The sequence below is a fragment of the Stenotrophomonas sp. SMYL11 genome (assembly GCF_036320005.1).
In the GTDB taxonomy this organism is placed as follows: Bacteria; Pseudomonadota; Gammaproteobacteria; order Xanthomonadales; family Xanthomonadaceae; genus Stenotrophomonas; species Stenotrophomonas maltophilia_A.
On record NZ_JAWIRS010000023.1, the window covers coordinates 1 to 56,948 of the forward strand.

The 56,948-nt window shown below is 66.3% G+C and carries 49 protein-coding genes (1 of these 49 running past the window's edge); 29 read left to right on the top strand and 20 right to left on the bottom strand.

What is annotated here, in order from left to right; translation table 11 throughout:
* Positions 1 to 184: 184 nt before the first annotated feature.
* Positions 185 to 730, bottom strand: coding sequence for a WG repeat-containing protein (locus V3B46_RS20705; RefSeq protein ID WP_329892782.1), 546 nt, complete (start codon positions 728 to 730; stop codon positions 185 to 187).
* Positions 727 to 2,433 carry an alkaline phosphatase gene (locus tag V3B46_RS20710; RefSeq protein WP_329892783.1) on the bottom strand — a complete coding sequence of 569 codons (1,707 nt, stop codon included), beginning with the start codon at positions 2,431 to 2,433 and terminating at the stop codon, positions 727 to 729. The genes V3B46_RS20705 and V3B46_RS20710 overlap by 4 nt, the downstream gene beginning before the upstream one ends.
* Before the next feature lie 154 nt (positions 2,434 to 2,587).
* Here V3B46_RS20710 and V3B46_RS20715 point away from each other — a divergent pair, with 154 nt between their 5' ends.
* Complete coding sequence (locus V3B46_RS20715) at positions 2,588 to 3,922, top strand: dicarboxylate/amino acid:cation symporter (RefSeq protein WP_005410518.1); 1,335 nt, start codon at positions 2,588 to 2,590, stop codon at positions 3,920 to 3,922.
* A gap of 306 nt (positions 3,923 to 4,228) precedes the next feature.
* On the opposite strand, the gene V3B46_RS20720 is transcribed toward V3B46_RS20715, so the two are convergent.
* Positions 4,229 to 5,002, bottom strand: coding sequence for a C40 family peptidase (locus tag V3B46_RS20720; RefSeq protein ID WP_154353077.1), 774 nt, complete (start codon positions 5,000 to 5,002; stop codon positions 4,229 to 4,231).
* Between the two features lie 131 nt (positions 5,003 to 5,133).
* Positions 5,134 to 5,673 carry a C40 family peptidase gene (locus tag V3B46_RS20725; RefSeq protein ID WP_154353645.1) on the bottom strand — a complete coding sequence of 180 codons (540 nt, stop codon included), beginning with the start codon at positions 5,671 to 5,673 and terminating at the stop codon, positions 5,134 to 5,136.
* A 111-nt stretch (positions 5,674 to 5,784) separates the two neighbouring features.
* Here V3B46_RS20725 and V3B46_RS20730 point away from each other — a divergent pair, with 111 nt between their 5' ends.
* From V3B46_RS20730 to V3B46_RS20760, 7 genes are all read left to right on the top strand, one after another.
* Positions 5,785 to 6,267: an FKBP-type peptidyl-prolyl cis-trans isomerase gene (locus tag V3B46_RS20730; protein WP_043034821.1), complete on the top strand. Its 483-nt coding sequence runs from the start codon at positions 5,785 to 5,787 to the stop codon at positions 6,265 to 6,267.
* Between the two features lie 99 nt (positions 6,268 to 6,366).
* Complete coding sequence (locus V3B46_RS20735; RefSeq protein ID WP_154353076.1) at positions 6,367 to 7,611, top strand: DUF418 domain-containing protein; 1,245 nt, start codon at positions 6,367 to 6,369, stop codon at positions 7,609 to 7,611.
* Positions 7,612 to 7,614: 3 nt separating this feature from the next.
* Positions 7,615 to 8,865, top strand: coding sequence for an NAD(P)/FAD-dependent oxidoreductase (locus V3B46_RS20740; protein ID WP_164171592.1), 1,251 nt, complete (start codon positions 7,615 to 7,617; stop codon positions 8,863 to 8,865).
* Positions 8,862 to 10,220: a glutathione-disulfide reductase gene (gorA, locus tag V3B46_RS20745; RefSeq protein ID WP_164171593.1), complete on the top strand. Its 1,359-nt coding sequence runs from the start codon at positions 8,862 to 8,864 to the stop codon at positions 10,218 to 10,220. The genes V3B46_RS20740 and gorA overlap by 4 nt, the downstream gene beginning before the upstream one ends.
* Before the next feature lie 120 nt (positions 10,221 to 10,340).
* Complete coding sequence (locus V3B46_RS20750) at positions 10,341 to 11,261, top strand: DMT family transporter (RefSeq protein ID WP_329892784.1); 921 nt, start codon at positions 10,341 to 10,343, stop codon at positions 11,259 to 11,261.
* Positions 11,168 to 11,596: an MGMT family protein gene (locus V3B46_RS20755; protein ID WP_489686302.1), complete on the top strand. Its 429-nt coding sequence runs from the start codon at positions 11,168 to 11,170 to the stop codon at positions 11,594 to 11,596. The genes V3B46_RS20750 and V3B46_RS20755 overlap by 94 nt, the downstream gene beginning before the upstream one ends.
* A gap of 93 nt (positions 11,597 to 11,689) precedes the next feature.
* On the top strand, positions 11,690 to 12,364 hold the full coding sequence (locus V3B46_RS20760; RefSeq protein WP_032128229.1) for a rhomboid family intramembrane serine protease: 675 nt from the start codon (positions 11,690 to 11,692) through the stop codon (positions 12,362 to 12,364).
* A 173-nt stretch (positions 12,365 to 12,537) separates the two neighbouring features.
* Here the strand turns inward: V3B46_RS20760 and V3B46_RS20765 are convergent, their stop codons facing one another.
* The 7 genes from V3B46_RS20765 to V3B46_RS20795 form a co-directional block, all read right to left on the bottom strand.
* Positions 12,538 to 14,121 carry a phytoene desaturase family protein gene (locus V3B46_RS20765; RefSeq protein ID WP_329892785.1) on the bottom strand — a complete coding sequence of 528 codons (1,584 nt, stop codon included), beginning with the start codon at positions 14,119 to 14,121 and terminating at the stop codon, positions 12,538 to 12,540.
* Between the two features lie 76 nt (positions 14,122 to 14,197).
* The gene (locus V3B46_RS20770) at positions 14,198 to 14,692 is read right to left on the bottom strand and encodes a VOC family protein (protein WP_329892786.1); all 495 of its coding nucleotides are present in this window, start codon (positions 14,690 to 14,692) and stop codon (positions 14,198 to 14,200) included.
* A 126-nt stretch (positions 14,693 to 14,818) separates the two neighbouring features.
* Positions 14,819 to 16,825 carry a M13 family metallopeptidase gene (locus V3B46_RS20775; RefSeq protein ID WP_049460715.1) on the bottom strand — a complete coding sequence of 669 codons (2,007 nt, stop codon included), beginning with the start codon at positions 16,823 to 16,825 and terminating at the stop codon, positions 14,819 to 14,821.
* 198 nt (positions 16,826 to 17,023) lie between these two features.
* Positions 17,024 to 19,126: a M13 family metallopeptidase gene (locus V3B46_RS20780; protein ID WP_329892787.1), complete on the bottom strand. Its 2,103-nt coding sequence runs from the start codon at positions 19,124 to 19,126 to the stop codon at positions 17,024 to 17,026.
* Positions 19,127 to 19,316: 190 nt separating this feature from the next.
* Positions 19,317 to 22,184 carry a TonB-dependent receptor plug domain-containing protein gene (locus V3B46_RS20785; protein WP_154264100.1) on the bottom strand — a complete coding sequence of 956 codons (2,868 nt, stop codon included), beginning with the start codon at positions 22,182 to 22,184 and terminating at the stop codon, positions 19,317 to 19,319.
* A 187-nt stretch (positions 22,185 to 22,371) separates the two neighbouring features.
* Positions 22,372 to 24,399 (bottom strand): alpha/beta hydrolase family protein, encoded by a 2,028-nt coding sequence (locus V3B46_RS20790; protein ID WP_329892788.1) that lies wholly within the window; start codon positions 24,397 to 24,399, stop codon positions 22,372 to 22,374.
* 179 nt (positions 24,400 to 24,578) lie between these two features.
* Positions 24,579 to 27,368 carry a TonB-dependent receptor plug domain-containing protein gene (locus V3B46_RS20795; RefSeq protein ID WP_329892789.1) on the bottom strand — a complete coding sequence of 930 codons (2,790 nt, stop codon included), beginning with the start codon at positions 27,366 to 27,368 and terminating at the stop codon, positions 24,579 to 24,581.
* 214 nt (positions 27,369 to 27,582) lie between these two features.
* On the opposite strand from V3B46_RS20795, the gene apbC reads away from it, so the two are divergent.
* Together apbC and dcd are read left to right on the top strand one after the other, a co-directional pair.
* The gene (apbC, locus tag V3B46_RS20800; RefSeq protein WP_154353065.1) at positions 27,583 to 28,437 is read left to right on the top strand and encodes an iron-sulfur cluster carrier protein ApbC; all 855 of its coding nucleotides are present in this window, start codon (positions 27,583 to 27,585) and stop codon (positions 28,435 to 28,437) included.
* A gap of 77 nt (positions 28,438 to 28,514) precedes the next feature.
* Positions 28,515 to 29,087 carry a dCTP deaminase gene (gene dcd / locus V3B46_RS20805; RefSeq protein ID WP_010483020.1) on the top strand — a complete coding sequence of 191 codons (573 nt, stop codon included), beginning with the start codon at positions 28,515 to 28,517 and terminating at the stop codon, positions 29,085 to 29,087.
* 96 nt (positions 29,088 to 29,183) lie between these two features.
* Here dcd and V3B46_RS20810 read toward each other — a convergent pair whose 3' ends face one another.
* Genes V3B46_RS20810 through V3B46_RS20820 form a run of 3 tightly spaced genes read right to left on the bottom strand, consistent with a single transcriptional unit; the run spans position 29,184 to position 30,457 of the window.
* Positions 29,184 to 29,351 carry a LiaI-LiaF-like domain-containing protein gene (locus V3B46_RS20810; RefSeq protein ID WP_005418011.1) on the bottom strand — a complete coding sequence of 56 codons (168 nt, stop codon included), beginning with the start codon at positions 29,349 to 29,351 and terminating at the stop codon, positions 29,184 to 29,186.
* A gap of 15 nt (positions 29,352 to 29,366) precedes the next feature.
* Complete coding sequence (locus V3B46_RS20815) at positions 29,367 to 29,789, bottom strand: HIT domain-containing protein (protein WP_010483023.1); 423 nt, start codon at positions 29,787 to 29,789, stop codon at positions 29,367 to 29,369.
* Positions 29,786 to 30,457, bottom strand: a complete 672-nt coding sequence (locus tag V3B46_RS20820) for a dienelactone hydrolase family protein (RefSeq protein ID WP_329892790.1) — start codon at positions 30,455 to 30,457, stop codon at positions 29,786 to 29,788. Before V3B46_RS20820 ends, V3B46_RS20815 begins: the two co-directional genes overlap by 4 nt.
* Positions 30,458 to 30,660: 203 nt before the next feature.
* On the opposite strand from V3B46_RS20820, the gene rimO reads away from it, so the two are divergent.
* Complete coding sequence (gene rimO / locus V3B46_RS20825; protein ID WP_049436796.1) at positions 30,661 to 32,022, top strand: 30S ribosomal protein S12 methylthiotransferase RimO; 1,362 nt, start codon at positions 30,661 to 30,663, stop codon at positions 32,020 to 32,022.
* A complete protein-coding gene (locus V3B46_RS20830; protein WP_329892791.1) occupies positions 32,019 to 32,855 on the top strand; it encodes a DUF3025 domain-containing protein in 837 nt (278 codons plus the stop codon). Before rimO ends, V3B46_RS20830 begins: the two co-directional genes overlap by 4 nt.
* A 158-nt stretch (positions 32,856 to 33,013) precedes the next feature.
* On the opposite strand, the gene greB is transcribed toward V3B46_RS20830, so the two are convergent.
* Both greB and V3B46_RS20840 read right to left on the bottom strand, forming a co-directional pair.
* Positions 33,014 to 33,520 (bottom strand): transcription elongation factor GreB, encoded by a 507-nt coding sequence (greB, locus tag V3B46_RS20835; RefSeq protein ID WP_329892792.1) that lies wholly within the window; start codon positions 33,518 to 33,520, stop codon positions 33,014 to 33,016.
* 79 nt (positions 33,521 to 33,599) lie between these two features.
* Complete coding sequence (locus V3B46_RS20840; RefSeq protein ID WP_329892793.1) at positions 33,600 to 35,105, bottom strand: helicase HerA-like domain-containing protein; 1,506 nt, start codon at positions 35,103 to 35,105, stop codon at positions 33,600 to 33,602.
* Between the two features lie 122 nt (positions 35,106 to 35,227).
* Here V3B46_RS20840 and V3B46_RS20845 point away from each other — a divergent pair, with 122 nt between their 5' ends.
* On the top strand, positions 35,228 to 36,832 hold the full coding sequence (locus V3B46_RS20845; protein WP_164171594.1) for a transglycosylase SLT domain-containing protein: 1,605 nt from the start codon (positions 35,228 to 35,230) through the stop codon (positions 36,830 to 36,832).
* Between the two features lie 24 nt (positions 36,833 to 36,856).
* Positions 36,857 to 37,204 (top strand): ribonuclease E inhibitor RraB, encoded by a 348-nt coding sequence (locus V3B46_RS20850; protein WP_154353060.1) that lies wholly within the window; start codon positions 36,857 to 36,859, stop codon positions 37,202 to 37,204.
* Positions 37,205 to 37,316: 112 nt separating this feature from the next.
* Here V3B46_RS20850 and asd read toward each other — a convergent pair whose 3' ends face one another.
* Both asd and V3B46_RS20860 read right to left on the bottom strand, forming a co-directional pair.
* Positions 37,317 to 38,159 carry an archaetidylserine decarboxylase gene (gene asd, locus V3B46_RS20855; RefSeq protein ID WP_006381472.1) on the bottom strand — a complete coding sequence of 281 codons (843 nt, stop codon included), beginning with the start codon at positions 38,157 to 38,159 and terminating at the stop codon, positions 37,317 to 37,319.
* Positions 38,156 to 38,806 carry an SCO family protein gene (locus V3B46_RS20860; RefSeq protein ID WP_006381470.1) on the bottom strand — a complete coding sequence of 217 codons (651 nt, stop codon included), beginning with the start codon at positions 38,804 to 38,806 and terminating at the stop codon, positions 38,156 to 38,158. Before V3B46_RS20860 ends, asd begins: the two co-directional genes overlap by 4 nt.
* A gap of 122 nt (positions 38,807 to 38,928) precedes the next feature.
* On the opposite strand from V3B46_RS20860, the gene prmB reads away from it, so the two are divergent.
* The 10 genes from prmB (at position 38,929) to V3B46_RS20910 (ending at position 50,004) form a co-directional block, all read left to right on the top strand.
* Entirely contained in the window at positions 38,929 to 39,858 is a 930-nt protein-coding gene (prmB, locus tag V3B46_RS20865; protein WP_154353059.1) for a 50S ribosomal protein L3 N(5)-glutamine methyltransferase, read from the top strand.
* A complete protein-coding gene (gene aroC, locus V3B46_RS20870; protein ID WP_329892794.1) occupies positions 39,855 to 40,958 on the top strand; it encodes a chorismate synthase in 1,104 nt (367 codons plus the stop codon). The genes prmB and aroC overlap by 4 nt, the downstream gene beginning before the upstream one ends.
* The gene (locus V3B46_RS20875) at positions 40,951 to 41,988 is read left to right on the top strand and encodes a 2-hydroxyacid dehydrogenase (RefSeq protein ID WP_154353058.1); all 1,038 of its coding nucleotides are present in this window, start codon (positions 40,951 to 40,953) and stop codon (positions 41,986 to 41,988) included. Before aroC ends, V3B46_RS20875 begins: the two co-directional genes overlap by 8 nt.
* Positions 41,989 to 42,080: 92 nt before the next feature.
* Positions 42,081 to 43,109, top strand: coding sequence for an aspartate-semialdehyde dehydrogenase (locus V3B46_RS20880; RefSeq protein WP_329892795.1), 1,029 nt, complete (start codon positions 42,081 to 42,083; stop codon positions 43,107 to 43,109).
* A 150-nt stretch (positions 43,110 to 43,259) separates the two neighbouring features.
* Positions 43,260 to 45,305, top strand: coding sequence for a FimV/HubP family polar landmark protein (locus tag V3B46_RS20885; RefSeq protein WP_329892796.1), 2,046 nt, complete (start codon positions 43,260 to 43,262; stop codon positions 45,303 to 45,305).
* Between the two features lie 26 nt (positions 45,306 to 45,331).
* Positions 45,332 to 45,694, top strand: coding sequence for a VOC family protein (locus V3B46_RS20890; RefSeq protein ID WP_032128247.1), 363 nt, complete (start codon positions 45,332 to 45,334; stop codon positions 45,692 to 45,694).
* 32 nt (positions 45,695 to 45,726) lie between these two features.
* Complete coding sequence (truA, locus tag V3B46_RS20895) at positions 45,727 to 46,497, top strand: tRNA pseudouridine(38-40) synthase TruA (RefSeq protein WP_134952017.1); 771 nt, start codon at positions 45,727 to 45,729, stop codon at positions 46,495 to 46,497.
* Positions 46,494 to 47,150 (top strand): phosphoribosylanthranilate isomerase, encoded by a 657-nt coding sequence (locus tag V3B46_RS20900; RefSeq protein WP_019660598.1) that lies wholly within the window; start codon positions 46,494 to 46,496, stop codon positions 47,148 to 47,150. The genes truA and V3B46_RS20900 overlap by 4 nt, the downstream gene beginning before the upstream one ends.
* A 259-nt stretch (positions 47,151 to 47,409) precedes the next feature.
* Complete coding sequence (locus V3B46_RS20905; protein WP_329892797.1) at positions 47,410 to 48,099, top strand: hypothetical protein; 690 nt, start codon at positions 47,410 to 47,412, stop codon at positions 48,097 to 48,099.
* Positions 48,100 to 48,147: 48 nt separating this feature from the next.
* The gene (locus tag V3B46_RS20910) at positions 48,148 to 50,004 is read left to right on the top strand and encodes a C40 family peptidase (protein WP_329892798.1); all 1,857 of its coding nucleotides are present in this window, start codon (positions 48,148 to 48,150) and stop codon (positions 50,002 to 50,004) included.
* A 48-nt stretch (positions 50,005 to 50,052) separates the two neighbouring features.
* Here the strand turns inward: V3B46_RS20910 and V3B46_RS20915 are convergent, their stop codons facing one another.
* Positions 50,053 to 50,940 (bottom strand): LysR family transcriptional regulator, encoded by an 888-nt coding sequence (locus tag V3B46_RS20915; RefSeq protein WP_329892799.1) that lies wholly within the window; start codon positions 50,938 to 50,940, stop codon positions 50,053 to 50,055.
* A 97-nt stretch (positions 50,941 to 51,037) separates the two neighbouring features.
* On the opposite strand from V3B46_RS20915, the gene trpB reads away from it, so the two are divergent.
* The 5 genes from trpB to glmM all read left to right on the top strand — a co-directional run bounded on the left by trpB (position 51,038) and on the right by glmM (position 56,238).
* Positions 51,038 to 52,255: a tryptophan synthase subunit beta gene (gene trpB, locus V3B46_RS20920; RefSeq protein ID WP_014647880.1), complete on the top strand. Its 1,218-nt coding sequence runs from the start codon at positions 51,038 to 51,040 to the stop codon at positions 52,253 to 52,255.
* A complete protein-coding gene (locus V3B46_RS20925) occupies positions 52,252 to 52,929 on the top strand; it encodes a hypothetical protein (RefSeq protein ID WP_329892800.1) in 678 nt (225 codons plus the stop codon). The genes trpB and V3B46_RS20925 overlap by 4 nt, the downstream gene beginning before the upstream one ends.
* A 1-nt stretch (position 52,930) precedes the next feature.
* On the top strand, positions 52,931 to 53,740 hold the full coding sequence (gene trpA / locus V3B46_RS20930; RefSeq protein WP_329892801.1) for a tryptophan synthase subunit alpha: 810 nt from the start codon (positions 52,931 to 52,933) through the stop codon (positions 53,738 to 53,740).
* A 261-nt stretch (positions 53,741 to 54,001) separates the two neighbouring features.
* Entirely contained in the window at positions 54,002 to 54,877 is an 876-nt protein-coding gene (gene accD, locus V3B46_RS20935) for an acetyl-CoA carboxylase, carboxyltransferase subunit beta (protein ID WP_111206985.1), read from the top strand.
* Positions 54,877 to 56,238: a phosphoglucosamine mutase gene (glmM, locus tag V3B46_RS20940; RefSeq protein ID WP_154353053.1), complete on the top strand. Its 1,362-nt coding sequence runs from the start codon at positions 54,877 to 54,879 to the stop codon at positions 56,236 to 56,238. Before accD ends, glmM begins: the two co-directional genes overlap by 1 nt.
* A gap of 81 nt (positions 56,239 to 56,319) precedes the next feature.
* Here the strand turns inward: glmM and V3B46_RS20945 are convergent, their stop codons facing one another.
* Positions 56,320 to 56,948 carry the 3' portion of a polysaccharide deacetylase family protein gene (locus V3B46_RS20945; RefSeq protein WP_032128254.1) on the bottom strand. It continues 229 nt past the right edge of the window, so 629 of the gene's 858 nt are visible here — the last part of the coding sequence; its start codon lies beyond the right edge, outside the window; its stop codon occupies positions 56,320 to 56,322.

Genomic DNA, 56,948 nt, shown 5'->3' on the forward strand with positions numbered 1-56,948 from the left:
GGGGCGGTGTGGGTGGGCAGGACCGTTGGCGCCATGGATGGCGCCATCGAGCCCCCATGGACGGGTTTACGGCGTGTCCTGACCACCCACACCGCCCTGCCCAACTCACAGAAAACCAGAGCCGCTTTGGCTGTTGCTGTTGCTCTGGCTTGCAGCAGGTGCAGGGCGCAGCCCTGCCGAAAACCTACTTCACCCGACGGCCCGAACGGTCGATGCGGAACCGCTCTCCGCCTTCCATCGGCGTGTGGCCATCGACATCCGGCGTACCACGACGGCAACCATTGCAGACCTCGGCCACGCTATCCTGGAACGGCCAACCGAAATCGAAGGTGCCGGGCACCGCCTGGCGGAACTTCAGATCGAAGTAGGCCACGCGGTTGCCGACGCGTGCGCGCAGCAGGCCTTCCTGCGGCGTTTCCGGACCGTTGTCCCAGGTCAGCACCGGCAGGCTGCGGCCCTTGCGGTCAACGTAGTGGAAACCCTGGTCGGCGTACACCACGGCCAGGCCATGGTCGTCGTAATTCAGGTCCTTCAAGGTGTCGGCACTGATCTTCGGCCGGTGATCGACCACTTCGCAGTTGGGCAGCGGCCACAACCCGTGTTCGTCGGTCAGCAGCTTGCACGCAGGTGCCTGTGCCGCTGCATTGGCACTGACCAGCACGCCAAGCAGGACCAGCGACCGCGCGAAGCGGCCGCTGGCAGGGGCAGGGTGGGCCTGCCTCACGATCACTTGGCCTCGGCCTTGCGCTCGAAGGCCGTCGGTGTCGGCAGCTGAACCGGCACGCCCTTGTCATCGCAGGTGCCGGCCTGGCACAGGCGCTCGCGCAGGGCCGGGGTGGCCTGCACGATCATGTGGTAGATCGCGTTCTGTTCCAGCGTGCCGCGGATCGCCTTGCTGCCCGGGCCGCGTGCCCAGATACCGACATCTTCGCCGCCGTGCGACTCGGACTTCATCGGCACCAATGCTTCCTGCATGTAGTCCGGATGCTCGGTGTCGACCTCGCGCAGGTTCGGGCGGCCGTTGGCCGGTTCGAAGCTGCTCGGGTTGTGCGGGTAGCGCTTGGTGCCGGCCGGCTGCTGGTTGCTGGCGCCGGTGTGGCCCGGGCCATTGGCGTAGCTCAGGGTGGTGTACGGCTGGCCGCTGCCGTCCAGCGCGTAGTCGAGCTTGCCGGCGCCGTCTTCGCCGCCCTTGTCCTTCACCTTGCCCAGGATCGGGTTGCCGCGTGCCGGGTAGCCGACGAAGTTCAGAGTGTGCGAGTGGTCGGCGGTGACGATGATCAGGGTGTCGTCGGCCGAGGTCAGTTCGTTGGCCACGCGCACCGCGTCGGACAGGGCCACGGTCTCGGTCAGCGCACGGTAGGCGTTGCCGCTGTGGTTGGCGTGGTCGATGCGCGCCCCTTCGATCATCAGCACGTAGCCTTCCTGGTGCCTGGCCAGATTCTTGATGGCTGCAGCCGTCAGTTCGGCCAGGCTCGGCTCACCACCCGGATCCTGCGGGCGCTCGTATTCGTAGCGCATGTGGTCCGGCTCGAACAGGCCGAGGATGGCCGGCGCATTCGCGGCGGCGGCCAGCTGCTTGCTGTTCCACACGTACGCGCCCTGCGGATGCGCCTGCTGCCACTCCTGCACCAGGCTGCGGCCGTCCAGGCGCTGGCCGACCTTGTCGTCGTACTCCGGGTCGCGTTCTTCTACGGTGGTGAATTCACCACGGCCGCCGCCGAGGGCGACCAGCGGGCCACGGCCATAGCGCGAGGTCGACAGCAACTGCTGGGCGATGTCCTTGCAGCCGGCGGCCTTGGCCGCTTCGGTCAGGTCGGTGTCGTTTTCCCAGTTGCGCTCGGGCGAATGCGCATAGGTGGCGGCCGGAGTGGCATGGGTCAGGCGTGCGGTGGACACCACGCCGGTGGCCAGGCCGGCGCTGTCGGCCAGCTGCAGCCAGGTCAGCAGGCCCTTGGACAGGCTGTCGGCGCAGTCGGTGCGGCTGCCGGCGCTGACGCCGATCGCGCCCATGTGGGTCTTCACGCCGGTGGTGATGGCGGTCATGGTGCCGGCCGAATCCGGGGTCTGCGAATCGGTGTTGTAGGTCTTGCTGAACGCCGTGGCCGGGAAGCGCTCCCAGGACAGCAGGTTCTCTTCACCCGAGCCGCCTTTCTGCTGGCCTTCGTAGATGCGCGAGGCCGCCACGGTGGTCAGGCTCATGCCGTCACCGAGGAACAGGATGACGTTCTTGGCCTTGCCGGACATCGCGCCGTTGGCGGCGGCCTGGGCGGCGCCACTGCGGTACCACCACTGCGGGGTCTCGCCGGCCGGATGGGCGACGGGATCGACGGCGACCTTCAGGCCGGACGGGGCGGACGCGGGGGCGGTGCTGGCGCAGGCGCCCAGCAGCAGGGTGGTGGCGCAGGCGGCCAACAGGGAGACGGAACGGCGCATGGACGCTGGGATCTCACAAACTGTAACGGGACGTTCATTATGCCCGGCCCCGCAAGGCACGCCGATGACACACTGATTTGTCGGCCGGGCGGTCGTTCTGCGGGCCGCCTTGGGCTATCGTGCCAGCATCCCTTCCTTCCCCTCTGGATTGCCTATGAAGCTGGTCTCTGCCTGGCTGCGGATTCCATTCTGGCAGCGCGTGGTCGGTGGCTTCGTGCTCGGCGCGCTGGCCGGCTGGGCGCTCGGCCCGGCCGCGGAAACGTGGTTCGGCCCGCTCGGCGAGCTGTACGTCACCCTGATCAAGATGATCGCCGTGCCGCTGGTGTTCTTCGCGGTCATCAACGCGATCTCGTCGCTGCACGGCCAGAAGTCGGTTGCCGCGCTCAGTGGCCGCACCTTCCTGTGGTTCGTGATCACCGCCGCGCTGGCGGTGTGCGTCGGCCTGGGCGTGGGCACCGTGCTGCAGCCCGGCGCCGGTGGCCTGCAGCTGACCATGGCCAGCAACTACGTGCCGCGCGAAGTGCCCAGCGTGGTGCAGGTGCTGCTGGACGTGGTGCCGGCCAATGTCTTCTATGCGCTGTCCGGCATCGGCACCAAGGTCAATGCGGCCGGTGAGACCGTGCTGGCTGCCGGTCGCGGCTCGATCCTGCCGGTGATCTTCTTCGCGGGCCTGGTGGGCTTTGCCATCGTCAAGCTGGGCGAGAAGGTGACCGAGGCGCGCAAGCTGGTCGGCCAGATGAGCGACATCATGATCCAGGTGACCCGCTTCGTGCTGGAAGTCACCCCGATCGGCACCTTCGGCCTGATTGCCGGCCTGGTCGGCAGCTACGGCTTCGAGAAACTGCTGCCGCTGGGCCACTTCGTGCTGGCGCTGTACGTGGCCTGCGCACTGCACATCGTGGTGGTCTACAGCGCACTGCTGCTGGCACATGGCCTGAACCCGCTGAAGTTCTTCCGTGGCGCGGCGCCGGGCATGCAGGTCGCCTTCGTCAGCTCGTCCAGCTTCGCCGCGATGCCGGTGGCGCTGCGCTCGATCACCCACAACCTGGGCGTGAACAAGGACTACGGTTCGTTCGCGGTGCCGCTGGGCGCCAGCATCAAGATGGATGGCTGCGGCGCGATCTATCCGGCGCTGTGCGCGGTGTTCATCGCGCAATACAGCGGTGTGCCGCTGACCCCGGAGCAGTACGTGGTGGTGCTGATCGCCTCGGTGCTGGGCAGCTTCGGTACGGCCGGCGTGCCGGGTACCGCGGTGATCATGGCCACGGTGGTGCTGAGCGCAGCCAACCTGCCGCTGGAGACCATCGGCTACCTGTATGCCATCGACCGCATCCTGGACATGATGCGCACGATGACCAATGTGACGGGCCAGATGCTGGTGCCGGTGATCGTGGCCAAGGAAACCGGGCTGCTCGACCAGGCGGTGTATGACAATCCGTCCAGCAATGTGGGCGTGGACGATCCTGACCCGACTCCGCCACGCGGCTGAGGTTGCGTGGAGATGAAAGGCCCGCCGTAAACCGGCGGGCTTTTTGTTTGGGAGCTGGCTGGCGCGGTGGCGGTCAAGCCGGGCCTGGTAGATCCACGCCATGCGTGGATGGAGGCGGTGCCGACCAACGGTCGGCCCCCACCAAAGGTCAGTGCCCACCAGAGGTCAGTGGATCCACGCCTTGCGTGGATGAAGGCCGTGCCGACCAAGGTCGGCAGCTATACCCACCATTGCGCGGGCCCAACAAAAAAGCCGCTGCAGGGCAGCGGCTTCTTGTCTCTCAGGCGGCGCCTTGGCGCCAGCAGGTCAGAGATCGACCCGGCGGGCCTGCATGAACTTGTTGCCCCAGTAGCCGCTGAGCAGGGTGTCCACGCGCACGTCCTTGCCGGAGCTCGGTGCGTGCAGGAAGCGGCCATCGCCAACATAGATGCCGACGTGGTCGACGCGGCCCTTGCGGCCGAAGAACACCAGGTCACCCGCGGCCAGCGCGGTGCGGTCGTTGATCAGTTCGGCGTTGTCATCGTGCGCCATTTCGCGGGAGACGCGCGGCAGCTCGATACCCAGGGCCGAGCGGAACACGTAACCGACCAGGCCGCTGCAGTCGAAACCGCTGTCCGGGTTGCTGCCACCCCAACGGTACGGGGTGCCCAGCAGGGTCATCGCGCGGCGCAGCAGCGACTGCACCTTGCCGTTGTCGGCGGCGGTGCCGACAACGCTGCCATTGGCGGCGCTGCTGGTGTCGTAGTTGGCAAGCAGGCGGCTGAGATCACCGGCCACCACGGCCGAGCGATCCATCAGCGGAATGGTGTCGTTGGCAGCCAGGTGCGGCAGCAGGGCGGCCAGCGTGGCGCTGGCGGCGGCATCGACGCGGCTGCGCTGCGGAGCGGCAGCCTCAGCCTTGGTGGCCGGTCGGGGGGGGCTCTCGGCCACCGGGGCCGGGGTCACATCGGAACGATTCGGAGCAGTCTGCGACCAGGCCGGAAGGCTGGTCAGACACAGTGCCAGGCCAAGCAACAGCGGGCGGGCACTACGTGAAGATACGGAAGTCTGGCCTTCGCTTTTCAGGTCGTCAGTCGTCACGCGTCGGTCACAGGAAAAAAACGATGGGGCATCATGCCCTGTAAAAGCGGCAATAAGTTAAAAATTCCGTTAGTAAATCGTTAGCTTCACGGTGATGTGCGTCACAATTTTGAACATATCGCCTGTTCATTTTAGCGAAGGACGCGTTTCGCCCCGGTGTAGTGGTCTTTCCAGTACGGACCGCTGAGTGAGTCCAGCCGGACCGTGCCACCGGTGCTCGGCGCGTGCACGAAGCGCCCTTCACCCACATAAATGCCGACATGGGTGACGCTGCCGCGGCTGCCGAAGAACACGAGGTCGCCGGTGGCCAGGCGCTGCGGGTCGATCTTCGGGCCCTGTACCGCCGCCAGGTCGCGCGAGGTGCGCGGCAGTTTCAGGTCCAGCATCTCGCGATAGACATAGGCCACCAAGCCGCTGCAATCGAAGCCCGAATCCGGGGTGTTGCCGCCATAGCGGTAGGGCGTGCCGACCAGGCTGATGGCACGCATCAGTACCGAGTTGGCCGCCTCGGGGTTGTCCGGCACGGTCTTCGGCCAGTTCGCGGTGGGCGGGGGCGGCGTGGGGCGGGCGGCCTTGCCGCCGCCGCAGGCGGTCATCAGCACGGGCAGGGCCAGCAGCAGGGCCGGGGCGAAGAGCCGGCGCAGGCCGGACGAAACTGGCGTGATGAGCATGATCTCCGGATAATGCGCCACCTTGGATAGGCCGTCATGATGGCGGCGTCCCCGCCGGGCGACAACCCGCCCCAACCCGCCTGCCTCCGGCAGATCCAGACAGAGTTGCGCATGAAGATCGAAAAAGACCGCGTTGTCCGCTTCCACTACACCGTTTCCGAAGTCGGCCAGGAGCCGATCGAATCGTCCAAGGACCGCGGCGAGCCGCTGGCGATCCTGATCGGCCACGGCAACATCATCCCGGGCCTGGAAAACGCCATGATGGACAAGGAAGCCGGCGCGACCTTCAGCGTCGACGTCACTGCTGCCGATGCCTACGGCGAGCGTCGTGAGGGCCTGTCCCAGCGCGTGCCGAAGAAGCACTTCGGCAACACCAAGCTGGCTCCCGGCCAGCAGGTCGTGCTGCAGACCAACTTCGGCCCGCGTGCGGTGACCGTGCAGAAGGTCGGCATGAGCGTCGTCGACGTCGACCTGAACCATCCGATGGCCGGCAAGGACCTGCACTTCGACGTGGAAATCGTCGATGTGCGCGAAGCCGGCAAGGAAGAAATCGACCACGGCCACGTCCACGGCGATGGCGGTCACCAGCACTGATCGCAGCGCGATCGTGATGGCAGCAACGGCCCGCTTCGGCGGGCCGTTGCGTTTGTGGAACACGGCGCGGCCATCCATGGCGCGCAGGCCGGCGGCATAATGGCGGACCTGCCCGACGGACGCCCTGTGAACGCCGCTTCTCCTTCCCTGCAGCCGGTGGCTTCCGGCGAACGCATCGCCGTGCTTGACGTACTGCGCGGTGCTGCGCTGCTGGGCATCCTGCTGATGAACATCGAGGCCTTCAGCGGGCCGCTGGACCTGGCGTTCACCGGCATCGACGTGCATTGGCAGGGCATCGACTACTGGGCCGACGCCTTCGTCTACGTGTTCGTGCAGGGCAAGTTCTTCACCCTGTTCTCGTTGCTGTTCGGTGCCGGCTTCGCGGTGATGGCGCAGCGCGCTGAGGTCGCCGGGCGCGACTTCACCCCGTTCTACCTGCGCCGCAGCGCTGGCTTGCTGCTGATCGGTCTGTGCCACGCACTGCTGGTCTGGTCCGGCGACATCCTGGTGATGTATGCACTGATCTCGTTGCCGCTGCTGGCCTGCCGCGAGGCGCCACGCAGCTGGCTGCCGTGGATGGGGCTGATGGTCTACCTCGGCGGTGTGGCGATGATGCTGCTGGTCGGCGCGATGGTGTCGATGGCTTCGGCCGAAGATGTGCAGGGCATGCTTGCTGAGGCGCAGCGGAGCATCGAGCTGCAGCGGCAGGTGTACGGGCAGGGCAGCTGGGCGCAGGCCAATGTGCAGCGCCTGAGTGAGTTCGGTACGTCGATGGGGGCGCTGCTGATCACCGGCCCGGAAGTGCTGGGCATGTTCCTGATCGGCAGCTGGTTCGCCGGCAGTGGCGCGCTGGCGGCGCCGGAGCGCTTCCCGCGGCTGTACGCGTCGCTGCGCTGGATCGCCTTGCCGCTGGGCCTGCTGGTCACGCTGATCGGCGTTGCCTGGAAACCCTACCTGGCACCGGGCGCCTACAACCTTCCGGTGACAGCGGCGATGGGCCTGGTGACCATAGGCGGCCTGCCGATGTGCCTGGGCTATCTGGCGTGGATCGTGCACTGGCGCACGCGGCTGGCCTGGCTGGCGCCGGTGGGGCGCATGGCGCTGACCCATTACCTGGCGCAGTCGCTGGTCTGCACGCTGCTTTTCTATCACTACGGACTGGGATGGTTCGAGGTGATGCCGCGCAGCGTGCAGCTGCTGTTCGCGCTGCTGTTGTTTGCAGTGCAGGTGGCCCTTTCGCAGGCCTGGTTGCGCCGCTTCCGTTTCGGGCCCATGGAATGGCTGTGGCGTGCGATGACCTACCGGCAGTGGCCGCCGATGCGGCGCGGGGCCGGGCAGGGCTGATCGATGCAGGGCGCGCGTGAGGATGTGATCGTGGTCGGCGCCGGTGCCATTGGACTGGCCACCGCGCTGGCGCTGCGCGCACAGGGCCGGCAGGTGCGGGTGATCGACCGTGGGCGTGTCGGCGGCGCGACCTCGCATGGCAACTGCGGCACCATCACCCCCAGCCACGCGCCGCCGCTGCCAGCGCCTGGCGTACCGTTGCGCGCGCTGCGCTGGATGCTCGATCCGCGTGCGCCGTTGTACGTGCGTACGCGACTGGACCCTGCATTGTGGCGCTGGCTGCTGCAGTTCGGGGCACGCTGCAATGCGCGTGATTGGCTGCACTCCACGCGGGCACGCGGCGCACTGTTGAATGATTCGCGGCTGCGCCTGGCGCAGTGGGTGCAGGCGCATGCGCTGGACTGCGAATTCGAGGCGCGCGGTCTGGACTATGTGTTCGGTGACGCCCGCAATTTCGATCGCCACGCTGCCGAGTGTGAGGCGCTGAACGCGCAGGGCATTGCCACGGCGCGCATCGATGGCGCCGACTACGCGCGCGACAATCCAGCTTTCCATGATCGCATTGCCGGTGCGATCCACTTCCCGGGTGATGCGCAGCTGCGTCCGGACCGCTACACCGCCGAACTGGCGCGCGTGCTGCGCGTACAGGGCGTGGTGATCGAAGAGCACTCGGACGTGCAGGATTTCAGCGCCGACGCGCAGGGTGTGCGCGTGCACATCGGCGAACGCACGCTGCACGCACGCGCGCTGGTGCTGGCGACCGGGCCGTGGTCGCCGCACTGGTCGCGGCAACTGGGCCTGCGCGTGCCGATCCAGCCCGGCAAGGGTTATTCGCTGACCTGGTCGCGACCGCTGCAGGTGCCGCAGCGCCCGGTGGTGCTGAAGGACCATTCCGTGTTCGTGATTGCCTGGCGCGAGGCGTTGCGACTGGGCGGCACCATGGAATTCGCCGGTGCCGACCCGCAGCTGCGCACGGCCCGCCTGCAGGCCCTGCAACAGGCCGCCGACCACTACCTGCGCGCGCCACGCGGTGCGCAGCTGCAGGAGCAGTGGTGCGGGTGGCGCCCCATGAGCGTGGACGACGTGCCATTGATCGGCCGAGCGCCCGCACATCCTCACGTCTGGCTTGCAGCGGGGCATGGCATGCTCGGCATCAGTATGAGCGCCGGCACCGGCCAGCTGATCGCCGATCTCGTCTGCGGCCGCACGCCAGCGATCGATCCTGCCCCTTACCGACCCGAGCGATTCCGATGAGCACTGCACCCTATGATTACGACCTGATCGTCCTTGGCGGCGGCTCCGCCGGCCTGGCTGGTGCGATCCGTGCCGCGCAGCATGGCAAGCGCGTGGCGATGCTGGAGCCCGGTGAGCTGGGTGGGACCTGCGTCAACGTTGGCTGCGTACCGAAGAAGGCGATGTGGCTGGCGGCCGACCTGCACGAGCGCATCGGCCTGGCCAGTGCGATGGGCTTCGACGTCGAGGCGCGCCCGGCGCTGTCGTGGAAGGAGCTGGTGATCCACCGCCAGGCCTACATCAGCAACATCCACACCAGCTATCACAAGCGCCTGGACGAGACCGGCGTGGTGCGCATTCCGGCGCGCGGCCATCTGCTCGATGCGCATACCGTGGCCTGCAGTGATGGCGTGCGTTACAGCGCCGACCACATCCTGATCGCCACTGGCGCACACCCATTGAGGCCCGACATTCCCGGCGCGGAACTGGGCCTGGTCTCCGATGATTTCTTCGATCTGCGAGCGGCACCTGCCGAGGTGGCGATCATCGGTGGCGGTTATATCGCGGTGGAGCTGGCCGGCCTGCTGCAGGCACTGGGCAGCAAGGTGAGCCTGCTGGTGCGTGGCCAGCGGCTGCTGGATCGCTTCGATTACGAGCTGACTGATCAGTTGGCCGAGAACCTGAAGCAGCAGGGCGTGCGCATCCATTTCGGCTATCGCCTGCGCGAACTGCAGCGCGATGGCGAACGCGTACGTGCGTTCGGCCATGACGGCCCGCTCGACAGCGTGTTCGACGCGGTGTTCTTCGCCACCGGCCGCCGCGGCAACAGTCGTGATCTTGGCCTGGAAGCGCTCGGCATCGGCATTGGCGAACACCAGCAGGTGCAGGTGGACGAATGGCAGACCACCAGCGTGCCGAGCGTGCACGCGGTGGGTGACATCGCCGGCAAGGTCGGCCTGACCCCGGTGGCGGTGGCGGCGTCGCGGCGCCTGATGGATCGCCTGTTCGGTGGCCGCCCGCAGTCGAAGATGGATTACGAGAACGTGGCCAGCGTGGTGTTCTCGCACCCGCCGCTGGGTGCGGTGGGCATGAGCGAGGAAGAAGCGCGCGCGCGTTTCGACCAGGTGAGCGTTTACCACAGCCGCTTCCGACCGATGCTGCAGGCGCTGGCCAACGGCACCCAGCGCAGCCTGTTCAAGATGGTCTGCGCCGGCCCGGAAGAACGCGTGGTGGGTATCCACCTGCTGGGCGAAGCGGCCGACGAGATCCTGCAGGGTTTCGCGGTGGCGGTGAAGATGGGCGCGACCAAGGCCCAGTTCGATGACACCGTGGCGATCCACCCGACCTCGGCCGAGGAAGTGGTGCTGATGCGCTGACCTGCGGTTGCAGAGTCGCGCCCATGCTCGACTCTACAAGGCGGGCACCGGACGCCCCCGTGCGACAATGAGCGCCCCCACGCTTTCCCGGGCCGCTCCGAGCGGCCCGCCGTCGTCCTGATGTCCAATCCCGCTTCCCGTATCGCCACCGCCTCCCCACGCATTGCGCTGGGGGGTATCGGCCTGGCAGCGATCGGCGCCATCGCTGCTTCCGGCAAGGCGATCATCGTCAAGCTCGGCCTGCGCCACGGCGTGGATGCCACCACGCTGCTTGCCCTGCGCATGCTGATGGCGCTGCCCTTGTTCGCGTTGATGGCCGTGTGGGCTGCACGCCGGGCCGAGCCGCTGTCCTGGGCCGACCGTGCCCGCGTGCTGTGGCTGGGTTTCACCGGCTACTACCTGTCCAGCCTGCTCGACTTCCAGGGCCTGCAGTACATCAGCGTGACGCTGGAACGGCTGATCCTGTACTTGAACCCGACCCTGGTGCTGCTGATCAACGTGCTGCTGGCGCGCCAGCGGCCGGGCCGATGGCAGATCGGCGCGCTGGTGCTGAGTTATCTGGGCGTGCTGCTGGCGTTCGGCCATGACCTGCAGCGTGAAGGCGGGCAGATCATCGTTGGCAGCCTGCTGGTGCTGGGCAGTGCACTCAGCTATGCGATGTACCTGTTCGGCAGCGGGCAGGTGGTCGCGCGTATCGGAGCGGTGCGGCTGACCGCTTACGCCAGCTGCGTGGCCAGCGTGCTGGTGCTGCTGCATTTCGCGGTGACTCATCCGCTGCCGTTGCTGTGGCAGGCACCGGCGCCGGTGCAGTGGTTGTCGCTGGTCAATGCCACCGTGTGCACAGTGCTGCCGGTGCTGGCGATCATGCTGGCGGTGCAGCGCGTGGGTTCGTCGCTGGCCGCGCAGGTCGGTATGCTGGGCCCTGTTTCCACCATCGTGATGAGCCTATGGCTGCTCGACGAACCGATGGGGCCGGCGCAGATCGCCGGCACCGTGCTGGTGCTGATCGGCGTTCTGCTGGTAACCCGCCTGCGGCGCTGACGCCGGAGCAGGCGCGTGCGCGCATCCTGGCGGTGATCCGCGCGATCCCGGCGGGGCAGGTGATGGGCTACGGGCAGGTGGCGATGCGCGCGGGCCTGCCCGGGCGTGCACGCCTGACCGCGCGCATCCTGGGCCAGAACGACGACCCGGACCTGCCTTGGCACCGCGTGCTGCGTTCGGATGGGCGCATTGCCATGGAGGAAGGTTCGGCTGGTTGGCGCGAACAGTCACAGCGGTTGCGCGCCGAGGGCGTGCGTGTGGAGAACGGCCGGGTGCGGATGCCGGCGACTGATCCGGCGGCGGCACTGGATGCCGCTGTGTGGGGCCCGGGCTGAGCACCGCTGGCGACTGAACAGGCTACGCCTGCCGGTCGCCAACAAGACACGGTGCTGCGGCTATGATGGAGGTCGTTCCATGCCGGTGCTCCCATGTTCCCGCGACTGCCAACCGTCACCAAGGCCCTGCTGATCGCCAACGCGATCCTGTTCCTGCTGCAGCAGCCGTTCCTGCTCGGCATGCAGACCTTCGAGCCGTTCATGCTGCAACCGCTGCAGCAGGGCTTCGATGCGTTCTCGCCGGGCGGCAACTTCCAGCCCTGGCAGCTGCTGACCTATGGCTTCCTGCATGGCAGCTTCGGCCATCTGTTCTTCAACATGCTGGCGGTCTTCATGTTCGGCGCGCCGCTGGAGCAGACCTGGGGCGAGAAGCGCTTCCTGCTGTATTACCTGGTGTGCGTGGCCGGTGCCGGCGTCTGCCAGCTGCTGGTGGGCACGCTGCTGGAAAACCCGGCCACGGTGCTGGGCGCTTCCGGTGGCGTGTTCGGCCTGCTGTTGGCCTACGGCATGCTGTTCCCCAACCAGCGGGTGATGCTGCTGTTCCCGCCGATCCCGATGAAGGCGCGTACCTTCGTGATCCTGTTCGGTGTGGGCGAACTGGTGCTGGGCATGACTGGTTGGCAGCCGGGCGTGGCCCACTTCGCGCACCTCGGCGGCATGCTGTTCGGCTGGTTGCTGATCCGCTACTGGCGCGGACAATCGCCGTTCAACAAGCGCCGCCCGCCCGGCCCACCGAAGCGCCCGAACCATCTGCGCAGCGTCAAATGATCCGAAGGATCATTTGACGCTGTAGGTGCCAACCTTGGTTGGCACGCCTTGTCCCACGCGGGTAGGTGCCAACCTTGGTCGGCACACCTTGAATGGGATCATTTGACGCGGTAGGTGCCGACCGTTGGTCGGCACACATTGCTCGGTAGATGCCAACCTTGGTTGGCACGCCTTCAGAGATCCTGCAACACCACCTGCGCGGCATTGTGCCCCGGCGCCCCCGTCACGCCGCCACCGGGATGGGTACCCGACCCACACAGATACAACCCCGGCAGGGCACCGCGATAGCCGGCCTGGCCGACCATCGGCCGTGCCGAGAACAACTGGTTGGCACTGAGCGCACCGTGGAAAATGTCACCGCCGACCAGGCCGAAGGTGCGTTCCAGATCCAGCGGCGACAGCACCTGCCGACCGAGCACGCTTCCGGCAAAGCCGGGCGCATACCGTTCGACGGTGGCAATCATCAGGTCCGCCACAGTCTCGCGGTGATCATCCCAGTGACGCCCGTCGGGCAGTACCGGTGCCACGTGCTGGCAGAACAGGCTGGCCACATGCTGCCCGCGCGGCGCCAGTGAATCATCCAGCGTGCTCGGAATCAGCATCTCTACGATGGGTTCGCGCGACCAGCCTTCGCGGCGCGCATCCAGCCAGGCGCGGTCCATGTATTCCAGGCTGGGCGCCATGATGATGCCGGCGCTGAGGTGATCGCCGGGGCCGGGCAGGGCACGGAAGTCCGGCAACCGCGACAGCGCCACGTTCATCCGGAAGGTGCCGGAAGCGCAGCGCCAGTTCGTCATGCGTTCGCGTGTGGCAGCGGGTACCTGCGTCGGCTCCAGCAGCTGCTCGTACAGCAGCTTCGGATTGACGTTGGCCACCACCGCGCGTGCACGCAGGGTTTCGCCGTTGACCAGTTCCACCCCCACGACGCGGCCTTGTTCGGTCAGTACCTGTTGCACACCGGCATCCACGCGCAGTTCGGCCCCGGCCTCGCGCGCCGCGCTGGCGATGGCTTGGCTGATGGCGCCCATGCCGCCGATCGCGTGGCCCCACGCACCCTTTACGTCATTGCACTGGCCGAATACGTGGTGCAGCAGTACGTAGGCACTGCCCACTGTATACGGGCTTGCGTAGTTGCCGACGATGCCATCAAAGCCGAACAGCGCCTTGATCGGCTCGCTCTCGAACCAACGGTCCAGGTACTCCGCCGCCGACAGCGTGAACAGGTCCAGCAGTTCCTGCCGCAGTGGCGCATCCAGCGCCGCCAGTTCGCGGCCGAGTTTCCCCATCTGCCATAGTGCGGGCAGCGCACGCCAACCGCCCGCTACACCCAGGTCGGGCGGCGCGCGCAGGGCCCATGCGCGCAGTACGTCGGCGAAGATTTCCAGGCGTGCCTCGTACGCGGGCAAGCGCTGCGCATCCCGCTCGGAGAACTTCGCCACCTCGGCCTGAGTGCGGCCAGGTGCCGACAACAGATAGCGGTCGTCGGGCAATGGCAGGAAGTTGTTGGCCGGGCGCGCGACGATGCGCAATCCATGCGCATGCAGCTGCAGGTCGTCGATCACCTTCGGCTGCAGCAGCGAGACCGTGTACGACGCGACCGAATTGCGGAAGCCGGGATGGAATTCCTCGGTGACCGCAGCGCCGCCAAGAACGCCGCGACGTTCCAGCACCAGCACCTTCTTTCCAGCGCGCGCCAGATAGGCCGCGCAGACCAGGCCGTTGTGGCCACCTCCAATGATGATCGCATCCCAGGACATCAGCACCTCTGGAAAAAGGGACGGAGGGGATTAAGTCGCAATTCGCATTGGGTCACCGGCAATGGGGGAAAACGACTTAATCCCCTCCGTCCCCTTTTTTGATCGCTGCTTCGATGGTGGCGATGTCGATCTTCTTCATCGGCATCATCGCGTTGAATGCGCGCTTGGCCAGTGCCTTGTCCTGGCTGGTCACCGCATCGATGAGCATGCGCGGGCTGATCTGCCAGGAAATGCCCCAGCGGTCCTTGCACCAGCCGCATTGGCTCTCCTGGCCACCGTTGCCGACGATCGCATTCCACAGGCGGTCGGTCTCGGCCTGGTCCTCGGTCTGGATCTGGAAGGAAAACGCTTCGCTGTGCTTGAACGCGGTGCCGCCGTTGAGGCCGACGCAGGGGATGCCGCAGACCGTGAATTCAACGGTCAGTACGTTGCCTTCCTTGCCGTCCGGATAGTCACCGGGGGCGTGATGCACGGCGGTCACCGCGCTGTCGGGCAGGATACTGGCGTAGAAGTTTGCGGCCTCGAGTGCGCCGTTGTCATACCAGACACAGATCGTGTTCTTGTGTGCCATGTCGGGGCTCCACGTTGGACGAAGCCGCAGCGATAGCATGTGCGGTGTTAACCCGGGATCGTGCTGCATCTGCAAAAGAGGAGGGCGCCCGAAGGCGCCCTCTGCGTTACCCGTGTGGCAGCTGGATCAGCGCCAGACCTTGATCTGCTCGGCTTCACTGCGCTGCATCGGCTGGCCGGCCTTGCAGCTGAAGGTGGCGCCGAAGGCCGGCAGGTTGGCCAGCGTGCCGTTGCTGCGCCACAGGCCCGGTGCACGGATGTCGGCGGTCAGGCGACGTACGGCCTCGTTCGGCGCCAGCTGCTGCGCCCACAGCGCAGACCAGGCGCGGAAGAAGCCCTGCTGCTGGGCCTGCTTGGCCTTCGGCTCCTGCGCGACATATGCCGCCCAGGCCAGTTCCAGGCCGGCGATGTCGGCCAGGTTCTCTTCCTGGGTGAGCGTGCCGTTGACCTTGGCACCCTTCACGCCCGGGAAGTCGTAGGCGCTGTACTGCGCGGCCACGCGGTTACCGAGCAGGGTCCAGGCGGTCTTGTCGGCCGGGGTCCACCAGCTGCGCAGCTCGCCCTTGGCGTCGACCAGCGCGCCCTTGGCATCGATCGCGCGGGTCAACTCATGGCCGACCAGGCCACCGAAGCTGCCGAACTTGTCGGCAGCGTCGGCCTTGGCGTTGAACACCGGGCCCTGCAGGATCGCGGCGGTGACGATCAGGCGGTTCTGGGCCAGATCGTAGGCCAGCGAAGGCTGCTGCGGCAGCACGTCCCAGCGACGGTCGGCGTTGCCCTTGCCGATGCGCTTCATTTCCTCGCGATGGCGCCAGGTCGAAGCAATCAGCATGTTGCCGCCGAACGAACCGCGGCCCATCGGCTGCACGCTGTAGTCGAGGTCGCGCAGCGGGGTGCCGATCTCGATCTTCAGCGCAGCCAGCTTGGCCTGCGCTTCGGCCTTGGCTTCGGTGCTCATCCAGCTGCTGTTCTTGACCGCTTCGATCTGCACTTCGCGCACCTTGTCGACGATCCACGCCGCCTGGCGACGATCTTCGGCGGACAGGTAACGGGCAGCGTATTCGCGACCGACCATTGGGCCAGCGGCCACGTTGATCGCCTCCAGCACGTCTTCCCAGCGCTGCGGCGGCAGGGTTTCGCCACGCAGCACGCGGCCGCGGAATTCGAACTCGGCGTCGCGGTAGGCCTTGGACAGGTACGGCGCCATCGAGTCGCCCACGCGCCAGCGCAGGTAGGCCTTCCACTGGTCCGGCTTGAGCTTGGTGACCATGCCGTCGAGCTGCTTGAACAGGCCCGGGTCGGCCAGCGAGACCAGGTCGTCGTCCACGCCCTGCGCCTTCAGGAACGCATCCAGCTGCAGGTTGCGGTAGCGGCTGTTGAGCTCCTTGGTGGAGATCGGCGCGTAGTTGTTGAACGGATTGTTGATGCCGGCCAGCGACTGCGCATTGCGCGCCAGTTCGGTTTCCAGCGCGATCACCGCCTGCGATTCGGCATCCAGCTTGGCAGCCGGGGTGCCGGTCAGCGCCAGGATCTGCTTGACGTAGTTGCGGTAGCGGCCCATCAACGCCACGGTATCGGCGTCGGTACGGGTGTAGAACGCCGGATCGGGCAGGCCCATGCCGCCCTGCATGAAGTAACCGATGTGGCGGTCCAATGCCTTCAGGTCCACGTCCGGACCGAAGTTGAAGGCCACCGGAATGCCAACCTGGTGCAGCGCGGCGATCGAGGCCGGCACATCCTTGGCCTTCTTGATGGCGTTGATGCGGGTCAGCAGCGGGGCGATCGGGTTGGATCCGTCTGCTTCCACGGCCGCTTCGTCCAGGCCACTGGCCCAGAAGTCACCCAGCAGCTTCTGCACGTTGCCCTGTGGCGCCTTCATCGCTGCGTCGAGCAGTTCACGCTGCTGCTGGCGGCTGCGGTCGACCAGTTGGCCCAGCGCGGTGGTGGCGCCGGTCTGCGGCACCGGGTTGGCCTTCAGCCAGCCTGCATTGGTGGCGTCGTAGAAGTCGCTGCACTGGGCACTGACAGCCGGGGCACGCGCGGCCTTTTTCTTGGCGGCGAAGGCATCGTGGGTCGGGACCAGAGTCGCCAGGCTGATGCCCAGGGCGATGGCAAGCGGACGGAAATTGGGCATGTGGAACGAATCCGTGATGGATTGAGGGCGCGCGCACTATAGCAAGCCGCGCATGGGCGCGGCATGCACGCATCACGCCGTGTCCGCAGGGCACCGGCATCAGGAGATCCACGCCATGCGTGGATGACATTCACCGCCAAAAACAAAGGCCCGGGAATTCCCGGGCCTCTGCAGGTGTGCCGCGGCGTCAGCCAGGGCTTACCAGATCACCACCTGCTGCTCGCCGGCGCGGGCCATCGGCGAACCGGCCTTGCACTGGAAGGCCGCGGCAAAGGTCGGCAGGTTCGACGGCGCACCCATGGCGCGGAACTGCGCCGGCGCGTGCGGGTCGGTGGCCAGGCGGACCTTGGCGTTTTCCGGGGTGTACTTGGTGCGCCACACGGTGGCCCAGTTGAAGAAGAAGCGCTGGTCGCGGGTGAAGCCATCGACCTTTGCATCTTCCTTGCCGGCGGAGGCCTTCTGCAGGGCGTCGTAGGCGGTAGCCAGGCCGCCCAGGTCGGCGATGTTCTCGCCCAGGGTCAGGTGACCGTTCACGGCCTGGCCGTCGACCTTGTACTGGTCGAACTGCTTGACCAGCTTGCCGGTCAGGCCTTCGAAGTTCTTCTTGTCAGCGGCGGTCCACCAGTCTTCCATGTTGCCGGTCGGCCCGAAGCGTGCACCCTGGTCGTCGTAACCGTGGGTCATTTCGTGGCCGATCACCGCACCGATGCCGCCATAGTTCAGTGCGTCGTCGGCCTTCGGATCGAAGAACGGAGGCTGCAGGATGGCGGCCGGGAACACGATCTCGTTCTGCAGCGGGTTGTAGTAGGCGTTGACCGTCTGCGGGGTCATGCCCCACTCGGTCTTGTCCACCGGCTTGCCGATCTTGGACAGGTTGAACTTGTAGTTGAACTCACTGGCTGCTCGCACATTGCCCAGGTAGCTGTCGCGCTGGGTCTGCAGGCCCGACCAGTCACGCCACTTGTCCGGGTAACCGATCTTCGGAGTGAAGGTTTCCCACTTGGCTATGGCCTTGGCCTTGGTTTCATCACTCATCCAGCTCAGGCCCTGGATGCGTTCCCTCAGCGAGGCGGCCAGGTTCTTCACCAGCTCTTCCATCTTCGCCTTGGCTTCCGGCGAGAAGGCAACCTTCACGTACAGCTGGCCGAAGGCTTCACCGGCGTCGTTCTCGATGGTGCCCAGCACGCGCTTCCAGCGCGGCTTCTGTTCCTTCTGGCCGTTGAGGGTCTTGCCGTAGAACTCGTAGTTCTCCTGCACGAAGGCATCGGCCAGGTACGGCGAGGCGCTGTCCACGGTGTGGAAGCGCAGGTAGGCGCGCCACACCGAAGGATCGGTATCGCCCAGCGCCTTGCTCACTTCCTCATGGAAGGCCGGCATGGCCAGCGAGAACTTCTCCGGTGCGGCCACGCCCTGCGACTTGAAGAACTCGGTCCAGCTGAAGTTCGGGGTCAGCTTGTCGGCGTCGGCCAGGGTGACCGGGTTGTAGTACAGCTCGACGTTGCGCGACAGCTCCACGCGCGACTTGGAGGCCTTGGCCAGGCGGGTCTCGAACTTGACCACGTCCTCGGCCTGCTTGGCAGCGTCGGCAGCGGCGACGCCGGACAGCTCCAGCACCTTGGCGACGTGCGCCTGGTAGGCCTTCAGCTTGTCGGCGTTCTTGGCATCGGTGTAGTAGGTGCTGTCCGGCAGGCCCAGGCCGCCCTGGCTGGCGTAGGCCAGGTTGACGGCCGAGTTCTTGAAGTCGGCTTCGGCGCCGAAGCCGAACAGGACGTTGTCACCCTTGGCCGCGCTGCTGCGCAGGTAGTCGGCGATGGCCGCCTTGTCCTGCAGGCCGTCGATCGCGGTCAGGTCGGCCTTCAGCGGCTCGATGCCCTGGGCATTGATCTTGGCTTCGTCCATGCCGGTGGCCCACAGGTCACCGACGATCTTCTCGATATGGTTCGGGTTCTTGACCTGCGCGACCTGTTCAGCCAGCTGGTGCTGCACGGCTACCGAACGCTCGTCGAGGATGGTGAACGCGCCCCAACTGGTGCGGTCGCCCGGAATTTCATTGGCGGCCAGCCACTTGCTGTTCACGTAGTCGCCGAAGGCGCCACAGGCGTCCTTGCTGGCATCCAGATCGCTGGGCTGGAAGGCGTTGTAGGCCGGCAGCTTGCTCTCGTCCAGCGTGTAGTTGGTTGCTTCGGCCGCAGCCGGCGTGGAGGCGGTGGCGTCCTTGGCCGGGGTTTCGTTCTTGCCGCAGCCGACCAGCGCGGCCGAAACGGCCAGGGTCAGCAGCACGATCTTGGGAGTACGGGTCACTTTGATGGCCTCCAGGCCGAGTGAGTCAGGGAAGGGCCGCGGGGACGGCCGTGGGCCGAACAATACGCCGCCGGCCTGCCCTGCAAGGGTGTCGAAGGTCATGGCCGGGCGCAAGGGGGCCGCTTCGGGGCCCGGAAAAGACAGACCCGGCAAAAGCCGGGTCTGTCGGGGTACTGCGATCAGGCGTGGATCAGAACTTGTACTTCAGACGCACGAACGGGGTGCGGCCGTACAGGTCGTACTGGGTCGCGAATGCCGCAATGTTGCCGTAGCGGGCATCGCTGACGCCGGTGGAGATCAGCGGCGGAGTCTTGTTGAAGATGTTGCTGACACCCACCAGGATTTCCCAGTCGGCCTGCGAGTAGCTGACCGATGCGGTGTGGTAAGTACGCGAATCGACCACGATGTCACGGTAGGAGTTCGGACGGCCCTGGTAGATGAAGACCGGATCCAGGTCGATGTCCTTGGTCTTGTGGATGTAGGTGGTCAGCCAGTTGAAGGTCCAGTCTCCACGGGTCAGGCTGAGTGCCAAGTTGCCCACAACCTTCGGACGCCCGATGTCACCGAGAAGCTCATTGGACGAAAGGCCACTTTCTTCAGCGCTGGAGAAGACCTGCTGGGTATCCTCGATGGTGTAAGTGACCTGGGTTTCGGCAGAGAACTTGCCGAACGAGAAGTCGTGGTCGAAGTTCGCAGTCAGATCGTAGCCGCGGGTGCGCTGCTTGTTGATGTTGACGTACTGGTTGTACACATCAGTGATGTTCCAAGCCTCATCGCCGGTGCCGGGGTTGCGGACCAGCAGGCCGCAGAAGGCGTTCGGATACACCGCAGCACCATAGCAACCCTTGACGATGTCCGCCGTGGTGATCTGGCCGATCTCGTTCTTCACCTGATAATCGAAGTAATCGATTGCCACACTCAGATTGGCAAAAGTGGGGGTGAACACGATACCTGCGGTCTTGGCACGGGAGGTCTCCGGAATCAGCTGGCCTGCACCGCCGCCCGAATATACAGTTGCACTGCTGCCGGCACCTGCGTAGTCGGCAGGAATGCCTGCCGCGGCACAGTTGCGCTGGTAGTTGGTGTTGGAGCTCTCACCCCAGCGGATGCAGGGGTCGATGCCGGTCTGTCCCAGGAAACCGGTCTGGTTGCCCAGATACAGCTCATACAGGCCCGGAGCACGGTAGGAGGTGCCGATCGAGCCGCGCAGGCGCAGCGACGGAATGACCTGCCAGTTGAGGCCCACCTTCCAGACCTCGTCGGTGCCATCCACCGAGTCGTACTGGAATGCGCGGCCGGACGCGTTCAGGCTCAGCGACTCAATCGCGGGCAGGCCCTTCAGCAGCGGAACATCGAATTCAACAAATGCTTCCTTGACCCTGTCGTCGCCCTTCGTGACATTGGCCGAGCTCGAGCCCCAAAGGTCCTGTGCCTTTGACAGTTCACCCGGCTGGTCATCGATCGAGTAGTAGCGGTACTCCAAGCCCGCAGCTACGCCCACAGCACCTGCCGGCAGCTCGAACAGGTCGCCGCTGACGACGGCATTGATCGTGGCCTGCTTGTAGATCGTCTTACCCCAATCCCACTGTCCCAGCAGATTGCTGAGTTCATCGACTTTGGCCCCGCTCAGATAGCCCGGATCGAGGTAGTTCAGTGTCGGCGCGTTGTCAGTGTAGTCAACGTCGCCGGTCTTGGAGGCCTGGATGCCAAAGTTGCCGTACTTGCCCTTGGAGTGGCTGAAGTTGGCATTGACTTCCCATGCCCAAGTGTCAGTGCCCTTGAACAGACCATCGAGCTTGGTGGCGCCGTAGAAGTAGTCGACCGTGACGTCCTGCTGCGACTTGAACGGCATGATCGGACGGATGACGCCGGTGAAGCCCGAACCTGCCGGTGCCTGGATCCGCGGGAAGAACTGGCGCCAGCGGAAGGATTCGGTCTCGCGACGGTTGAACAGCCACTGGGTCTTCCAGTTGACGGAGTCGAAGGCGAAATCGGTGGCTACGAAGACGCTTTTGCGCTCCTGCTGGTTGATGATCTGCTCTTCACCAAAGCGTGCGAAGTTCAGCGGCTCATCATAGTAGGCCTGGCCGCCGCCAGCGTAGGTACGGGTGGTACGCGGGCGATAGCCGGGGAGTGGGCCGATGGTGTTGCCTTCCGGTGAAGGGACATAGCGGATGGCACCTACGTCGACAACGTTATGCAGCAGGTTGTTGCAGTTTGCCAGGTTGGTGCCGGCAGTGATTGAGCGGTCCTGACGGTCGATGCGGTTGCCATCGGCATCCTTGACCAGATCATTGCTGCAGTTCAGGTAGTCACGGTCGTTGCGGTTCAGTTCGTAGTGCTTGTACCACTCTGCCGCAGCCACGATGCTGCCTTTCTCGAAGTTCCAGCCGTTGGCCAGTGAGGCAGCGAACACTTCACCGCCGCCTTCGGTCGGCACGCGGCCGGTAACGGTCAGCTCCGGGCGCTCGATGTTCTTCTTGGTGATCAGGTTGACCACACCGGCCACGGCGTCGGAACCATAGATCGAGGACGAACCGTCCTTCACGATCTCGGCACGCTGCAGGATGGCGGTGGGAATGACGTTCAGGTCGAAGGCGCCGACGGCGCCACGGGTACCGGCTGGGCCGGGGCGCTGGCCATCGAGCAGCACCAGGGTGCGGTTGGCGCCCAGGCCACGCAGCGAAACCGTCTGCACGCCAGTACCGCCGTCCACGACGAAGCCGCCGAACTGGTGGGTGATCTGGGTTTCGGCCGAACCGATGGCCGACTTCTGCAGGAACTCGGCCACGTTGACCTGGCCCTGCTTCGCGTTGGTTTCGGCATTGATCGTGAACACCGGCGAGGTGGTCTCATAGTCCGCACGACGGATCAGAGAGCCGGTGACAGTAATCTTGTCAAGATCCGTCGCGCGCTGGGAAGACGAGGAAGTGCTTGACGCCTTTGCTTCCTGCGGGGTGGATTCCTGGGCCAGAGCCGGTGCGACCTGCAGGCAGGCCAGCACAGCAAGAGTCAACGGGACGCGGCTTGGCTTGGTTTGGCGGTTGGCGGTGCGCATTTCGTTTTGATCCCCACTTGTTATGCTTCGGTTAATGGAGTGTATGTGTCGCGTAAAGTAAATGCAACATGAATGATAAAGATCTTTAACTTGTTGTTAGTAAGGGAAAATTCAGGGATTTGCGCATGAAAAAGCCCCTGCCGCGCGGGCAGGGGCTTGGAGGGAGGCGCTTGATGCTGGGGAGAGATCAGAGGCCGCCGGGGCCGCAATCCTTGCTCAGGTAGTCGGCCATGAGCGTCAATGTCGTCCGGAAGTGCACGGGGTACCACGGCATGCTGTGCGGCATGTCGGGGATCAGCTCGAACCGGGCTGGGACCTTGCCCTGTACGCCGTTGTAGAAGTTCCTCGCATGGAAGGACGGCGTGCGTACGTCACGGTCGCCGACGAAGGTCAGCAGAGGAATCGTGGCCTTCGCGGTGTTCTGCATCGGGTCCATGCCCTTCACCGTGCGCCCCTGCAGAATGCGTTGCAGGCGGTTCTGGCTCCAGGAGGTGCCCAGCCGGCCAAGATCGGTGACCGGGGCACCCGCGATGGCGCACTGGTAGGGCGATGGGCTCCGGACCGTTGCGGCGGCAGCCGCGAAGCCGCCGTAGGAATAGCCGAAGATCGCGATACGGTCCTTGGCGGCGATGCCCTGTGAGACGAGCCAGGCGGCGCCGTCATCCTTGTCGTCCTGCATCTTCTGCCCCCACTCGGCGTCACCTGCCAGCCAGAGCTTGCGGCCAAGGCCGGCGCTGCCGCGGTACTGGGGGCGCAACACGGCGTAGCCGCGCGAAGTGAAGAACGGTACCCAGCCGGATGCATCCCAGCCGGTGTAGTCGCGCGCCCACGGCCCGCCGTGCGGATGAACGAGTGCCGGCAGCGGGCCGTCGCCCTGCTTCCAGCCCGGCGGGAGATCCAGAATCGCTGGAATCTGCAGCCCATCGCGTGCGGTGTAGGTCACCCAGCGTTGTTCGCCAATCTGTTTGCTGTCCACCCAGGGGCGCTCGCTGCCCAGCGGCACGACATTCTTGCGATCAGCCAGGATGAAGTAACTCTTCGGGTTGCGGTTGCTTTCCGTGGTGAACAGCACGCGCGAAAGGTCGTCGTTGTAGCCGGTGATGTAGATGCTCAGGCCGGGATAGGCTTTCTGCAGGCCCTCCTGCAGGGCCTTCATCTGCGGATCCACGTACACGGCCTGTCGCTGCGGACCGTCGATATAGAAGCCGAGGACCTGGTTGAAGTTGCTCTTGCGCGTGCCCAGGATCAGTGAACTGATCGAGAAGGATGGATGGGCGGCCAGAGGCTCCTTGTCGAACTCCTTTTTGGCGGGATCGTACAGTCGCGCCTGCACCAGATCGGAGAACTGGTCGGTCAGCACGTACAGCTTGCCGCTGTCATCGTCTATGCCGACGACTTCCACCGTATAGCGTTCGCTCAGTCGGGTGGTCAGGGGGGCGTGCACTTCGAACTGGCCGGCGCTGTTCTTGATCAGAATGCGTTGTTCGAAATCGTCGGAGCCGGCGGATTCGATCTGGGTCTGGGTCAGGACTTCACCTGTGCGGGGATGGAACAAGCCGGGTGACGTGCGGGAGCTGCCCTTGAACAGCAGTTCGGTCTGGCCCGTGCGCAGGTTGAAGCGATAGTAGTTGGCCTGCAGCGTTGCTTCGTTGAGCTGACTGATGATGACCCTGTCTGCATCCAACGGCAGTCCATGGACGAGTGAGGCGGTACCCGCAAGTTCGAGGCAGCGAAGGGTCTCGGGGCTGACCCCGAGCGTGCGGGTGTTGTTGGCGAAGGCCTCGTCGAACTTGGTCTGGGTGGCGTCGGTGAGGTAGGCCTTGGTCAGGAAGGTCTTGGTGGCTCCCGTACTGTTGCCTTCACCGCAGCCGCCGAGTTTGCCTGTCCATTCCTGGCGCCCGATGACGAGGTTGCGTCCCGCCTTCAGTGCGCTTGCCGCGATGAACTTCATCCGGTCACCGGATGGCGTGATGGCGACCGGACCGGCGCCGAGGTTATCCAGGTTCCAGTTGGCCAGGGCGGTATCGCTGTTGTCGCTGCCGGGTGCGGCGACGATCGCGACCAGCTGCTTGCCGTCGGCGCTCATGGTGACCGACTGGATGGTTGGGATCTTGGCGAAATCCTCGGCTGGCAGGGGGCTTGCGAGGGCAGGGGCAATGCACAGCGCCGCCAGTGCGGCGGCGCCAAGGCGGGCTGGGGTCAAGCGCAGTTCCATGGTCGGCAGGGTCCTTGTGGCGGGCACATCAACATGACCTGAAGATGAACGAAGACGTGAATCCAGTCAACTTGGCGTGAATGCCCGGGTGGCCGTCCCGCTCTGCGCCGGCACTTGGCAAAAAAAAGCCCCGCCGAAGCGGGGCCTGGTCCAGACACGAAGTCCGGAAAACGACGGGATCAGAAGTTGTACTTGACCTGGGCCGAGATCTGGCGGCCGTAGACGCTGTAGAAGCCGTCGTTGAACGGGGTCGATTCGTTGCCCGGATAGTTGTAGCGCTGGCCTTCCGGCAGCTTGTTGAACACGTTGTTGACCATCAGCGACAGGACCAGATCTTCCTGTGCCTGGTAGTTCATGCTCAGGTTGTACGTGGTGTACGAACCCCACTTGCCGGCCTTGGCGCCGGAGGAGTGGACGTAGCCGTAGCTGCGGCCGGTGTAGGCCAGGTAGTTCGGGGTGCTGCCGACGTAGTTGGCGTACACGGTGGTGGTGAACTTGGCGATGTTCCAGGCCACCGACAGATCGCCGCGGACTTTGGCGAAGTTGTCGTAGTACCACATGTTGTACGGATCGCTCAGCAGATCCAGCTTTGCGGCACCCGGCATCGGCTGCACTTCACGCTTCAGCATGTTGGTGTAGTTGCCGGAGAACATCAGCGAGCCGAAGCGGCCGATATCCTGCTGGTACTTGGCCGCCACGGTCACCGCTTCCAGGTTCTGGCTGGCAACGTTGAGCTTCGGGGTGTACACGCGGGTCAGGTTGCCGCCGGCATCGCGGGACACCCAGTTGGTCACGTCACCGCAGCTGGCCGAGGTGTTGTTCGGCAGGCCGTTGTGGCACTGGTACTCGGCCAGCAGCAGCTGGTCGCTGCTGAGGGTCTTGACCTCGTTCTTGATCTTCCAGTTGTAGTAGTCGGCCGACAGCGAGAAGTTGCTGACCGGGGCCCACACCACGCCTGCGCTCCAGACGTCGGCGGTGATCGGCTTCAGGTCCGGGTTGCCGGACTTTTCGCTGTACACCGAGGTGTTCTTGTAGAACGAGCAGGCCTCGTCACGCAGGCCGTAACCCATCTGGCTGCAGCGGTAGTAGTCGTTCTGGCCGGACGAGTACGAACCGCTCATGCCCTGGAAGGCATCGGACAGGGTCGGCGCGCGGAAAGCGGTACCATACTTGCCGCGCAGCAGCAGGCTCTCGATCGGACGGAATTCCAGACCGATGCTGTAGGTGGCCTTGTCGACGGTCTTGTCGGCGATCTTGAAGGCGTCATAGCGGCCCGACGCGCTGACGGTCAGCTTGTCGTGCAGCGGCATGCGCAGTTCGCTGGTGACCGCATAGTTGCTGCGGTGGCCGGCGCCGGCGACGGCGGTGGTGCCCCACACATTGCCATCAACGAACGCCTGGTCCGGCGAGTAGTCCCAACCTTCGCTGCCACCTTCCAGCACGACGGCCAGGCCGGCGTCACCGCCCGGCAGGCTGAACAGCGAGCCGTTGGTCACCTGCACGCGGCCCAGGTTCTGCCAGGTCTTGCTGCGATGGGTACCGTAGCCGGTGAAGCTGGCGAACTGGTCCGGAGTGATCGGCGAGTAGAAGGCCGCGTAGTCCGGGTTGTAGATGCCGAAGCCGCCAGCCGAGGTGCCCAGGCGCGGGCCCAGCACGGTCTGGCCGAAGAAGTCTTCGATCTTGTCCTTCCAGCGCACGAAACGGTTCTGGTCCAGGCGGTACTCGCCGCGGGTGAAGCTGGCGCTGTAGTCCCAGTCGCCGACCATGCCCTTGCCGCCCAGGGTGACCTGGTAGGCACGGCTTTCATCGGAGTTCATGATGTTGTTGTAGTGGCCCGGGCCGATTTCTTCCGGCGCGAAGGCGCGCTGCAGGTTCACGACCTTGCCGGAGCCCTGGTCGTAGAAGCCGCCCATCACCGACTTGGTGCCCCACCACAGGGCGCTGGAGCCGGAGGTGAACTCGGTCTTTTCCTTGCTGTACAGCACATCGGCGAACAGCTGGAAGTTGTCGTTCACGTCGAAGGTCATCGACGAGTAGAACTGGCCGCTGTTCTTGCCGTTCTTCAGGGTCTTGTAGCCGGCGCTGTACACCGAGCCGCAGGACTCGCCCGACGCGCGCTGGCCGACCACGGTGGTGCCGTCATACAGCCCAGCGACGTTCGCGCAACGGCTCGGGTCCATCATCAGCAGCTTGTTGTCAGCGTTGGTGATGACGGCGAAGTCGTTCGACGGAACCTGGGCGGTGTAGCCGACCGGGTTGTTCTGGCGGGTGATGTCGCGCTGGTAGCCCCAGATCGGGCTGCCGTTCTCGATCTGCACGTTGAACAGCGCATGGAAGCGGTCGTCGAAGGCGTTGATGCCCTTGGCGGCGCTGAAGCGGATGTTGCTGCCACCGCCTTCGGTGTAGGTGCCGCCACGGAGGGTCATGGTGCCGCCGTCCATGCGCTCCTTCAGGATGATGTTGACCACACCGGCGATCGCGTCCGAGCCGTACAGCGAGGACTGGCCGCCCGGCAGCACTTCGATGCGCTCGACGATGTCGATCGGAATGCCGCTGATGTTGTTGAAGGTTTCGCTGCCGTTGTACAGCGCCGGATACGAGAGCATCGGGCGGCCGTTGATCAGGTACTTGGTGTAGCCCGGGTTCAGGCCGAACATGCCGGCGGCTTCGGCGCCCTGGGTGAACGAACCCGAGGTCTGGCCACCCTGCAGGCCGCCGGTGGTCAGCGACGACTGCTGCAGCACTTCAGCAACACTGCTGAAGCCGCGGGTCTGGATGTCTTGGGCGGTGATGGACATCACCGGGGTCTGGGTTTCAACCTGGGTCTGCGGGATCAGCGAACCGGTGACGGTGATCTTGTCCAGGTTGGTCGCCTTGTCCTGGGCCATTGCCGGGGCGGCGGCCATCAGAGCGGAAATCAGGGCGACGGCGAGCGTGTTGCGACGTGCGGTGTTGCTTACGTAGTTCATGTAGTTCCATTGGAGAGCAAAAACAAAAACGGCACTGCGCATGCGCCATCGCGCGGGCTGGAAATGCCAGCTCCGCAGCCCAAAACAGTGCGGGTCGAACGTAACATGAACTTAACAATCTGTGCACGAATCTGTAGCAATCCTGAATTTCAGTCAGGTTACGTCCAGCTTGTATGATGCTCGGTTATTCCCCCTGACCCCGCCGGTGCTCGTTGTGAACAGTTCTCCCCGCCGTCCCCATGCAAGCCAGGTCCAGAAGGGACTTACGCCGCATGCCCGCATCCGCAACGTGATCGCGGTTGGTTCGGGCAAGGGCGGCGTCGGCAAGTCGACCACTGCGGTCAATCTGGCCGTGGCCCTGCAACAGCTCGGCGCACGCGTGGGCGTGCTTGATGCGGACATCTACGGGCCGAGCGTGCCGGCCATGCTCGGCCTGTCCGGCCGCCCGGAAAGCCCCGACAACAAGAGCATCGAGCCGCTGCGTGCGTTCGGCGTGGACACCATGTCGATCGGCTACCTGATCGAAGAAGACACGCCGATGATCTGGCGTGGGCCGATGGCCACCTCGGCGATGACCCAGCTGTTCAATGACACCCTGTGGGATGACCTGGACTACCTGCTGATCGACCTGCCACCGGGCACCGGTGACATCCAGCTGACCCTGACCCAGAAGATTCCGCTGGCGGGTGCGGTGATCGTCACCACGCCGCAGGACATCGCCACGCTGGATGCGAAGAAAGCGCTGAAGATGTTCGAGAAGGTCGAGGTGCCGGTGCTCGGCATCGTCGAGAACATGGCGGTGCATACCTGCAGCAGCTGCGGGCATGTCGAGCACCTGTTCGGCGAGGGCGGTGGCGAGCGCATGGCCGCGCAGTACGGCGTGCCGTTGCTGGGTTCGTTGCCGCTGCAGATCGGCATCCGCGAGCAGGGCGATTCCGGTACCCCGATCACCGTGGCCCAGCCGGATTCGGTCCCGGCCCAAGCCTACCGCCATGCCGCCCAGCGCCTGGTCGAGGAGGTTGGCAAGCGTCCGCGTGCCTCGATCCCGATCCTGTCGTCGCTGCTGTAAGTGCCGGGGCAGGGGCCGCCGGCGGTGCCCGGCCCCCTGCTAGAATCCTCGCGCCCCCTCGTACCCCAGGACAAAGCATGAGCATCAAGAGTGACCGTTGGATCCGCCGCATGTCCGAGCAGCATGGCATGATCGAGCCGTTCGAGGCCGGGCAGGTCAAGCAGGCCAACGGCGAGCGCATTGTCAGCTACGGTACCTCCAGCTACGGCTACGACGTGCGCTGCTCGCGCGAGTTCAAGGTGTTCACCAACATCAACTCGACCATCGTCGATCCCAAGCACTTCGATCCGGGCAGCTTCGTGGATATCGTCGGCGATGAATGCATCATCCCGCCGAACAGCTTCGCGTTGGCGCGCACCGTGGAGTACTTCCGTATCCCGCGCGACACCCTGGTAGTGTGCCTGGGCAAGAGCACCTACGCGCGCTGCGGCATCATCGTCAACGTGACCCCGCTGGAACCGGAGTGGGAAGGCCACGTCACCCTGGAGTTCAGCAACACCACGCCGCTGCCTGCGCGCATCTACGCCAATGAAGGCGTGGCGCAGATGCTGTTCTTCCAGGCGGCCGCCGATGACATCTGCGAGACGTCGTACCGCGATCGTGGCGGCAAGTACCAGGGCCAGACCGGCGTGACCCTGCCGCGGACCTGAGCGGCGCGCCATCGCATGACGAAAACGCCGGGCATGCCCGGCGTTTTCATGGGTGCGGCCACATGCTGCGCTCGCCGGGCATGGCCCGGCGCCAGCTTATTTCCCGCGACCGAACAGCATCGCGATGCCCACACCCACCAGTGCCACCGGCCACCAGGTCAACAGCAGCTTGGACAGGTTCAGGTGCGTCCAGCCGAGGTTGCTGGCGAGCATGAACAGGCCGATCAGGATCAGCAGGACGGCGGCAACGAGGTTGAATCGCATCGGGTCGGCAAACGCTCAGGACTGGGCTGGATATCCTAGCCGTTCCTTCCAGTAGGCGACATGCTGGTCCAGCGCACCCGGCTCGTAGCGATGCGCGGGGCCGCTGCCCCAGACCGGGCCCGGCCACGCGGGGTCGCCGTCATGGCGGCCAATCACGTGGAAATGCAGCTGGCGCACGATGTTGCCCAGCGCACCGATATTGATCTTCTCCACCCCGTCGGCGCCCTTCAGGGCCTTGCAGGCGCGGTTGAGCTCGGTGCGCAGCTTGTCCTGCTGCTCGCCGTCCAGCTCGATCCACTCGGTCACCCCGGCCAGGCGCGGTACCAGCACCAGCCAGGGGAATCGTTCGTCGTTCATCAGCCGCACTTGCGACAACGGTCCTTCCGCCACCAGCACGCTATCGGTGGCCAGGCGTGAATCGAGTTCGAAATCGCTCATCCAAGATGCTCCGAGAAGAAGTCCAGGGTGCGTTGCAGCGCCAGGGTGGCGCTGTCTGGATCATACGCATGTCCGACCTCCCGGTTGAAGGCGTGGTCAGCCGGATAGACGTAGGTGGCCATCTGCGGCAGCTTCTCGCGATGGGCCTGCACGGCTTCCGGCGGGATGCTTTTGTCCTGGCCACCGAAGTGGAAGATCACCGGGGCCTTTGGCGTCTCATCCAGGAACTGGACGTTGCGCGCACCGTAGTAGCTGACCGACGGCAGGCCCAGGCGCAGGGCCGACAGCATCGCCACCGTGCCGCCCCAGCAGTAGCCCACCGTGCCGACCTTGCCGTAGGGGGCCAGCCGGGTCGCTGCGGCACGGACCACCTCCAGCGCCTTCTCCATGCCCAGTGCGGTCACCCGTTCCAGGCCCTGCTTCACGCCGTCGGCGTCATAGGGCAGGGCATCCGGATCGGCTTCTGTGCCGTCAAGCAGGTCGAAAAAGGACGGGGCCAGCACCGCATAGCCTTCGGCCGCGAAGCGCTCGGCCACGCCGCGGATGTGCGGGTTGGCGCCGAAAATTTCCTGCACCACCACCAGCCCGCCACGCGGGGTGCCCTCCGGCAGGGCCTGCCAGGCCCGTACCGGGCCGTGATGCGTATCCAGGGTGATCCACTCGGCCATCGTTTCCATCTCGTTGCGGGGAACAGAACGGCATTGTCGGTGCTGCGTGGGTTAGCGCGGTGTCAGCGGCTGTGCGGGATCGGGCGGCTGGCCATTCAGAGCGCGGCCGCCAACCCCGGTATACTGGCGCCCTTTCAGGCCCCGGCCCCCAGGAACCCCTGCCACGACGGCAGGGGCCCAGGCCCCCAGAGTCCCGCGATTCCATGTCCCAGCTGAACCCCAAAGTCGGCTTCGTCAGCCTTGGCTGCCCGAAGGCCCTTGTCGATTCCGAACGCATCCTGACCCAGCTCCGCTCGGAAGGCTACGACATCGTGCCGTCCTACGATTCGGCCGACGTGGTGGTGGTCAATACCTGCGGCTTCATCGATTCGGCGGTGACCGAGTCGCTGGACGCGATCGGCGAGGCGATGAACCAGAACGGCAAGGTCATCGTCACCGGCTGCCTGGGCAAGCGCCCGGAGCAGATACGCGAGGCGTACCCCAACGTGCTGGCGGTATCCGGCCCGCAGGACTACCAGAGCGTGATGGAAGCGGTGCACGAAGCGCTGCCGCCCAAGCACGATCCGTTCGTGGACCTGGTGCCCGACTACGGCATCAAGCTGACCCCGCGTCACTATGCCTACCTGAAGATTTCCGAGGGCTGCAACCACAAGTGCAGCTTCTGCATCATTCCGTCGATGCGCGGCAAGCTGGTCTCGCGCCCGGTGGATGAGGTGCTGCGCGAAGCCGAGCGCCTGGTGCGTGGCGGCGTGCGCGAGCTGCTGGTGGTGTCGCAGGACACCTCGGCCTATGGCGTGGACGTGAAGTACGCCGAGAAGATGTGGCGCGACAAGGCCTACCAGACCCGCCTGAAGGCGCTGTGCGAAGGCCTGTCCGAGCTGGATGCGTGGGTGCGTATGCACTACGTCTACCCGTACCCGCACGTGGACGAGGTGGTGCCGCTGATGGCCGAGAACCGCATCCTGCCGTACCTGGACATCCCGTTCCAGCACGCCAGCCCGCGCATCCTGCGCCTGATGAAGCGCCCCGGCGCGGTCGAGAAGACGCTTGAGCGCGTGCAGAACTGGCGCCGCATCGCGCCGGACATCACCGTGCGTTCGACCTTCATCGTTGGCTTCCCCGGCGAGACCGAGGCCGAATTCGAAGAGCTGCTGTCGTTCCTCGACGAAGCGCAGCTGGACCGCGTCGGCGCGTTCGCCTATTCGCCGGTCGAGGGGGCCACCGCCAACGACCTGCCCGATGCGGTGCCGGAGGAAGTGAAGCAGGAGCGCCTGGCCCGTTTCATGGAGAAGCAGGCGCAGATCTCCGCCGCACGCCTGGAAGCCAAGATCGGCACCGTGCAGCAGTGCCTGGTCGACGCCATCGAAGGCGATATCGCGGTGGCCCGTTCCAAGGCCGATGCCCCGGAGATCGACGGCCTGGTGCACATCCAGAATGCCGACCAGGTGCCGCTGCGCGTGGGTGAGTTCGTCGACGTGGAAATCACCGAGAGCGACGAGCACGACCTGTACGGTGACGCGCTGCCGGCCGCCACCCGCCCGGCATTCGATCTCAAGATGCTGTGACCCCGGCGACGACCGCCGCCGGTCACGGGGGCGGCGTCCGCCGCTTCGTACCGCCGCCGCGTGCGGCGGTCGATCCACAGGTGTTCGGGCACCCGGTGTTTGCCGGATTGCGCGACGTTCGTGATCTGTTGGAAGGCCTGGAGTGGCCGTCCATTGCAGCGCTCGAGGTACGCCTCGCGCTGCCCGGCAAGCAGCTGGTCGAGCAGGATGCCAGGCTGCTGGCCGACGGCCTGCACTACGAAGCCCGCATCGCACAGGGCCGCATCGCCACCCGCGCCGACAACTGGCATGACCTGTTCAACGCACTGGTGTGGGCCCGATACCCGCAGCTCAAGCAGGCGCTCAATGCGCAGCAGTGCCGGCATATCGAGGCGATGCAGCCGGGCCAGCGCAACCGCGCGCAGGCGGCGCTGACCCAGTTCGACGAAACCGGCGTGATCGTGCGTGTGCGCGATCACACGCTGCTGGCTGCCTGGGATGTGCACGACTGGTGTGCGCTGTTCGAATCGAGACACTGGCTGAGCGGCGACATCGCCATCGCTGCGGTATTCGGGCACGCGCTGATGGAACAGGCACTGCTGCCAGGGCGATTGCTGGTCGGCAAGTGCGTGGTGGTGCACGGCAAAGCCGATGACACCTGCGTTGACGCAGTGACCGCGGCCATCGCTGAGGGCAGGGCAGTGACCGATCCACTGCAGCTGCGGCCGCTGCCATTGGCCGGTGTTCCTGGCTGGCACGAAGGGCAGGATGAAGTCTTCTACGAAAATACCGATTACTTCCGCCCACTGCGTGCCGGCCGCCAGTACCCGCCGCCGTTGCACGGAGCTATGTAGAGTCGACTGTCAGTCGACGGCTCTTCGTTCCGAGGCCGTGAACGCCTGACAGATGGCTTCGGCCAGTCATCAACCGCGATTGAGGATCGCGGTGCGTTTGCCGTCCGGCTGCGGAGGTTTGTGCCGCGCTTCGCGCGGTAGTCGACTGGCAGTCGACTCTACAACGGCTCGTACTCCACCCCGATCACCGCAAAGGTGAACTGGCCGCCGGGCAGCTCCACCGAGAACTCATCGTCCAGCCGCTTCTTCAGCAGCGCACGCGCCAGCGGCGAATCGATGCTGATCCAACCCAGGCCTGCGTCGGTCTCATCCGGGCCGACAATGCGATAGCGGCTGGTGTCGCCACTGTCCACGTTCTCCAGTTCCACCCACGCACCGAAGAACACCGCCTGCGGATCGGCCGGCGTGGTGTCGACCACGCGCAGCGATTCCAGCCGCTTGGTCAGGTAGCGCACGCGGCGGTCGATTTCACCCAGCTGCTTCTTGCGGTAGGTGTACTCGGCATTCTCGGAGCGGTCACCTTCCGCTGCAGCAGCGGTCAGCGCCTTCACCACCTCGGGGCGGCGCACACGCCACAGCTCATCCAGTTCAGCCTTCAACCGGGCGTGGCCGGAGGCGGTGATCAGGGCGGTACTCTTTTCTGCAGGGGGACGCCAACGCGACATGTGGTGCGACTTCTTTTCAGGGGAACGATGGGGCCGGATCCTTTCCGCAGGAAAGGCCTCCGACCCCGGGGAGGGCGGGTCAGCGCTTGCCGCCGAAGATGCCGCCCAGCAGGCCGCGCACGATCTGGTTGCCCAGCTTGGTGCCGACGGTGCGCGTGGTCTGCTTGGCCATGGTCTCGATCATGCCCTGGCGTCGTTTGGTGCCGAAGATCGCATCCTTGATCGCCTGGCCGAAACCGCCTTCCTGTGCCTCGTCCTGCTCGCGGCTGCGGGCCGCCGGCGCCTGCGCCTGCTCGACGGTCTTCTGCGCACGCTGGGCCAGCAGCTCGGTGGCCGATTCGCGATTGATCGCGGTGTCGTAGCGGCTGCCGACCGGGCTGCCGGCACGCACCTGGGCGCGCTCGGCCTCGGTGATCGGCCCCATCCGGCAGCGCGGCGGTGCGATCATCGTCTGCTGCACCTGCATCGGCACGCCCTTGTCCTGCAGCGTGGAGACCAGTGCTTCGCCGGTACCGAGCTGACTGAGTACCTTGGCCACGTCCAGCTTCGGATTCGGCACGAAGGTCTCGGCAGCGGTCTTCACAGCCTTCTGGTCGCGCGGCGTGAACGCACGCAGTGCGTGCTGCACGCGGTTGCCGAGCTGGCCGAGGATGTTGCCCGGTACGTCGTCGGGGAACTGCGAGCAGAAATACACGCCCACGCCCTTGGAGCGGATCAGGCGCACCACCTGCTCGATGCGCTGCACCAGCGACGGCGGTGCGTCGTCGAACAGCAGGTGGGCCTCGTCGAAGATGAAGACCAGCTTCGGCTTGTCCAGGTCGCCCACCTCCGGCAGCTGCTCGAACAGCTCCGACAGCAGCCACAGCAGGAAGGTGGAATACAGCTTGGGCTTGAGCACCAGCTGGTCGGCGGCGAGGATGCCGATCACGCCGCGGCCGTCGTGATTGACCCGCATGATGTCGGCCAGTTCCAAGGCCGGTTCGCCGAAGAAGTTCTCGCCGCCATCCTGTGCGAGGCGCAACACCGAGCGCTGGATCGCAGCGATGGACTGCGCGCTGACCAGGCCGTACTCGGTGGAGATGTCCTTGCGTTCCTCGGCGACCAGGCCGAGCAGGGCGCGCAGGTCGTCCATGTCCAGCAGCAGCAGGCCACGGTCGTCGGCCAGCTTGAACACGATGTCGAGCACGCCGGACTGGGTGTCGTTCAATTCGAGGATGCGTGCCAGCAGGGTCGGGCCCATCTCGCTGACCGTGGTGCGCACCGGGTGGCCGAGCTTGCCGTACAGGTCCCAGAAGATGGTCGGGCTGGCGGCCGGCGCGTAGTCGGCCACGCCGATCTCGGCGGCGCGCTTGAGCAGGTTCTCGGCACCGGTGCCGGGCACGGCCAGGCCGGACACATCGCCCTTCACATCGGCCAGGAACACCGGCACGCCCAGCCGCGAAAAGCCCTCGGCCAGGGTCATCAGGGTCACCGTCTTGCCGGTACCGGTGGCGCCGGCCACCAGACCGTGGCGGTTGCCGAGTTTCGGCAGCAGGGTGACGGCAATATCGTCGGTGATGCCTTTGCCGAGCAGAATCGGATCCATGGTCCAGCCCTTGTGGTGAATAGCCCAATGTTAACCGCCGGCGGTGACGGGCCGAAGGTCGGCTTGCCCGGACCTTGGCGGCGCCGCTACTCTGCCTGCCTGTTTCGCACACAGTGCCATCAATGCCCGTTCCTGTCCTGATTTCCCGCGGTTGGCCGCTGCTGGCCCTGGCCGGCCTGGTTTCCCTGGCGCCCGACGCCCATGCGCAGCGGGTTTCGGCCCGGGACAAGGTGAAGGTGGATGCGCTGCAGCAGCGCATGACCGCCGCCGAGAAGCGCTACAGCGATGCGCTGCTGCTGGTCGCCAATGCCGACCCCAAGGGCAGCAACGAGGCGGACGCCGCGCTGGAGGACATGGAAGATGTCCTCAACGACTGCGTGAAGCAGAAGGGCTGCCAGATGGGCACCCTGCTGGCCAGCTACAAGCGCCTGCTCAAGCATGATGCTGATGCCGCTGCCAGCGACGACGTGGCCGATGAGGGTGGTGACCGCCTGGAAGCCGACCCCGACCATATCGGCCCGCTTACCGCCGACGTGCCGGAGGCCGCGCGCGCTGCAGCGCTGCTCAACGACAAGCGACATGCCTTCGACACCATGGTCGAGTACAACCCCGCCGTGCAGGCCGGCATCCGCCGCTGGTTGACCGACATGCGCCCGGCGCTGCTGACCAGCTACGAGAACTACCAGAACCTGCGCGCGGTGATGTGGCCGGAGTGGGAAAAGCGTGGTCTGCCGGAGGCGCTGCTGTTCGGCATCATGGCCAAGGAGTCCAACGGCCGTGTGCATGCCTCCTCGCGTGCCGGCGCCGCCGGGCTGATGCAGTTCATGCCGGCCACCGGCCGCCGCTTCGGCCTGGGCCCGGATGGCACCGGTTTCGACACCCGCTTCGATGCACGCAGTGCTGCAGAAGCCAGTGCCACCTACCTCAACGAGCGCATGCGCGAGCTCAACAACAACGTTGAACTGTCGCTGGCTGGCTACAACGGCGGCGAAGGCCGCGCAGCGCGCGTCTACAAGCAGTACCCGGGGCAGAGCTTCTGGGTGGACAGCGTCTACAACCAGTTCCCCGGCGAAACCAAGGACTACGTGCCGATGGTGATCGCCGCGGCGTGGATCTTCCTGCACCCGCAGCAGTACGGCGTGGAGTTCCCGAAGATCAGCGCGCAGCCGGCCACCATCCGCTTGGCGCGATCCACCACGATCTATGAACTGACCATCTGCCTGGGCAGCCATGGCACCCGCGATGGTTACATGCGCGCGCTGCGCAATCTCAACCCGCGCTATGAGGCTGATGGCTGGATTCCGGCCGGCACGCTGATCAACGCCACCACCCGCATTGCCGGCCTGTACCAGCGCAACTGCGTCAGTGGCCCGCGTGCCGACCTGGCCCGCACCCTGATCGCCGCCGATCTGAACGCGGCGATCAAGCGCCCGACCGCCGCCAGCTACACCGGCAGCGTGGCCGTGGGCGGCGTGGTGCCGGTGGCCGACGCCGCGGCCTCCACCAGCGTGCCGACCGCACCGGTCGCTCCGGTGGCCACGCCGCGCCCTGCGGCACGGCCGAAGCCGGTGCGCAGCCACAAAGTGGGCCGGGGTGAGACCCTGGGCGCCATTGCCGCGAAGTTCCAGTGCGACGTGCCGACCCTGGCCCGCGCCAACGGCCTGAAGGCCCCGGCCTACAGCCTGCGCCACGGCCAGACACTGAAGCTGCAGGGCTGCGACAAGTAATCCCCCACGACCTCTGGAACCCACATGGATCTCGAAGACACCCGCAACCTGTTCGCCAACCTCCGCGAAAACACCGACTGGGACATCAACGGCCCGTTGCTGTGGGGGTACTTCTTCGTGCACTCCACTGCTGAGCCGTTGCAGGCACTGGCAGAGCATCTGCAGGCGCAGGGCTATACCTTCGTGGAACTGTTCGAGCAGGAGCCGGAAGAGGGTGACGCGCCGTTCCACGTGCTGCACGTGGAGCGTGTGGAGATCCACGACGAAGCCTCGCTGGACCGCCGCAACCAGGAATTCGCTGCCTTGGCCGCGGAGAAGGGCGTGGAAGACTACGACGGCATGGACGTCGGCCCGGCCCCAGTCCTGCAGTAACGCGCGTACCGGTAGTGCCGGCCCCTGTCCGGCATTCCGTTGTGGAAAAAGGGGACGGAGGGGATCAAGTCGTTTATGCATAAACGACTTGATCCCCTCCGTCCCTTTTTTGTCAGCGCAGCTTCGCCAGCGCCTGGCCCAGCTGCACCGGGCTTTCGGCACCCAGCTGCGGGGCGAACTCAGCGACGCCCGGCGGCAGCAGCACGATCACGGTCGAGCCGTAGTTGAAGCGCGCCATCTCGGCGAAGCGCTCCAGCTGGATGCCCTGGCCGCGGTAGTCCTTGCGGGTGATGCGGTCACCGTAGGCCGGAATTTCTTCGCCGCTCCAGACGGTTTCCACGCCGGACACCAGCAGCGCACCGACCATCACGCTGACCATCGGGCCGAAGCTGGTGTCGAAATGGCAGACCAGGCGCTCGTTGCGCGCGAACAGGCGCGGCACGCCGTTGACGGCGGCCGGGCCGACGCTGAACAGGCGGCCCGGCACGTGCACGGTTTCGCGCAGGGTGCCGGTCCACGGCATGTGCACGCGATGGTAGTCGCGCGGCGACAGGTACACGGTGGCGTACAGGCCGTCGTTGTACGGCTTGGCGTCCTCGTCACTGCCCAGCAGTTCGGCGGCGGTGAACGACTGGCCCTTGGCCTGGAAGATGCGGCCGGCCTCGATCCTGCCGAGCTGGCTGATGCGGCCGTCGGCCGGCATCACCAGGCTGCGCGGATCGGCATCGGCCACGCGCGCGCCCGGCTTCAGCGCACGGGTGAAGAACTGGTTGAAGGTTGCATAGCTGCGCGGGTCCGGGTTGGCCGCTTCGTCCAGATTGACGTTGAACTTGCGGGTGACCGTGTCGATCAGCCAGCGCGACACGCGCGGATCGTCCGAGTACGCCAGCGAACGCGCCATCGAGGACAGCAGGCGGTGGGGCAGGGCGTACGTCAGGGCGGTGGTGAGGCTCATGGGGCGGTTTTCTCGGTCAGCTTCTGCAGGTCGCGGGCAATGGCCGGCGCGTTGAACGGGGGCCGCACCAGGCCGGCAAGGCGGCCCTGCGGGTCGAGTACGGCCAGGCTGGCCGAATGCTCGACGGTGTAATCCTCGGGGTTCTCGTCGAAATGCTTGCCCGGCACCTTCTGGAACACGAAGCCCAGCGAGGTGGCAAAGCGCTCCAGCGAGGGCACATCGGCGGTGGCGGCCAGGGTGTCCTTGTGGAAGCCGTGCACGTACTCGCCGAGGCGGGTGGCGCTGTCACGGTCCGGGTCGACCGAGATGAACAGCACGCGCGGGCGCAGGCTGTCGGGCAGGGCTTCCCACTGGTTCTGCGCGCCGGCCAGCTCGGCCAGAGTGGTCGGGCAGACGTCCGGGCAGAAGGTGAAGCCCAGGAACACCAGGGTCCAGTGACCCTTCAGTTCGCCCGGAATCAGCCGGGTACCGTCGGACTGGGCCAGATTGAAGTCGGGCAGTTCGCGCGGCTGCGGGTACAGGGTGATCGCTTCGGTGGCCGGGGCATTGGCCGGCGGCTTCGGCGCGAACACCTGCTGGGCGGCCAGCAGGCCGAGACCCGCCGCCAGGGCGATCAGCAGGATGATGCCGGCGTTGCGATTGAACATGGGAGCCCCCGCGCGAAGTGGGCTCCATCATACCGGCTGCGGCCCGATCGTTTCTGCCGCAACGGATGCCGCCGCGGGCGCCAGCCCCTATAATCGGGGGCCACTTTGCCCGCAGTACCGCCATGACCGCTGAAACGGCCGCCGAACTCCACACGATCATCGATCTGATCCGCTACGGCACCAGCCGTTTCAACGAAGCCGGACTGACCTTCGGGCACAGCTACGACAACGCGCTGGACGAGGCCACCCAGCTGGTGCTGCACAGCCTGCACCTGCCGCACGATCTGGGCCCGGCCTACGGCCCGGCACGCCTGCTGCAGGAAGAGAAGGTGCGCGTGCTGGAGCTGTTCCAGCGTCGCATCGACGAACGCATCCCGGCCGCCTACCTGACCGGTGAGGCCTGGTTCGCCGGTCTGAGCTTCAAGAGCGACAAGCGCGCCCTGGTGCCGCGCTCGCCGATCGCTGAACTGATCGAGTGCGGCTTCGAGCCGTGGCTGGCCGGCCGTGACGTCAGCCGTGCGCTGGACCTGTGCACCGGTTCGGGCTGCATCGCCATCGCCATGGGCCACTATTACCCGAACTGGGAAGTGGACGGTGTCGACCTGAGCGATGACGCGCTGTCGCTGGCCGAAGAAAACAAGGAGCGCCTGCAGGCGCACAACGTCAACCTGCTCAAGTCGGACCTGTTCAACGGCCTGACCGGCCGCCACTACGACCTGATCGTCACCAACCCGCCGTACGTCACCAACGACGAGACCGATGCCCTGCCGCAGGAATACTCCTACGAGCCGGAAATGGGCCTGCGCGCCGGTGACGACGGCCTGGACCTGGTGCTGAAGATCCTGCGCGATGCGCCGCTGCACCTGAGCGAAGACGGTCTGCTGATCTGTGAAGTGGGCGAGTCCGAGCAGCACCTGATCAAGCTGCTGCCGGAAGTCGACTTCGCCTGGATCGAATTCAAGGTCGGCCAGATGGGCATCTTCGCGGTCGAATGCCGCGAGCTGATCGCCCACAGCGCGCGCATCACCGAACTGGCGGCGCAGCGCCCGTGAGCTCCAATGCGTTCGGCAAGCTGTTCACCGTCACCACGTTCGGCGAGTCGCACGGGCCGGCCATCGGCTGCGTGATCGATGGCTGCCCTCCGGGCGTGGCGCTGGACGCGGCCGAATTCGCCCACGACCTGCAGCGCCGCGCTACCGGCAAGAGCCGGCACACCTCGGCGCGTCGCGAGGCTGATGAGGTCGAGATCCTGTCCGGCGTGTACGAGGGCCTGACCACCGGCACGCCGATCGCGCTGCTGATCCGCAACACCGACCAGCGCAGCAAGGATTACGCCAACATCGGCCAGCAGTTCCGGCCGGGTCATGCCGACTACAGCTACTGGCACAAGTACGGCATCCGCGACCCGCGCGGTGGCGGCCGTTCTTCCGCGCGCGAGACCACCATGCGCGTGGCCGCCGGCGTGGTCGCCAAGAAGTGGTTGGCCGAACGCTTCGGCGTGACCGTGCGTGGCTACCTGTCGCAGCTGGGCGACATCACCCCGGCCGGTTTCGACTGGTCGGCGGTGGAAGACAATCCGTTCTTCTGGCCACACGCCGCACAGGTGCCGGAACTGGAGGCGTACATGGATGCGCTGCGCAAGTCCGGTGATTCGGTCGGTGCGCGCGTGGACGTGGTGGCCGACAACGTGCCGCCAGGCTGGGGCGAGCCAATCTACGGCAAGCTGGATGGCGAACTGGCCGCCGCGCTGATGAGCATCAACGCGGTGAAGGGCGTCGAGATCGGCGACGGTTTCGCCAGCGCCGCACAGAAGGGCACCGAACATCGCGACCTGCTGACGCCGCAGGGCTTCGCAAGCAACCATGCCGGCGGCATCCTCGGTGGCATTTCCACTGGCCAGCCGGTGGTCGCCTCGATCGCCTTGAAGCCGACCTCCAGCCTGCGCCTGCCGGGCCCGTCGCTGGATACCGCCGGCAACGTGGTGGAGGTGGTCACCACCGGTCGCCACGATCCCTGCGTCGGCATCCGCGCTACCCCGATCGCCGAGGCGATGGTGGCGATGGTGCTGATGGACCAGGCGCTGCGCCATCGCGCGCAGTGCGGTGATGTCGGCACGATCACCCCGCGTATTCCCGGGCAGATCGATGGCTGACACGCGGCCGACCGTGTGGGTGAGCCAGCCGCTGATCGACGCGGCCATCGCGCCGCTGCGCGATCGCGTGCAACTGCGCAGCACCGACACGGTCACTGCGTGGTCCCCTGAGCAGATCGCCGAACAGCTGGCCGGTGCCGACGGCGCCATCATCACCCTCAACGAGCGCATCGGCGCGGCGCAGGTGGCCGATGCCGCGCAGCTGCAGGTGATCGCCAATGTCGGTGTCGGCTACAACAACCTGGATGTCGACGCGCTCAGCGCGGTTGGCATTCTCGCCAGCAATACCCCGGACGTCCTGACTGAAACCACCGCCGATCTTGGTTTCGCTCTGTTGATGGCCACCGCGCGCCGCATCACTGAATCCGAGCGCTGGCTGCGCGAGGGCCAGTGGCAGCAGTGGTCGTTCCAGACCATGCTCGGTGCCGACATCCACGGCAGCACGCTGGGCATCCTCGGCATGGGCCGCATCGGCCAGGGCATCGCCCGCCGCGGCGCGCATGGTTTCGGCATGAAGGTGCTGTACCACAACCGTTCGCAGCTTCCGGCCGCGACCGAAGCGGAGGTGGGGGCCCGTTACGTTGACCTGGACACGCTGCTGGCGCAGTCCGATCACCTGCTGCTGGTGCTGCCGTATACCCCGGCCTCGCACCACCTGATCGATGCCGCCGCGCTGGCGAAGATGAAGCCGTCAGCGACGCTGGTGAACATCGCCCGCGGCGGCCTGGTCGATGAGATCGCGCTGGCCGATGCGCTGGCCAACGGCCGGCTGGCTGCAGCGGGCCTGGATGTGTACGAGGGCGAGCCGAAGGTGCGCCCGGAGCTGCTGGCGCTGCGCAACGTGGTGCTCACTCCGCACATCGGCAGCGCCTCGCTGGCCACGCGCACGGCGATGGTACAGCTGGCCGTGGATAATCTGGTTGCCGGGCTCGGCCTGGACGGCGGCCCGTCGCGCATGCCGAGCGCGATCAACGCTGAGGCGGCGATGGCCGCGCGCGTGACTCTGGGCAAAAAAACCGGGAAACGATAGGGAACCTCCGCGCGCCCCGCTTGAGGAGGTTCCCCGAACCCAGCTGTCGTGCGTGTTTTTTCCCCATTCCCGTTTTCGTGAGAGTTTCCCCCATGAGCAATGCACAGCGCAGTTTCCACGTCGCCGTCGTCGGTGCCACCGGTGCGGTCGGCGAGACCATGTTGTCGATCCTGGCCGAACGTGAGTTCCCGGTCGGTACCCTGAGCGTCCTCGCCTCCGAGCGTTCGGCCGGCGGTGAGATCGAGTTCAATGGCCAGAAGGTCAAGGTCCAGGATCTGGCCACCTTCGATCCGAGCGGCGTCGAGATCGCGCTGTTCTCGGCCGGCGGCAGCGTGTCCAAGGAATACGCACCGAAGTTCGCCGCCGCCGGTGCGGTGGTGATCGACAACTCCTCGGCCTTCCGCTACGACGATGACGTGCCGCTGGTGGTGTCCGAGGTCAACCCGGAACACGTCGCCAACCGTCCGCGCGGCATCATCGCCAACCCGAACTGCTCGACCATGCAGATGCTGGTGGCGTTGGCACCGCTGCACCGCAAGTACGGCATCGAGCGCATCAACGTCTCCACCTACCAGTCGGTGTCCGGCGGTGGCCGTTCGGCCACCGAGGAACTGGGCAAGCAGACCGGCCAGCTGCTGAGCTTCCAGGAAATCGATCCGCAGCGCTTCCCGGTGCAGATCGCCTTCAACCTGATCCCGCACATCGACGACTTCCAGGACAATGGTTTCACCAAGGAAGAGATGAAGCTGATCTGGGAGACCCGCAAGATCCTCGGTGACGACAGCATCCTGGTGAACCCGACTGCAGTGCGTGTGCCGGTGTTCTACGGCCACTCCGAGTCGGTGGCGATCGAGACCCGCGACAAGGTGACCGTCGCAGAAGCGCGCGCGCTGCTGGAGCAGTCGCCGGGCATCGAAGTGGTGGATCGTCACGAGGCCGGTGGTTACCCGACCCCGGTCACCCACGCCTCGGGCACCGACGCGGTGTACGTCGGCCGCATCCGTGAGGACCTGTCGCACCCGCGCGGCCTGAACCTGTGGATCGTGTCGGACAACGTGCGCAAGGGCGCGGCGTTGAATGCCGTGCAGCTGGCCGAACTGGTCGCCGCCGAGCAGCGCTGATCACTGTGGTTGCCTGACCGGTAGTGCCGGCCGCTGGCCGGCATTGCCGCAATGTGTGGACGTGCGTGTCTGCCGGCCAGCGGCCGGCACTCCCTCAAGGGTCTTTCCGGTGGGTGCGGACCCCGGTCCGCACGCTTTATAGTGTCGCCCATGAATAAACGGGCCAAGGGCGCAAAGCGCCCGCTCACCTATCTGTCCGCCGCACTGCTCGCCTTGGCCAGCAGTTCGGCGCTTGCCCTGGGCTTGGGCGACATCCGGGTCCTGTCCAAGCCGGGCCAGCCCCTGCTGGCCGAAATCCCGGTGGTCTCGGCGGACCCGTCCGAACTGGAAAACCTGCGCGTGGCGCTGGCCTCACCGGTCACCTTCGAACGTGTCGGCCTGCAGCGGCCAACCGGACTGGTCAGTGAACTGCAGTTCGAACTGACCCGCGACACGCAGGGCAGGGCGGTGGTGCGCGTCACCTCGCAGGCGCCGGTGGAGACGCCGTCGCTCAGCTTCCTGATCGAAGCCGACTGGGGCCAGGGCCGCCTGGTGCGTGAGTACTCGGCACTGGTCGATGCGCCGCCCAGTGCGTTGGCCGTGGCCGAGCCGGAGATCGTCGCGCCGGCCGGTACGCTCTCCAATACAATCGTGCGCGAACCTGCACCGGCTTCGTTGCCAGCAGCAGAGACGCCCACGACGCCGCCGCCTGCGGTGGCGCCAGCACCGGCACGCGCGCGTGCGGCCTCCGCGCCGGTTGCTGCAGCGGCGGCCGATGGCAGCATCACCGTGCAACGCGGGCAGACCCTGTCGCAGATCGCCAGTGCGGTGGCACGTGGCAACCAGGTCAGTCGCGACCGCGCGATGATCGCCCTGCTGCGTGCCAATCCCGAAGCCTTCATCCGTGGCAACGTCAACCTGCTCAAGCAGGGGGCGGTGCTGCGCATGCCCGGCAGTGATGCGCTTGCTGCGGTCGACGCAGCCGAAGCGGCGACGCTCGTGCGCGAGCACGCTGCGCAATGGCGGCAGGCGCGTACCGTGCCGCAACCCGCGGGTACCGTCGCCCCGGTCGCCAAGGCCGAAACCACGAACGCTTCTTCCCCGGCTGCGGCCAACGGGGCACGACTTGAGATCGCTCCGGCGCTGGCGTCCGACGCCGCGCACGCGGGCACAACCACCGGCACCGCTGCCGGCAGCGAGGGTGACATGCTGGGCAACGAACAACTGCGCCAGGCGCGTGAGGACATCGCCACCCGCGATGCCGAGATCGGCGAGCTGAAGCAGCGCGTGGCCGAACTGGAAAAGCTCAAGGAACAGCAGCAGTCGCTGATCGCGATGAAGGACAACGACCTGGCCGCCGCGCAGCAGCGCCTGGCGCAGGCACCGGATGTCCGCGATGCGGCAACGCCGTGGTATTGGCTGGGGCTGCCGGTGCTGCTGCTGGCGGCGGGCGCCGCCTGGCTGCTGCGTCGTCGCAAGCCGTCGCCGCTGCCGCCGCTGCGTGAGGAAGACGATGCCGCCGGCCTGGCCGCAGCGGTGCCGGCGGGTGCGGCGCTGGATACGCTGGCCGAGCAGTCCTCGTGGTCGTCGGCGGTAGCCGATGGCGGCCGCCACGAACCGGCGATGCCGGCCTGGGCGAGCGAGCCCGAGACACCGGCCGAAACAACGGTCGATCCGACCACCGACCCGGTGGCGCCGCCCGAGTGGCGGGCTGACACACTGCGCGACGAAGACGTGGTCGTACTGCCCGAGGCGGTGACCGATCTGCCGCGCTGGGACGAGCCCGCGACCGCCAGCGGCGAGGGTGTCGTCATCGAGCCGGTGCAGGATGAACCGATTGCACCCGAAGCCCCGGCCGACGTGGGCGTGCCGGACTATGCGCTGCATGCCGAACAGCAACCGCAGTTCCGTGGCGTGTTCGATCTGCCGGCAGAAACGCATGACGTCGACGCCCCGGTCGATGCCATCGATCAGGCGCCCATCGACCGCGACGGCATCGATGCCCAACATCACCAGGATGCCGTGCCGATCACCGCAGCGGCGGGCACCGACGCCGGCTGGTCGCCACGTGCCGGCCAGGAGCGCCTGGAACTGGCCATTGCCTACCTCGATCTGGGCGACGCGCAGACTGCGCGCACCCTGTTGCTGGAAGTCGCCGAAGGCGGTGACCTGCACAGCCAGGCCCAGGCCCGCGAACTGCTGGCCCGCCTGCCGTGATCGAATCTGCCGACAAGGACCTTGCCATGAGCCGCGAACGCCGCATCGACTACGTTGAATTCGCGTCTAGCGACCCGGCTGCCAGCCGTGCCTTCTTCGAGAAGGTGTTCGGCTGGTCGTTCGTCGACTACGGCAGCGACTACACGGCTTTCGACGATGGCCGCCTGCAGGGCGGCTTCTTCCGTGGCCAGCCGCAGCGGGCCAGCGACAGCGGCGCACCGCTGCTGGTGCTGTATGCCGACGCACTGGCACCGGTCGAGGCTGCCGTGCGCGACGCCGGCGGCGAGATCGTGCGCGCGGTGTTTTCCTTCCCTGGTGGCAGCCGCTTCCAGTTCGTCGAGCCCGGTGGAAACGAACTGGCGGTCTGGTCCGAACGCGATCCGGCCTGAGCGCCGCCCCATCCGCAACATCGAGGTAGCACATGCGTTATGCGCTTGGCGTCGAGTACGACGGCAGCGATTTCAGGGGCTGGCAGAACCTGGGCGAGGGTGGTCCCAGCGTGCAGGCCAGCCTCGAGCAGGCCCTGTCATCGGTGGCTGATGCGCCGCTGCAGGTGATCTGCGCCGGCCGCACCGATGCCGGCGTGCATGGCCAGTGCCAGGTCGTGCATTTCGATACCGACGTGGTGCGCGATCCGCGCGCCTGGATGCTCGGCACCACCACCCGCCTGCCGCGCTCGATCGCGGTGCGCTGGTGCGTGCCGGTGGCCGATGATTTCCACGCCCGCTTCTCCGCGCGTGCGCGCCGCTATCGCTATCGGCTGCTCAACCGCGAGGTACGGCCGGCGCTGGACCGGCAGACCCTGAGCTGGGAGCGCCGTGCGCTGGACGAGACCCTGATGCACGCCGCCGGCCAGGCATTGCTCGGCGAGAACGACTTCAGCGCGTTCCGTTCGGTGCAGTGCCAAGCGCTGCATGCGCGGCGTGAACTGCAGTCGTTGCAGGTCAGCCGCCATGGCGAAGTGATCGAAGTTGCAGTGCGTGGCAATGCATTTCTTCATCACATGGTCCGCAATATCGTCGGATCGTTGATCCTGGTGGGCAGCGGCGAAAAACCGGTGGAATGGATCGCCGAACTGCTGGCCGGGCGCGACCGCACCGTAGCTGGTCCCACCGCACCGCCGCAGGGCCTGGTGTTCCTTGGGCCCCTGTACCCCGACAACTGGCATCTGCCCGCCGAGGTCACGCTATGAGCCGTTCCTACTACCGTACGCGCATCAAGTTCTGTGGAATGACCCGTGCCGGCGACGTCCGCCTGGCCGGTGAGCTGGGCGTGGACGCAGTGGGTTTCATCTTTGCCCGCGAGAGCAGCCGCCGGGTTGCACCGGCCGAGGCCCGCGCGATGCGCCAGGCGATCGCGCCGATGGTCGACGTGGTGGCGCTGTTCCGCAACAACAGCAAGGAAGAAGTGCGCGAGGTGCTGCGTACGGTGCGTCCGACCCTGCTGCAGTTCCATGGTGAGGAAGACGAAAGCTTCTGCCGCAGCTTCAACATGCCGTACCTGAAGGCGATCGCCATGGGCGGCCGTGAAGAGGTCAACGCCCGTACCCTGCAGCTGCGCTACCCCAGCGCTGCCGGCTTCCTGTTCGACAGCCACGCCCCGGGTGGCGGTGGCGGCACCGGCGTGGCGTTCGACTGGGGCCGCGTTCCGACCGGATTGCACCGGCCGTTCCTGCTGGCCGGTGGCCTGAACCCTGAGAACGTCTACGATGCCGTGCTGGCGACGCTGCCGTGGGGCGTGGACGTCTCCAGCGGCATCGAGCTGGAGCCGGGCATCAAGGACGGCTACAAGATGCGCACCTTCGTCGAGGAAGTGCGCCGCGCCGATTGCACGGTTCTCGAGTGATTCGCGTCACCTGAAGGAGGCACCCGGAATGTCATCGTCGACGGTGCATTCCGCCGGGCCGTGGCGTGAAGGCGGGCGACTCCTGAATGCGATGAGCATCACGCTTTCGCGTGATTCAGGTTCCAGCGCCAAAAAGTCGACACCCCCCGAACATCTGATCGGACACAATGCGCCCAGCCTGTCTTGGCTGGGTGCGATGCCGTGTGCGTGTCGCTGGCCGCACCCTTGAGATACGCCTTACCTTTCGAACGAGGACGCAATGGATATGCCCCATCTCTCTTCCCGCCGTATCCGTCTGGCCCGCCTGACGCTCGTGCCCGGCCTGCTGCTTGCCTTGGGCGCGTGTGCGGCCGGTGACTCATCCGCCCCGACCGCATCGGCACCGGCCGCTGCCGCGCCGGCAGATGCACCTGCCACAGCACCGGCCACGGTTCCGGCGGCAGCACCGGCAGCCGACGGCCTGGCTGCGCTGATCCAGGCCAGTGGCGTGAAATGCAGCAACGCCGGTACGGGCAGCGGCTGCACGGCCGGCGATGTGGACAGCGGTGATTTCTACGATGTCGAACTGTCGCCGGACTGTGGCGACCAGGGTTTCTTCGCCGGCGTAGCCGATGCCAAGGGCGTGGAGACGTTGAGTGCGGTGCCATCCACCGGCAGCAAGGCCAGCGTGACCGCGAAGCTGTCGAAGGGGCAGCTGGTCTGCGTGCAGGGCATCGGGCGCACCGGACAGAATCCGCTGTTCTATTACGTTGTTGCGGTTCCCGCTGCCACGGTCGGCAAGTGCAAGGGCAACACGTTGTGTGACACCTATGGCGACAGGCCGATCACTGGCCTGGCGACCACGGGGGGCGAGGCCTGCCATGCGGCGGCGCCGGGACGTTACGCCGGGAACTGCGCACAGGGCTGGGTCAGTGCGGACGTGCTCGACGTGTTTTCCAACGGAATGTAATTACCGCCAGGGGAGCGGTCCAATCAACCACTGGCAAAGGAACAGCTCATGTCGGATCCAAAGATCACCCGGCTGGTCAGCAGCGTAGGTACCACGCGCACGCTGGAAATGGACGATGGCAGTGTCGTCGAACGATCGGGCGGCAGCGTCTCGTGGCGCAACAACAATCCTGGCAATCTCAAGTTTGAATTCGCCGGCAGCGCGGACAAGACGGTGACCAATCCGCGTACCCGCGAGCAGGCGCTGGAATCGGCGCAGGGGCGCTACAAGGGCGTGGTCGATCTCGACCAATGGGGCAACGCGGTTTTCGAAAGCTATGAAGCCGGCCGGGTGGCGAAGATCCAGCTGCTCGAACGCCGGTTCGGCGACAAGACCGTGGAGGAAATGCTGCCGAGCTACTCCACCAAGGATTACAGCGGCTCCACCCACCACAAGGAGCAGGCAGCCACCATCTATGCCGAAGGCGATCGCCAGGGTGTCGACCTGCGCTCGAAGACCGTCGGCCAGATGAGCGTGCGCGAGCGTGAAGTGCTGGCCGACGGCATCCGCCGTTTCGAGGGCTGGCAACCGGGTGAGGTTGCCACCCAGCAGCCACCCACGCGCACACCGGCGGCCGCACCCGTGCAGACCCAGACCCAACCGCAGGTACAGACGCCTTCAGCGGCGGCGCCCGCTGCGGCACAGGCTTCGGCTGCAGTCGGCAGTGCCGCGCTCTACAACGAGGCCTATCAGCACTTCATGGCCTCAGGCCGCCAGTACGAATACGGGCGCCCGGACCATCCGCGCCCGGGTCGCGACAGCAGCCGGCTCGAGCGTGACCTCGATGGTGACGGACGCTTCGGCGTGGATTGCTCGGCTTTCGTATGGCGCGGCCTGAAGAACGCGGGTTACGACGTGCGTGGCGAGAACGCTGCGGGGTTCACTACGTCGACGCTGTTCAATGGTGCGAACACCACGGCTTACGCACGCGAACATTTCGATGTGACCTCGGCTGCCGAAGCACGCAAACCGAACGGATCGCTGAAGCAGGGCGACATCCTGATGTTCTCCTCGCCGCAGGGCCAGCATGTCGGCATTTTCAAAGGCTACGACGCGCAGGGAAACATCCAGTTCATCGGTTCGCAGGGAAGCACCGGGCCGGCCGAAGTCACCATCCGGCCGGGCGGGTACTGGGATGGCGGAAGCACCCGCATCGTTGGTGCGCTGACACCGAAGCCGGAATTCCAGGTGCGCGCGCCGCTGCACGGCAATGGCGAACCTGCGCCGTCCCGGCCTGCCGCTGCCGCGCAGTCGGCTGCATCGCACCCGGCGGCCGGCGAGGTGATGAAGCATGGGCAGCGTGGCGCCGACGTGCAGGCGTTGCAGCAGACCCTCAACCAGCTCGGTGTGCGTGATGCGCAGGGCCATCGGTTGTCAGAGGATGGCCGTTTCGGTGACCACACCCGCGAAGCGGTGATCGCGCTGCAGAAACAGCAGGGGCTGGTGGCCGACGGAATTGTCGGTCGCCAGACCGCTGCCGCGCTGGCGGCGGGCCGTGCGCAGGGCCATGAACCTGCAGCGGCTGCACCGAAGGGCCCGTCGCTGAACGATGCATCGCATCCGGACCACGCACTGCACAACGCCGTCCGCAGCAAGCTTCCCAGCGTGTTTTCCGAAGAGGCTGCCGCCAATATCACCCTGCATGCAAAGCAGAACGGAATCGACGCGGCCGACAAGCTGCAGAGCATCACGGTGCAGGATGGCAAGGCGTTCGTGATGGGCACGACGCCGGGCTTCCGCACCGCGGTCGACCTGGCCCAGGCGCCGCCGTCGCTGGAGCAGACCAGTGCCAAGCTGCTGGCAGATCCGTCGCACCAGCAGCAGGTGCATGAGGAGCAGCAGCGGGTCGCGATGGGCGGTCGCTGAGGCCTGTGTTGCCGGCTCCGGGCGGTGAACGCCGCCCGGGGCCTCGTCTCATCGCAGTTGCGCTGCTGCCCAGTCGGCCAGGGCGTCCACCCGTGCATCGGCCGGGCCATCCGGACGCGCCAGCACCCAGAAGCCGCCGGTGGCGGCAAACCCCCACGGTGCGACCAGCCGGCCTGCTGCCAGATCTTCGGCCACCAGTGGCTCCGGTGCGATCGCCGGGCCCAGCCCGGCCACGGCTGCTTCCAGCAGGTAGTACAGATGTTCGAAAGCGGTGCCCAGCTGCAGCTTCGCGGTGTCCAGATCGTGCGCCTGCGCCCACGCCGGCCACGCCTGCGGCCGTGAGCTGGTGTGCAGCAGCGTTTCCTGCAGCAGCGCCGAGGGCGGTACCTGCCGCAGGCGCTGCGCGGCCGGATGCGAGGGTGCCACCACCACGCCGACCCGTTCCGGCGCCAGCTCACGGATCTGCCAGCCCCGTGGCCACGGCCCCTGCGCCAACAGCAGCACGGCATCCAGCGCCGCCTGTGCTTCGGTGAAACTGCCATCCAGCGCCGACCACTGCAGGCGCACGCCGGGCAGGGCGGCCTGCAGCACGGGCAGGCGCGGAATCATCCAGCGCGCCAGTACGCTGCCGCTGCAGCCCAGTACCAGTGCTGGGGAGGCCGCCGGCCGGCGCAGCTCGCGCACGCAGTCTTCGATACCGCTGAAGGCCTCGCTGCACGCGGCCTGCAGGCGGGTGCCCGCAGCGGTCAGGCGCAGCCCGCGGCCGGCACGCTGGAACAGCGCCAGGCCGAGATGGTCCTCCAGCAGCTTCAGCTGGCGGCTGACCGCGCCGTGGGTGACATGCAGATCCTGTGCGGCGCGGCCAACCCCGCCCAGACGGGCGGTGGATTCGAACGCACGCAGCGCATTGAGGGGCGGCAGCAGGGAACGGCTCATGTGAGATTTCCTGACGATATGCGCCAGATAATATCCATTTTCCGGTCACGACCCGTGCGCTAGAGTATCCACCTGTCTTGAACCAGCGGTCGCTTCCATGTCTGCCTCCCCCATTGCCGACTACCACGCCTTCCCGGATGCCCAGGGCCACTTCGGCCGCTACGGTGGCAGCTTCGTTGCCGAAACCCTGGTCGGCCCGCTGCAGGAACTGGCCCAGGCCTATGACCAGGCCCGCCAGGACCCGGCATTCCAGGCCGCCTACGACCGCGACTTGGCCCATTACGTGGGCCGACCGAGCCCGATCTATCACGCCCAGCGCCTGAGCGATCATGTCGGCGGTGCGCAGATCCTGCTCAAGCGCGAGGACCTGAACCACACCGGTGCGCACAAGATCAACAACACCATCGGCCAGGCGCTGCTGGCCGCGCGGATGGGCAAGAAGCGCATCATCGCCGAGACCGGTGCCGGGCAGCATGGCGTGGCCAGTGCCACCGTTGCCGCGCGCTTGGGCCTGGAATGCGTGGTGTACATGGGCGCCACCGACATCGAGCGGCAGAAGATCAACGTCTACCGCATGAAGCTGCTGGGCGCGACGGTGGTGCCGGTCACCTCCGGCTCGGCCACCCTGAAGGACGCGCTCAACGAAGCGATGCGCGATTGGGTGACCAATGTGCAGGACACCTTCTACATCATCGGCACCGTGGCTGGTCCGGATCCGTACCCGCGCATGGTGCGCGATTTCAACGCCATCGTCGGCCGCGAAGCGCGTGAGCAGATGCTGGCCGAGTACGGTCGCCTGCCCGATGCGATCACCGCCTGCGTCGGCGGCGGCAGCAATGCCATCGGCCTGTTCCATGCCTTCCTCAACGATCGCCAGGTCGAGATCGTCGGCGCCGAAGCCGCCGGTGATGGCATCAGCACCGGTCGCCATGCCGCCTCCATCGCGGCGGGTCGCCCCGGCGTGCTGCACGGTAACCGCACCTATGTGCTGTGCGACGACGACGGCCAGATCATCGAAACCCACTCGGTGTCGGCCGGCCTGGACTACCCGGGTGTCGGTCCGGAGCACGCGTTCCTGGCCGATACCGGCCGCGCACGCTACCTCGGCATCACCGATGAGGAAGCGCTGCAGGCCTTCCACCTGCTGGCGCACACCGAGGGCATCCTGCCGGCGCTGGAATCCAGCCATGCGCTGGCACAGGCGATCAAGCTGGCGCGTGAGCGACCGCGTGACCAGATCGTGCTGTGCAATCTGTCCGGCCGTGGCGACAAGGACGTGCATACCATCGCCGCGCGCGAAGGGCTGGTGCTGTGAGCGCGCTGCTGCGGAACAGTGGCGTGCTGCTGCTGGCACTGGGCTTGGCTGCGTGCCAGCCGCCGGAGCCGCCGGTGCTGGCACCGGCCGCCAAGGCCACCACGCAGCCTGTGCAGCAGGCCGCCAACGATGATCTTGACCCGATGGCGCGTACGCCGATCGACGATCCGCCGTCGTTGGAGGATAAGGACAGCGATGACGCGCCAGCGGTAGCCTCGGTGGCGCTGGACCATGCCGGCGAGGTGCTGATCGGCCAGCATATGACCGATCTGAAGGCACTCGGGCCGTGGACCGCGCAAGGGGCGGTCGAAGCCATCGGCGGCAGTTGCGAGTACTACGACGGCAAGGGGCTGCCGCCCGGCGTGTCGATGATGACCGATGAAGATCGCGTGGTCCGTTTCGATCTCGGCCTGGATCCGGAGAGCGGGGCGCCTACCCAGCAGCCCGGGCCGTTCGGCCTACGTGTCGGCATGACCCGCGCCCAGGCCATGGCCCAGTTCCCGAAGCCGCCGCTATCCAGCCCGCATGCCTACGACGGTGACCAGGGCGAGTACCTCACCTGGCAGGACCCGGGCTCGGCCCTCGGCATCCGCGTGGAACTGTTTGAAGGAAGGGTCATCCAGATGTACTGGGGGACCAGCGATGCGATTGAACTGATTGAAGGATGTGCCTGAGATGCCTGTATCCCGACTCGATGCCTGTTTCCAGCGCCTGCGCGAGCAGCAGCGCAAGGCGCTGATTCCCTTCATCACCGCCGGTGATCCCTCGCTGGAGGCCACCGTGCCGGTCATGCACGCGCTGGTCGATGCCGGTGCCGATGTGATCGAACTGGGCGTGCCGTTCTCCGACCCGATGGCCGACGGCCCGACCATCCAGCGCAGCTCCGAGCGCGCGCTGGCGCGTGGTGCTGGCAGCCGCTACGTGCTGCAGGCCGTTGCGCAGTTCCGCGAGCGTGACGCGCAGACGCCGGTGGTGCTGATGGGCTACCTGAATCCGGTGGAGATCCATGGCTACGCGGCCTTCGCAACGGCAGCCGTGGAGGCCGGCGTGGACGGCGTTCTGCTGGTCGACCTGCCGCCGGAAGAAGCCGGCGAAGCGCAGCAGGCCTTCGATGCAGCGGGCCTGGCACTGGTCCTGCTGGCGTCGCCGACTACCAGCGACGCGCGCGCCGACAAGCTGCTGGCGCTGGCCCGTGGCTACCTCTACTACGTCAGCTTTGCCGGTGTCACCGGCGCGTCCGAGCGCCTGGACAGCGATGCCGCCAGTGCCCGCCTGCAGGCCCTGCGCGCGCGCGCTTCGGTGCCGGTGGTGGCCGGCTTCGGCATCAAGGATGCCGACAGTGCTGCGGCGATGGCCCGCCAGGCCGACGGCGTGGTGGTCGGCAGCGCGCTGGTGGCGGCGCTGGCCGAAGCGGGCTCGGCTGAAGAGGCCGCACAGCGCGCTCGAACCTTCCTGGCTCCGCTGCGGCAGGCGCTGGACGCGTAACGGTCATGCCGGCCACTGGCCGGCATCCTCCGTACCCGCATGCGCGCAGGGGTTGCCGGCCAGCGGCCGGCACTACCCATGGGTCTGCAAGTAAGGGCTACCCGCCAGCGGATGGCACGATCCAGCACCTAAACGTACGTCCCAGCATGGTTTTTTCCGGCGGCCCCGTGTCCGGCAAGGGGGTGCACGGGCGGGGAAAGCGGAGCTAGACTGTCCGCCTTTGCGGCCCTCGGGCCGCCCTGAACGGAAGTGTCCTCCCGCATGAGTTGGCTCAGCAAGTTGATGCCGTCCGGCATCCGCACCGACAACACCCCCAGCAAGAAGCGCAGTGTCCCCGAGGGCCTGTGGGAAAAGTGCAGCAACTGCGGCAGCGCGTTGTACCGTCCGGAACTGGAAGAGAACCTGGAGGTCTGCCCGAAGTGCGGTCACCACATGGCGATCCGCGCACGTGCGCGCCTGGCCGCTCTGTTCGACGCCGACAGCACCACCGAGATCGGTGCGCGCCTGGGCCCGACCGACCTGCTCAAGTTCAAGGACCAGAAGAAGTACAGCGAGCGCATCAAGATCGCGCAGAAGAACACCGGCGAATATGACGCGCTGATCGCCATGCGCGGCCTGCTCAAGGGCCGTGCACTGGTGGCCTCGTCGTTCGACTTCGCCTTCATGGGGGGCTCGATGGGCTCGGTGGTGGGTGAGCGTTTCGCGCTGGCCGCCGAAACCGCGGTCGAGATCGGTGCTCCGTACGTGTGCTTCTCGCAGAGTGGCGGCGCGCGCATGCAGGAAGGCCTGTTCTCGCTGATGCAGATGGCCAAGACCTCGGCCGCGCTGGGCAAGCTGCGTGAAGCGGGCCTGCCGTACATCTCGGTGCTGACCCACCCGACCACCGGTGGTGTGTCGGCCTCGTTCGCGATGCTGGGCGACATCAACATCGCCGAACCGCAGGCGCTGATCGGCTTCGCCGGCCCGCGCGTGATCGAGCAGACCGTGCGCGAAAAGCTGCCGGAAGGCTTCCAGCGCTCGGAGTTCCTGCTGGAGCACGGTGCCATCGACCAGATCTGCGACCGCCGCGAAATGCGCGACCGCCTGTCCGATCTGCTGGCACTGCTGGGCCGTCAGCCGGCGCCGGAGGTGGCGTGATGGGAGGCCGCAAGTACTTCGGTACTGATGGCATCCGTGGGCGGGTCGGCCAGGGCGTGATCTCGGCCGACTTCGTGCTGCGCCTGGGCAATGCCCTGGGCCGTGTCCTGGTCGCCCAGCGCGGCCAGGACGGGCGCCGGCCGATCGTGGTGATCGGCAAGGACACCCGCATTTCCGGTTACATGTTCGAAGCGGCACTGGAAGCCGGCCTGGTCGCCGCCGGCGCCGACGTACAGCTGCTGGGGCCGATGCCGACCCCGGCGGTGGCGTTCCTGACACGCACGCTGGGCGTGGACGCCGGCATCGTCATCAGCGCCTCGCACAACCCGCATTACGACAACGGCATCAAGTTCTTCTCGGCCCAGGGCGAGAAGCTCGACGATGCCACCGAACTTGCCCTGGAAGCGGCGCTGGACGTTCCGTTCACCACCGCCGAATCGGAGAAGCTGGGCAAGGCATCGCGTGCGCGCGAAGCGGTCGGCCGCTACATCGAGTTCTGCAAGGCCAGCGTGCCGCGCGCGTTCGACCTGCGTGGCGTGCGCCTGGTGCTGGATTGCGCACACGGCGCCACCTACCAGATCGCACCGCTGCTGTTCCGCGAACTGGGCGCCGAGGTGATCGGCATCGGTGGCGAGCCCAACGGCGTCAACATCAACGCCGGCGTAGGTTCCACCCATATCGACAACCTGGCGGCCAAAGTCCGCGAGACCCGTGCCGATCTCGGCATCGCGTTCGATGGTGATGGCGACCGTGTGCTGATGGCCGACGACCAGGGCAACCCGGTCGACGGTGACGACCTGCTGTACATCCTGGCCCGCGCCTGGAAGGACGAAGGCCGCCTGCGCGGCCCGGTGGTCGGCACGCTGATGAGCAACTACGGCGTGGAGAAAGCCTTCGCCGATCTGCAGATCCCGTTCGTGCGCAGCAACGTCGGTGACCGCTACGTGCACCAGGCATTGGTCGAAGGCGGCGGTGTACTCGGTGGTGAAGCGTCGGGCCATCTGCTGTGCCTGGACCGGGCCACCACCGGTGATGGCATCGTCAGCGCCTTGCAGGTGCTGGTCGCGCTGCGCAACAGTGGGCAGACCCTGCGCCAGGCACTGAAGGGCCTGGTGCGGGTGCCGCAGAAGACCGTCAACGTGCGTCTGGGCAATGTCTCGGCCAAGGCCACGGTGCAGTCTGAAAGCGTGCAGTCCGCGCTGGCTGTGGCGCAGCAGGCCGTAGCCGGCCGTGGCCGCGCGTTCCTGCGGCCGTCCGGTACCGAGCCGGTGGTGCGGGTCACCGTGGAAGCCGATGACGCCACGCTGATGCAGCAGACGCTGGACCGCTTGTCCGCTGCCGTGCGTGAAGCCGCCAGCTGAGGCGACTGCACATCCGTATGAAGAAAACGCCGCGGAATCCCGGGGCGTTTTCTTTTGTGGCGGCCCAAGTGGATGGCGTGCTCAGGGCCCCGGCACCATCTTCTTCTGGCGTGCCTTGAACCCATTGAACAGCGGCGCGATCAGCGGGTTGTAACTCAGGCGGATGCGCTTGCGCAGCCAGTTGGCCGGGCGGTTGCGGATCGCGAAACGATAGATGCGTTCCGGGTCGCCACCGATCACGTTGCGGCCGAACGGGTGGGTGGTGTGCAGGTAGCGGAAGCCCTGCTCGCGCGCCACTTCGATGTGATCCTGGTCGAAATCACCGTACGGCCAGCACAAGGTATCGGACACGTCGCCAAGCTTGTCCTGCAGGACTTCGCGCGAGATCGCCAGATCCCGGCTGAGGCCCGCGCGGCGCTGCGCACGGTCCAGATCGTCACGGCGCAGCCAGCGGGTGTGGGTATGGGTGTGGCAATGCACTTCGAAGGTGCCGGCGGCGATGGCCGCACGCGCTTCGCTCCAGCGCATCATCACATCGTCACTGCGGTCCTGCTCGTAGATCGCCGCTTCGCAGCCGCGATGGTCCGGCGTCGAAGGCAGCGTCGCTCCGGCAATGCCGGCATGCGGACGTTCCGGGCCTTCGCCCATCCAGCCGGTGACCACGAACACCACTGCATGCATGCCGTACTTCTGCAGGATCGGATGGGCAT

Excerpts from the sequence above, each read along its gene's own strand:
- gorA (WP_164171593.1), top strand. The coding sequence starts at position 8,862 with ATGAGCACTGCACCCTATGATTACGACCTGATCGTCCTTGGCGGCGGC.
- V3B46_RS20730 (WP_043034821.1), top strand. The coding sequence starts at position 5,785 with ATGAAGATCGAAAAAGACCGCGTTGTCCGCTTCCACTACACCGTTTCC.
- rimO (WP_049436796.1), top strand. The coding sequence starts at position 30,661 with ATGTCCCAGCTGAACCCCAAAGTCGGCTTCGTCAGCCTTGGCTGCCCG.
- V3B46_RS20915 (WP_329892799.1), bottom strand. The coding sequence starts at position 50,940 with ATGAGCCGTTCCCTGCTGCCGCCCCTCAATGCGCTGCGTGCGTTCGAA.
- V3B46_RS20725 (WP_154353645.1), bottom strand. The coding sequence starts at position 5,673 with ATGCTCATCACGCCAGTTTCGTCCGGCCTGCGCCGGCTCTTCGCCCCG.
- V3B46_RS20795 (WP_329892789.1), bottom strand. The coding sequence starts at position 27,368 with ATGAACTACGTAAGCAACACCGCACGTCGCAACACGCTCGCCGTCGCC.
- asd (WP_006381472.1), bottom strand. The coding sequence starts at position 38,159 with ATGAGCCTCACCACCGCCCTGACGTACGCCCTGCCCCACCGCCTGCTG.
- V3B46_RS20715 (WP_005410518.1), top strand. The coding sequence starts at position 2,588 with ATGAAGCTGGTCTCTGCCTGGCTGCGGATTCCATTCTGGCAGCGCGTG.
- V3B46_RS20760 (WP_032128229.1), top strand. The coding sequence starts at position 11,690 with ATGTTCCCGCGACTGCCAACCGTCACCAAGGCCCTGCTGATCGCCAAC.
- truA (WP_134952017.1), top strand. The coding sequence starts at position 45,727 with ATGCGTTATGCGCTTGGCGTCGAGTACGACGGCAGCGATTTCAGGGGC.
- greB (WP_329892792.1), bottom strand. The coding sequence starts at position 33,520 with ATGTCGCGTTGGCGTCCCCCTGCAGAAAAGAGTACCGCCCTGATCACC.
- V3B46_RS20845 (WP_164171594.1), top strand. The coding sequence starts at position 35,228 with ATGCCCGTTCCTGTCCTGATTTCCCGCGGTTGGCCGCTGCTGGCCCTG.
- V3B46_RS20880 (WP_329892795.1), top strand. The coding sequence starts at position 42,081 with ATGAGCAATGCACAGCGCAGTTTCCACGTCGCCGTCGTCGGTGCCACC.
- V3B46_RS20815 (WP_010483023.1), bottom strand. The coding sequence starts at position 29,789 with ATGAGCGATTTCGAACTCGATTCACGCCTGGCCACCGATAGCGTGCTG.
- V3B46_RS20890 (WP_032128247.1), top strand. The coding sequence starts at position 45,332 with ATGAGCCGCGAACGCCGCATCGACTACGTTGAATTCGCGTCTAGCGAC.
- V3B46_RS20750 (WP_329892784.1), top strand. The coding sequence starts at position 10,341 with ATGTCCAATCCCGCTTCCCGTATCGCCACCGCCTCCCCACGCATTGCG.
- V3B46_RS20710 (WP_329892783.1), bottom strand. The coding sequence starts at position 2,433 with ATGCGCCGTTCCGTCTCCCTGTTGGCCGCCTGCGCCACCACCCTGCTG.
- V3B46_RS20820 (WP_329892790.1), bottom strand. The coding sequence starts at position 30,457 with ATGGCCGAGTGGATCACCCTGGATACGCATCACGGCCCGGTACGGGCC.
- trpA (WP_329892801.1), top strand. The coding sequence starts at position 52,931 with ATGCCTGTATCCCGACTCGATGCCTGTTTCCAGCGCCTGCGCGAGCAG.
- V3B46_RS20885 (WP_329892796.1), top strand. The coding sequence starts at position 43,260 with ATGAATAAACGGGCCAAGGGCGCAAAGCGCCCGCTCACCTATCTGTCC.
- V3B46_RS20860 (WP_006381470.1), bottom strand. The coding sequence starts at position 38,806 with ATGTTCAATCGCAACGCCGGCATCATCCTGCTGATCGCCCTGGCGGCG.
- V3B46_RS20765 (WP_329892785.1), bottom strand. The coding sequence starts at position 14,121 with ATGTCCTGGGATGCGATCATCATTGGAGGTGGCCACAACGGCCTGGTC.
- accD (WP_111206985.1), top strand. The coding sequence starts at position 54,002 with ATGAGTTGGCTCAGCAAGTTGATGCCGTCCGGCATCCGCACCGACAAC.
- glmM (WP_154353053.1), top strand. The coding sequence starts at position 54,877 with ATGGGAGGCCGCAAGTACTTCGGTACTGATGGCATCCGTGGGCGGGTC.
- V3B46_RS20735 (WP_154353076.1), top strand. The coding sequence starts at position 6,367 with ATGGCGGACCTGCCCGACGGACGCCCTGTGAACGCCGCTTCTCCTTCC.
- V3B46_RS20770 (WP_329892786.1), bottom strand. The coding sequence starts at position 14,692 with ATGGCACACAAGAACACGATCTGTGTCTGGTATGACAACGGCGCACTC.
- V3B46_RS20875 (WP_154353058.1), top strand. The coding sequence starts at position 40,951 with ATGGCTGACACGCGGCCGACCGTGTGGGTGAGCCAGCCGCTGATCGAC.
- V3B46_RS20840 (WP_329892793.1), bottom strand. The coding sequence starts at position 35,105 with ATGGATCCGATTCTGCTCGGCAAAGGCATCACCGACGATATTGCCGTC.
- trpB (WP_014647880.1), top strand. The coding sequence starts at position 51,038 with ATGTCTGCCTCCCCCATTGCCGACTACCACGCCTTCCCGGATGCCCAG.
- V3B46_RS20810 (WP_005418011.1), bottom strand. The coding sequence starts at position 29,351 with ATGCGATTCAACCTCGTTGCCGCCGTCCTGCTGATCCTGATCGGCCTG.
- V3B46_RS20900 (WP_019660598.1), top strand. The coding sequence starts at position 46,494 with ATGAGCCGTTCCTACTACCGTACGCGCATCAAGTTCTGTGGAATGACC.
- V3B46_RS20785 (WP_154264100.1), bottom strand. The coding sequence starts at position 22,184 with ATGCGCACCGCCAACCGCCAAACCAAGCCAAGCCGCGTCCCGTTGACT.
- V3B46_RS20910 (WP_329892798.1), top strand. The coding sequence starts at position 48,148 with ATGTCGGATCCAAAGATCACCCGGCTGGTCAGCAGCGTAGGTACCACG.
- prmB (WP_154353059.1), top strand. The coding sequence starts at position 38,929 with ATGACCGCTGAAACGGCCGCCGAACTCCACACGATCATCGATCTGATC.
- V3B46_RS20775 (WP_049460715.1), bottom strand. The coding sequence starts at position 16,825 with ATGCCCAATTTCCGTCCGCTTGCCATCGCCCTGGGCATCAGCCTGGCG.
- V3B46_RS20790 (WP_329892788.1), bottom strand. The coding sequence starts at position 24,399 with ATGGAACTGCGCTTGACCCCAGCCCGCCTTGGCGCCGCCGCACTGGCG.
- V3B46_RS20755 (WP_489686302.1), top strand. The coding sequence starts at position 11,168 with ATGGCTGCTCGACGAACCGATGGGGCCGGCGCAGATCGCCGGCACCGT.
- dcd (WP_010483020.1), top strand. The coding sequence starts at position 28,515 with ATGAGCATCAAGAGTGACCGTTGGATCCGCCGCATGTCCGAGCAGCAT.
- V3B46_RS20740 (WP_164171592.1), top strand. The coding sequence starts at position 7,615 with ATGCAGGGCGCGCGTGAGGATGTGATCGTGGTCGGCGCCGGTGCCATT.
- V3B46_RS20905 (WP_329892797.1), top strand. The coding sequence starts at position 47,410 with ATGGATATGCCCCATCTCTCTTCCCGCCGTATCCGTCTGGCCCGCCTG.
- V3B46_RS20850 (WP_154353060.1), top strand. The coding sequence starts at position 36,857 with ATGGATCTCGAAGACACCCGCAACCTGTTCGCCAACCTCCGCGAAAAC.